General features: G+C 62.4%; 54 protein-coding genes and 1 riboswitch (2 of these 55 only partly in view). Of the genes, 22 read left to right on the top strand and 32 right to left on the bottom strand.

Features of this window, described 5'->3' with window-relative positions; all coding sequences use genetic code 11:
* Positions 1–280, bottom strand: the 5' portion of a protein-coding gene (locus tag ACR0IR_RS08350) for a GatB/YqeY domain-containing protein (RefSeq protein ID WP_170338416.1). 206 nt of this gene lie to the left of the window's left edge; 280 of the gene's 486 nt are visible here — the first part of the coding sequence; its start codon is at positions 278–280; the stop codon falls past the left edge of the window.
* 183 nt (positions 281–463) lie between these two features.
* Between ACR0IR_RS08350 and carA the strand changes: the two genes are divergently transcribed.
* Complete coding sequence (gene carA, locus ACR0IR_RS08355; protein WP_170363157.1) at positions 464–1,630, top strand: glutamine-hydrolyzing carbamoyl-phosphate synthase small subunit; 1,167 nt, start codon at positions 464–466, stop codon at positions 1,628–1,630.
* A gap of 89 nt (positions 1,631–1,719) precedes the next feature.
* Positions 1,720–3,639, top strand: a complete 1,920-nt coding sequence (locus tag ACR0IR_RS08360; protein ID WP_170363156.1) for a glycosyltransferase family 2 protein — start codon at positions 1,720–1,722, stop codon at positions 3,637–3,639.
* On the opposite strand, the gene ACR0IR_RS08365 is transcribed toward ACR0IR_RS08360, so the two are convergent.
* Complete coding sequence (locus ACR0IR_RS08365) at positions 3,596–4,243, bottom strand: GntR family transcriptional regulator (RefSeq protein ID WP_093962488.1); 648 nt, start codon at positions 4,241–4,243, stop codon at positions 3,596–3,598. The two genes, ACR0IR_RS08360 and ACR0IR_RS08365, sit on opposite strands and share 44 nt — an antisense overlap.
* A gap of 101 nt (positions 4,244–4,344) precedes the next feature.
* Here ACR0IR_RS08365 and ACR0IR_RS08370 point away from each other — a divergent pair, with 101 nt between their 5' ends.
* The 3 genes from ACR0IR_RS08370 (at position 4,345) to ACR0IR_RS08380 (ending at position 6,632) form a co-directional block, all read left to right on the top strand.
* Complete coding sequence (locus ACR0IR_RS08370) at positions 4,345–4,989, top strand: pyrimidine 5'-nucleotidase (protein ID WP_170363155.1); 645 nt, start codon at positions 4,345–4,347, stop codon at positions 4,987–4,989.
* Between the two features lie 123 nt (positions 4,990–5,112).
* Entirely contained in the window at positions 5,113–5,361 is a 249-nt protein-coding gene (locus tag ACR0IR_RS08375; RefSeq protein WP_093962490.1) for a hypothetical protein, read from the top strand.
* 74 nt (positions 5,362–5,435) lie between these two features.
* Positions 5,436–6,632, top strand: a complete 1,197-nt coding sequence (locus ACR0IR_RS08380; protein WP_170363154.1) for a UbiH/UbiF family hydroxylase — start codon at positions 5,436–5,438, stop codon at positions 6,630–6,632.
* 13 nt (positions 6,633–6,645) lie between these two features.
* Here ACR0IR_RS08380 and ACR0IR_RS08385 read toward each other — a convergent pair whose 3' ends face one another.
* Entirely contained in the window at positions 6,646–7,773 is a 1,128-nt protein-coding gene (locus ACR0IR_RS08385; RefSeq protein ID WP_170363153.1) for an aminotransferase class V-fold PLP-dependent enzyme, read from the bottom strand.
* Positions 7,774–8,004: 231 nt separating this feature from the next.
* On the opposite strand from ACR0IR_RS08385, the gene ACR0IR_RS08390 reads away from it, so the two are divergent.
* The gene (locus ACR0IR_RS08390) at positions 8,005–8,706 is read left to right on the top strand and encodes a GntR family transcriptional regulator (RefSeq protein ID WP_170363152.1); all 702 of its coding nucleotides are present in this window, start codon (positions 8,005–8,007) and stop codon (positions 8,704–8,706) included.
* A gap of 3 nt (positions 8,707–8,709) precedes the next feature.
* On the opposite strand, the gene ACR0IR_RS08395 is transcribed toward ACR0IR_RS08390, so the two are convergent.
* Complete coding sequence (locus ACR0IR_RS08395; RefSeq protein ID WP_170363151.1) at positions 8,710–9,168, bottom strand: Lrp/AsnC family transcriptional regulator; 459 nt, start codon at positions 9,166–9,168, stop codon at positions 8,710–8,712.
* Positions 9,165–9,620: an Lrp/AsnC family transcriptional regulator gene (locus ACR0IR_RS08400; RefSeq protein WP_170358599.1), complete on the bottom strand. Its 456-nt coding sequence runs from the start codon at positions 9,618–9,620 to the stop codon at positions 9,165–9,167. Before ACR0IR_RS08400 ends, ACR0IR_RS08395 begins: the two co-directional genes overlap by 4 nt.
* 131 nt (positions 9,621–9,751) lie before the next feature.
* Here ACR0IR_RS08400 and ilvC point away from each other — a divergent pair, with 131 nt between their 5' ends.
* Together ilvC and ACR0IR_RS08410 are read left to right on the top strand one after the other, a co-directional pair.
* The gene (gene ilvC / locus ACR0IR_RS08405; protein WP_093962496.1) at positions 9,752–10,774 is read left to right on the top strand and encodes a ketol-acid reductoisomerase; all 1,023 of its coding nucleotides are present in this window, start codon (positions 9,752–9,754) and stop codon (positions 10,772–10,774) included.
* 72 nt (positions 10,775–10,846) lie between these two features.
* Entirely contained in the window at positions 10,847–11,749 is a 903-nt protein-coding gene (locus ACR0IR_RS08410; protein WP_480779055.1) for a DMT family transporter, read from the top strand.
* Here the strand turns inward: ACR0IR_RS08410 and glmM are convergent.
* The 10 genes from glmM to ACR0IR_RS08460 all read right to left on the bottom strand — a co-directional run bounded on the left by glmM (position 11,743) and on the right by ACR0IR_RS08460 (position 24,990).
* A complete protein-coding gene (gene glmM / locus ACR0IR_RS08415) occupies positions 11,743–13,089 on the bottom strand; it encodes a phosphoglucosamine mutase (protein ID WP_170337916.1) in 1,347 nt (448 codons plus the stop codon). The genes ACR0IR_RS08410 and glmM overlap by 7 nt on opposite strands.
* 35 nt (positions 13,090–13,124) lie before the next feature.
* Positions 13,125–14,123, bottom strand: coding sequence for a dihydropteroate synthase (gene folP / locus ACR0IR_RS08420; protein WP_170363147.1), 999 nt, complete (start codon positions 14,121–14,123; stop codon positions 13,125–13,127).
* A complete protein-coding gene (locus ACR0IR_RS08425; protein WP_170363146.1) occupies positions 14,120–15,040 on the bottom strand; it encodes a dihydroneopterin aldolase in 921 nt (306 codons plus the stop codon). The genes folP and ACR0IR_RS08425 overlap by 4 nt, the downstream gene beginning before the upstream one ends.
* Before the next feature lie 102 nt (positions 15,041–15,142).
* The gene (locus tag ACR0IR_RS08430) at positions 15,143–16,519 is read right to left on the bottom strand and encodes a multicopper oxidase family protein (protein WP_170363145.1); all 1,377 of its coding nucleotides are present in this window, start codon (positions 16,517–16,519) and stop codon (positions 15,143–15,145) included.
* Between the two features lie 79 nt (positions 16,520–16,598).
* Complete coding sequence (locus tag ACR0IR_RS08435) at positions 16,599–17,240, bottom strand: cell wall hydrolase (RefSeq protein ID WP_170363144.1); 642 nt, start codon at positions 17,238–17,240, stop codon at positions 16,599–16,601.
* Positions 17,241–17,426: 186 nt separating this feature from the next.
* Positions 17,427–19,988 carry a putative PEP-binding protein gene (locus ACR0IR_RS08440; protein ID WP_170363143.1) on the bottom strand — a complete coding sequence of 854 codons (2,562 nt, stop codon included), beginning with the start codon at positions 19,986–19,988 and terminating at the stop codon, positions 17,427–17,429.
* A 66-nt stretch (positions 19,989–20,054) separates the two neighbouring features.
* A complete protein-coding gene (glyS, locus tag ACR0IR_RS08445) occupies positions 20,055–22,274 on the bottom strand; it encodes a glycine--tRNA ligase subunit beta (RefSeq protein WP_170363142.1) in 2,220 nt (739 codons plus the stop codon).
* A gap of 9 nt (positions 22,275–22,283) precedes the next feature.
* The gene (gene gltS / locus ACR0IR_RS08450) at positions 22,284–23,495 is read right to left on the bottom strand and encodes a sodium/glutamate symporter (protein ID WP_170363141.1); all 1,212 of its coding nucleotides are present in this window, start codon (positions 23,493–23,495) and stop codon (positions 22,284–22,286) included.
* 9 nt (positions 23,496–23,504) lie between these two features.
* Positions 23,505–24,029: a DUF6446 family protein gene (locus tag ACR0IR_RS08455; RefSeq protein WP_170363140.1), complete on the bottom strand. Its 525-nt coding sequence runs from the start codon at positions 24,027–24,029 to the stop codon at positions 23,505–23,507.
* 31 nt (positions 24,030–24,060) lie between these two features.
* Positions 24,061–24,990: a glycine--tRNA ligase subunit alpha gene (locus ACR0IR_RS08460; protein WP_170363139.1), complete on the bottom strand. Its 930-nt coding sequence runs from the start codon at positions 24,988–24,990 to the stop codon at positions 24,061–24,063.
* Positions 24,991–25,196: 206 nt separating this feature from the next.
* Between ACR0IR_RS08460 and ACR0IR_RS08465 the strand changes: the two genes are divergently transcribed.
* A complete protein-coding gene (locus tag ACR0IR_RS08465; protein WP_170363138.1) occupies positions 25,197–26,942 on the top strand; it encodes a serine protease in 1,746 nt (581 codons plus the stop codon).
* Between the two features lie 54 nt (positions 26,943–26,996).
* On the opposite strand, the gene ACR0IR_RS08470 is transcribed toward ACR0IR_RS08465, so the two are convergent.
* The 5 genes from ACR0IR_RS08470 to metZ all read right to left on the bottom strand — a co-directional run bounded on the left by ACR0IR_RS08470 (position 26,997) and on the right by metZ (position 33,450).
* Positions 26,997–28,577 (bottom strand): thiamine pyrophosphate-binding protein, encoded by a 1,581-nt coding sequence (locus tag ACR0IR_RS08470; protein ID WP_170363137.1) that lies wholly within the window; start codon positions 28,575–28,577, stop codon positions 26,997–26,999.
* Positions 28,577–30,025 carry a TrkH family potassium uptake protein gene (locus ACR0IR_RS08475; RefSeq protein WP_170363136.1) on the bottom strand — a complete coding sequence of 483 codons (1,449 nt, stop codon included), beginning with the start codon at positions 30,023–30,025 and terminating at the stop codon, positions 28,577–28,579. Before ACR0IR_RS08475 ends, ACR0IR_RS08470 begins: the two co-directional genes overlap by 1 nt.
* 52 nt (positions 30,026–30,077) lie before the next feature.
* A complete protein-coding gene (locus ACR0IR_RS08480; RefSeq protein ID WP_170363135.1) occupies positions 30,078–30,686 on the bottom strand; it encodes a hypothetical protein in 609 nt (202 codons plus the stop codon).
* Positions 30,687–30,963: 277 nt separating this feature from the next.
* Complete coding sequence (gene folE2, locus ACR0IR_RS08485) at positions 30,964–32,067, bottom strand: GTP cyclohydrolase FolE2 (RefSeq protein WP_170363134.1); 1,104 nt, start codon at positions 32,065–32,067, stop codon at positions 30,964–30,966.
* A gap of 192 nt (positions 32,068–32,259) precedes the next feature.
* The gene (gene metZ, locus ACR0IR_RS08490; protein ID WP_170363133.1) at positions 32,260–33,450 is read right to left on the bottom strand and encodes an O-succinylhomoserine sulfhydrylase; all 1,191 of its coding nucleotides are present in this window, start codon (positions 33,448–33,450) and stop codon (positions 32,260–32,262) included.
* Between the two features lie 66 nt (positions 33,451–33,516).
* Positions 33,517–33,594: riboswitch (SAM riboswitch) on the bottom strand.
* Positions 33,595–33,699: 105 nt separating this feature from the next.
* On the opposite strand from metZ, the gene ACR0IR_RS08495 reads away from it, so the two are divergent.
* Positions 33,700–34,398 carry a glutathione S-transferase N-terminal domain-containing protein gene (locus ACR0IR_RS08495; RefSeq protein WP_170363132.1) on the top strand — a complete coding sequence of 233 codons (699 nt, stop codon included), beginning with the start codon at positions 33,700–33,702 and terminating at the stop codon, positions 34,396–34,398.
* A 129-nt stretch (positions 34,399–34,527) separates the two neighbouring features.
* Positions 34,528–35,595, top strand: coding sequence for a Hint domain-containing protein (locus tag ACR0IR_RS08500; protein WP_254441515.1), 1,068 nt, complete (start codon positions 34,528–34,530; stop codon positions 35,593–35,595).
* 49 nt (positions 35,596–35,644) lie between these two features.
* Here the strand turns inward: ACR0IR_RS08500 and ACR0IR_RS08505 are convergent, their stop codons facing one another.
* The 3 genes from ACR0IR_RS08505 to ACR0IR_RS08515 all read right to left on the bottom strand — a co-directional run bounded on the left by ACR0IR_RS08505 (position 35,645) and on the right by ACR0IR_RS08515 (position 37,348).
* Positions 35,645–36,457, bottom strand: coding sequence for a class I SAM-dependent methyltransferase (locus tag ACR0IR_RS08505; RefSeq protein WP_170363131.1), 813 nt, complete (start codon positions 36,455–36,457; stop codon positions 35,645–35,647).
* A gap of 36 nt (positions 36,458–36,493) precedes the next feature.
* A complete protein-coding gene (locus tag ACR0IR_RS08510; protein ID WP_093962512.1) occupies positions 36,494–36,931 on the bottom strand; it encodes an OB-fold nucleic acid binding domain-containing protein in 438 nt (145 codons plus the stop codon).
* A 102-nt stretch (positions 36,932–37,033) separates the two neighbouring features.
* On the bottom strand, positions 37,034–37,348 hold the full coding sequence (locus ACR0IR_RS08515; protein WP_093962513.1) for a hypothetical protein: 315 nt from the start codon (positions 37,346–37,348) through the stop codon (positions 37,034–37,036).
* 262 nt (positions 37,349–37,610) lie between these two features.
* Between ACR0IR_RS08515 and ACR0IR_RS08520 the strand changes: the two genes are divergently transcribed.
* Together ACR0IR_RS08520 and ACR0IR_RS08525 are read left to right on the top strand one after the other, a co-directional pair.
* On the top strand, positions 37,611–37,934 hold the full coding sequence (locus ACR0IR_RS08520; RefSeq protein ID WP_170338356.1) for a 2Fe-2S iron-sulfur cluster-binding protein: 324 nt from the start codon (positions 37,611–37,613) through the stop codon (positions 37,932–37,934).
* A gap of 32 nt (positions 37,935–37,966) precedes the next feature.
* Positions 37,967–38,713 (top strand): FG-GAP repeat domain-containing protein, encoded by a 747-nt coding sequence (locus ACR0IR_RS08525; protein WP_244952361.1) that lies wholly within the window; start codon positions 37,967–37,969, stop codon positions 38,711–38,713.
* 79 nt (positions 38,714–38,792) lie between these two features.
* Here ACR0IR_RS08525 and purD read toward each other — a convergent pair whose 3' ends face one another.
* A complete protein-coding gene (purD, locus tag ACR0IR_RS08530; RefSeq protein WP_170363130.1) occupies positions 38,793–40,055 on the bottom strand; it encodes a phosphoribosylamine--glycine ligase in 1,263 nt (420 codons plus the stop codon).
* Between the two features lie 74 nt (positions 40,056–40,129).
* Between purD and xseA the strand changes: the two genes are divergently transcribed.
* On the top strand, positions 40,130–41,623 hold the full coding sequence (gene xseA / locus ACR0IR_RS08535; RefSeq protein WP_170363129.1) for an exodeoxyribonuclease VII large subunit: 1,494 nt from the start codon (positions 40,130–40,132) through the stop codon (positions 41,621–41,623).
* 13 nt (positions 41,624–41,636) lie between these two features.
* On the opposite strand, the gene ACR0IR_RS08540 is transcribed toward xseA, so the two are convergent.
* Positions 41,637–42,029, bottom strand: a complete 393-nt coding sequence (locus ACR0IR_RS08540) for a hypothetical protein (RefSeq protein WP_170338349.1) — start codon at positions 42,027–42,029, stop codon at positions 41,637–41,639.
* 127 nt (positions 42,030–42,156) lie between these two features.
* Here ACR0IR_RS08540 and ACR0IR_RS08545 point away from each other — a divergent pair, with 127 nt between their 5' ends.
* The 5 genes from ACR0IR_RS08545 to ACR0IR_RS08565 all read left to right on the top strand — a co-directional run bounded on the left by ACR0IR_RS08545 (position 42,157) and on the right by ACR0IR_RS08565 (position 46,406).
* The gene (locus tag ACR0IR_RS08545) at positions 42,157–42,792 is read left to right on the top strand and encodes a lysoplasmalogenase (protein ID WP_170363128.1); all 636 of its coding nucleotides are present in this window, start codon (positions 42,157–42,159) and stop codon (positions 42,790–42,792) included.
* Positions 42,793–42,849: 57 nt separating this feature from the next.
* Entirely contained in the window at positions 42,850–44,001 is a 1,152-nt protein-coding gene (ftsY, locus tag ACR0IR_RS08550) for a signal recognition particle-docking protein FtsY (protein WP_170363127.1), read from the top strand.
* A 79-nt stretch (positions 44,002–44,080) separates the two neighbouring features.
* Positions 44,081–44,983, top strand: coding sequence for an EamA family transporter (locus tag ACR0IR_RS08555; RefSeq protein ID WP_170363126.1), 903 nt, complete (start codon positions 44,081–44,083; stop codon positions 44,981–44,983).
* Positions 44,984–45,000: 17 nt separating this feature from the next.
* On the top strand, positions 45,001–45,606 hold the full coding sequence (locus ACR0IR_RS08560) for an inner membrane-spanning protein YciB (protein WP_170363125.1): 606 nt from the start codon (positions 45,001–45,003) through the stop codon (positions 45,604–45,606).
* 131 nt (positions 45,607–45,737) lie between these two features.
* Positions 45,738–46,406, top strand: coding sequence for a Crp/Fnr family transcriptional regulator (locus tag ACR0IR_RS08565; protein ID WP_170337872.1), 669 nt, complete (start codon positions 45,738–45,740; stop codon positions 46,404–46,406).
* Positions 46,407–46,647: 241 nt separating this feature from the next.
* Here ACR0IR_RS08565 and ACR0IR_RS08570 read toward each other — a convergent pair whose 3' ends face one another.
* The 6 genes from ACR0IR_RS08570 to rpiA all read right to left on the bottom strand — a co-directional run bounded on the left by ACR0IR_RS08570 (position 46,648) and on the right by rpiA (position 52,850).
* On the bottom strand, positions 46,648–48,141 hold the full coding sequence (locus ACR0IR_RS08570; protein WP_437342606.1) for a Do family serine endopeptidase: 1,494 nt from the start codon (positions 48,139–48,141) through the stop codon (positions 46,648–46,650).
* Between the two features lie 130 nt (positions 48,142–48,271).
* Positions 48,272–48,466, bottom strand: coding sequence for a DUF2065 domain-containing protein (locus ACR0IR_RS08575; protein ID WP_093962522.1), 195 nt, complete (start codon positions 48,464–48,466; stop codon positions 48,272–48,274).
* A complete protein-coding gene (gene hflC, locus ACR0IR_RS08580; RefSeq protein WP_170338336.1) occupies positions 48,466–49,362 on the bottom strand; it encodes a protease modulator HflC in 897 nt (298 codons plus the stop codon). The genes ACR0IR_RS08575 and hflC overlap by 1 nt, the downstream gene beginning before the upstream one ends.
* Before the next feature lie 3 nt (positions 49,363–49,365).
* On the bottom strand, positions 49,366–50,514 hold the full coding sequence (hflK, locus tag ACR0IR_RS08585) for an FtsH protease activity modulator HflK (protein WP_170338334.1): 1,149 nt from the start codon (positions 50,512–50,514) through the stop codon (positions 49,366–49,368).
* Positions 50,515–50,586: 72 nt separating this feature from the next.
* A complete protein-coding gene (gor, locus tag ACR0IR_RS08590) occupies positions 50,587–51,945 on the bottom strand; it encodes a glutathione-disulfide reductase (RefSeq protein WP_170363123.1) in 1,359 nt (452 codons plus the stop codon).
* Positions 51,946–52,064: 119 nt separating this feature from the next.
* On the bottom strand, positions 52,065–52,850 hold the full coding sequence (rpiA, locus tag ACR0IR_RS08595) for a ribose-5-phosphate isomerase RpiA (protein ID WP_170338330.1): 786 nt from the start codon (positions 52,848–52,850) through the stop codon (positions 52,065–52,067).
* A gap of 242 nt (positions 52,851–53,092) precedes the next feature.
* Here rpiA and ACR0IR_RS08600 point away from each other — a divergent pair, with 242 nt between their 5' ends.
* The 3 genes from ACR0IR_RS08600 to ACR0IR_RS08610 are packed head-to-tail and all read left to right on the top strand — an operon-like array spanning position 53,093 to position 55,868.
* Positions 53,093–54,466, top strand: coding sequence for an L-serine ammonia-lyase (locus ACR0IR_RS08600; RefSeq protein WP_170363122.1), 1,374 nt, complete (start codon positions 53,093–53,095; stop codon positions 54,464–54,466).
* Positions 54,467–54,491: 25 nt separating this feature from the next.
* The gene (locus tag ACR0IR_RS08605) at positions 54,492–54,908 is read left to right on the top strand and encodes a GFA family protein (RefSeq protein WP_170363121.1); all 417 of its coding nucleotides are present in this window, start codon (positions 54,492–54,494) and stop codon (positions 54,906–54,908) included.
* 45 nt (positions 54,909–54,953) lie between these two features.
* Positions 54,954–55,868 carry a DMT family transporter gene (locus tag ACR0IR_RS08610; RefSeq protein ID WP_170363120.1) on the top strand — a complete coding sequence of 305 codons (915 nt, stop codon included), beginning with the start codon at positions 54,954–54,956 and terminating at the stop codon, positions 55,866–55,868.
* Here ACR0IR_RS08610 and ACR0IR_RS08615 read toward each other — a convergent pair.
* Positions 55,813–56,029 carry the 3' portion of a thiamine diphosphokinase gene (locus tag ACR0IR_RS08615; RefSeq protein ID WP_170363119.1) on the bottom strand. The gene runs 491 nt beyond the window's last position, so only the last 217 of its 708 coding nucleotides appear in the window; its start codon lies off the right edge, out of view; the stop codon is at positions 55,813–55,815. The two genes, ACR0IR_RS08610 and ACR0IR_RS08615, sit on opposite strands and share 56 nt — an antisense overlap.

Consider the following 56,029-nt stretch of genomic DNA (forward strand, 5'->3'; position numbering starts at 1 on the left):
CGATGATTTTCACCTCGCGCAGTTCGCGCTCGGCCAGGTCCAAACGACCGCCTTCCTCATAGGCCCGCGCGCTTTCCTTGCGCTGCTTGCTCATTTTCCCAAGAATCTCAAGAACATCCGCGTCATCGCAGCCCTTGGCCTCTTCGTTTCCGGCCGCGCGCAGCGCGATGTCCCGATCCTTGATCGCGGCATTGACCAGCCGCAGCGTCGACAGACGCTCGGCATCCTTGTCCTTCATTGCTTGCTTCAGGGCAGTGGTCACCCGAGTTCGCATATCCATCTGTTCTGTCCATCCCCATGGCAACGGAACCCCGAACATATCTAAACAAAATCCGAGGCACAACAGCAGACACATAAGGCTAAATCATTGAAAAACAACAATAGCCCAAAATTTGAACAGGGTTGACCCGAGGCACCAACCCCCTTAGTTATGCGCCGATTTACCCGATAGGAGAGTCGCGCCATGGCCCATCACGCCACGTCCAAGCCCACCGCATGTCTGGCTCTGGCCGACGGAACGCTCTTCTTCGGAACCGGGTTCGGCGCCACGGGGCAAACCGAGGCCGAGCTGTGTTTCAACACCGCGATGACCGGGTATCAGGAAATCATGACCGACCCGTCCTATGCCGGGCAGATCGTGACTTTCACCTTCCCACATATCGGAAATGTCGGCGTCAATCCCGACGATGACGAAACCGCCGATCCGGTTGCCGCGGGCATGGTCGTGAAATGGGATCCGACCGAGCCGTCGAACTGGCGCTCGGCCGAGCGGCTGACCGACTGGCTGGCACGCCGTGGCCGGATCGCCATCGGTGGGGTCGATACCCGCCGGCTGACCCGTGCGATCCGCCAGCAAGGCGCTCCGCATGTCGCGTTGGCCCATGATCCGCAGGGCAACTTCGATATCGAAGCCCTGGTTGCAGCGGCGCGTGGATTCGCCGGGCTGGAGGGCATGGATCTGGCCAAGGATGTGACCTGCGCTCAAAGCTACCGCTGGGACGAGATGCGCTGGGCCTGGCCGGACGGCTACCAGCGTCAGGAAGCGCCCGTGCACAAGGTCGTCGCGCTGGACTACGGCGCAAAACGGAACATCCTGCGCTGCCTGGCCTCGGCCGGTTGCGACGTGACGGTCCTGCCCGCAACCGCAACCACGGCTGAGGTGCTGGCGCACGACCCTGATGGCGTATTCTTGTCAAACGGCCCGGGAGACCCGGCGGCCACCGGCACTTATGCTGTGCCGATGATCAAGGAAATACTCGAAACCACAGATCTGCCGATTTTCGGGATCTGCCTTGGTCACCAGATGCTGGCACTGGCGTTGGGCGGCAAGACCATCAAGATGAACCACGGACACCACGGCGCCAACCACCCGGTCAAGGACCTGGAAACCGGCAAGGTCGAGATCACCTCGATGAACCATGGCTTTGCGGTCGACGCCCAATCGTTGCCTGCCGGGGTGGTTGAAACCCACCGGTCGCTGTTCGATGGTTCGAACTGCGGCATCCGCATGTCCGATCGCCCGGTGTATTCGGTTCAGTATCACCCCGAAGCCTCGCCCGGCCCGCAAGACAGCTTTTACCTGTTTGAACGGTTTGCCGCGGCCATGGCAGACCGAAAAGTGCGCGCTTAATCCCGCAGGTTTGCGGACCGCGTCAACGTTAACCCGGAATTAACCTTGATTGAGCAACTCTAACCCGACACTTCGGGCAGGGTTCTATGATGGTTGAATTGAATTTTCTGGGTCACGGGCCTGCGACCCCGGTTTCCGGCATTGGCCCCCGCAAACCTTTGGGCACTTGCCTGATCGACTTGGGGGTGATTACCCCCGCTCAACTGGATCACGCCCTGAAACTGCAGGAGCGGCAGAACGCTCTTCTAGGCGAAATTCTAGTTGGCGAGCATATAGCCTCGCGCAGCGATGTGTTGTTAGCGCTGGGCCAACAACATGGGCTGCAGATCGCCGATCTGGAAAACACGCCGCCACCCGCTGACCTTTGCGCGCTGCGCCCGATGCAGTTCTGGCTGACGCACAACGCCATTCCGTGGCTGCGAGTCGGGCCCGTGCTTTTGGTCGCGACGGCCTACCCAGACCGCTTTGATGAAATAAGGTCCGGGTTGGCGGATTGCGCCCAGACAGTCCTTCCGGTGCTGGCCGCACCCGATGACATCGACCAAGCTATTGCCCGACATTACGCAAAACCTTTGGCTGAGGCGGCGGAAACGCGGGCGCCGCTTTCGCAAAGCTGCCGCTCATGGACTGCGAGTTCGCGTCTCCTGCCGACCCTCTTGGCGCTGGCTGCGCTTGTGGGCCTGGGTCTGCAACCGAATGCCGGGCTATCCCTGCTGTTCTGGGCAGCAGTTTCAACGCTGATCCTTTTCCTGATTCTTCGGCTGGCCGGGTTGATATCGTATCTCTTCCCCCAAAAGGCCAAAAACCCAGACGGTCTGCTTGCGCAACAGCGCCTGCCGTGCGTGTCCATCCTGGTGCCGTTGCACAAGGAACGGGAAATCGCTGGTGCGCTGATCCAAAGGCTGAAACGCCTGACCTATCCAAAGGCGCTGTTGGACGTGATCCTGGTCTTGGAAGAACATGATGACGTCACCCGGTCAGCGCTTGCGCAGACCACCCTGCCCAGCTGGATCCGAACGCTGGAGGTGCCCGATCTTGGCAACCTGACCACCAAACCACGGGCGATGAACTATGCGCTGGATTTCTGCCGAGGAGAGATTTTGGGCGTCTGGGACGCCGAGGATGCGCCTCTGCCAGACCAAATCGAGACCGTGGTAGAGCAATTCGCCCGCGCGCCCGATGATGTCGTCTGCCTGCAGGGTGTTCTGGACTACTACAACCCGCGCACCAACTGGCGCTCGCGTTGCTTCACCATCGAGTACAGCGGTTGGTTCCGCGTAATCCTGCCCGGAATCGCACGGTTGGGTCTTGTGGTGCCACTGGGCGGAACGACGTTCTTCTTCCGCAGGGACAAGCTGTTGGAATTGGGGGGCTGGGACGCTCACAATGTGACCGAGGACGCGGATTTGGGGGTTCGGCTCAGTCGCGCGGGCTATCGCACCGAAATCGTGAATACCGCCACGTATGAAGAGGCCAATTTCCGCGCCTGGCCTTGGGTGAAGCAACGCTCGCGCTGGCTCAAAGGGTTCATGGTCACGTACCTTGTCCACATGCGCTCGCCCCTGGCATTGATGCGCGATCTGGGGATGTGGCGCTTTCTGGGTGTCCAAGCCTTTTTCCTGGGGACGGTCGGACAATTCCTGCTCGCCCCGGTACTTTGGGTCTTCTGGCTGACCTTTTTGGGGCTGACGAACCCTTTCGAAGCTGTATTGGCACCGCAAATCTTGCACGCCTGTGTCTACCTGTTCCTGACCGCCGAGGCCGCGAACATCCTAGTTGGAGGCTTGGGCGTGGTGGCCGGCGGTCGCCGTTTCCTGCTGCCGTGGGTCCCGACCATGGCACTCTACTACCCCTTGGGCGTGGCAGCAGCCTACAAGGCGCTGTGGGAACTGGCGGTCAGACCGTTCTTCTGGGACAAGACCCAGCACGGGCAGGCCAGCGAAGAAGTGCAGCCAGACGAGGCAGCTATTTCTCGCGCCGGATTGCATCCTGCTTCAGCCGGGTCATGAACGCGACCGAGATATGTTCCTTCAGGGCTCGATCGGCGGCTTCTTCGTCATGAGCCGCGATTGCCTCGACGATCCCCTTATGCTCACTCTGAGCGATCTCACCGCGGCCCTGCGCGGCCAATGAAGTCGTTGCCATCAGAGCCATGGTGCGATGGACAAGGTCCAATTGCTGCACAAGGTAGCGGTTGTGCGACGCAAGGTGGATCTGCTCGTGGAACCGCCGGTTGGCCCGGGACAGCGCCACGGGATCATCCACAAGCGCGTCATCGGCTTCGACCATATCCTGCAGGACTTTGATTTCCTCATCCGTGGCGTGGCGCGCGGCCAGTCGGGCCGCCAGCCCTTCCAACTCACGCCGCACGACATACAGCTCGGCCATCTGGTTGTGGTCCAGCGAGGCCACGATCAGCGACCGCCCGTCTCGTTCCAGCAGCGACTGCGTTTCGAGCCGCTGCAGCGCCTCGCGGATCGGGGTGCGCGACACGCCGAACCGCTCGGCCAATTCGCTTTCCACCAGCCGGTCGCCGGGTTTGTACACCCCCACGTCAATCGCTTCGAGGATCAGGCTGTAGGCATCGGTCTGGGGCTGTCGGGACTGGTTCATTGGGTCGGGTCTCTCCTCGTTCGGACCTGTCTATCCGGGCCATGGGCCTGCAATCAAGTGCGCCATTGAAAACCCGATGGCCGCGGCCTAAACCCAAGCCTATGGTCAAGCCCGCATTTTCACATGTCACACAATGGGTGTTCGATCTGGACAACACCCTGTATCCGCCTCACATGCGCCTGTTCGATCAGATCGAGGTGCTGATGACGGAATACGTGGTCGAAGCCCTGCGCGTCGACCGGGCCGAGGCTGACCGGCTGCGCCAGCACTATTGGCGCGAACACGGCACCACGCTGGCCGGGCTAATGGCCGAACATGATCTGGACCCCGAGCCCTATCTGCACGCGGTTCATAAGGTCGACCTGAGCCACATGGAACCCGACCCTGCGCTGGCCGCGCATATCCGGGCTCTGCCGGGGCGGCGCATCGTCTACACCAACGGCAGCGCGCCCTATGCCGAGCGGGTTCTGGCCTCGCGCGGGTTGGATGGGCTGTTCGACGCGATCTATGGGGTCGAACATGCGGGATATCGGCCCAAACCGGACAAGGCCGCGTTTGAAACGGTCTTTGCCCGCGACGGCATCCGCCCCGACCGCGCCGCCATGTTCGAGGACGAGCCGCGCAACCTGAAGGCCCCGCATGACATGGGCATGCGCACGGTGCATGTTGCCCCCGATCCACACGACGCGGATCATATCCACCACCACACCGATGACCTGACCGCCTTTCTCGCGCGCCTGATCTGAATCACCCGAAACTGCGACGAAATGCGCCTGCGCGCAGCCCGAAACTGCGACGATCCGCGCATTCGGCAGCTGCAAAGTCGTTCCTACATCAGGCTCAGCGACGAACAGAACTGGAGACGCCCGATGACCGCGATCGAGATGCCCGGCCGCCTGCCTTTTTGGCAGCGCCTGCTTTTTGCAATTCCCCTGTTTGGCTGGCTGGCCCGCGATGCGGCCAATGGCAAGCCCGAGGATCTCGGCTATACCGTTGCGGCGCTGGTCAGCATGTGGGGCTGTTCGGCCCTGTTGTTCGGCCTGCCGGGCCTGTATCTGCCGGCCCTGGCGATGGTGCCGGTGATGTTCCTGATTCTGGTCCTGATTTCACGCGGCTAGACCACGGGACAGGATGTCACTTGGCGCAGGCCCTAGAACCGCACTAGGGTCCGCAGGCAACGGAGAGTGACCCGATGACCGACAGTTGTGACATCCTGATTTCCGGCGGCGGCATCGCCGGGCTGACCGCGGCGGCCGTATTTGGCGCCGCAGGGTTCGACGTGATCTGCGTGGACCCGACCCCGCCCGTCACCGACCGCGACGCCGACGGGTCCGACCTGCGCACCACTGCGTTTCTGCAACCGGCGCACGGCCTACTGCAGCACTGCGGGTTGTGGGACCGGCTGGAACCCCACGCCGCGCCCCTGCAGATCATGCGCATCGTGGACGCAGGCGGCGACATCCCCGAGCCGCGCGTTGTGCGCGATTTCAACGCCGCCGATATCTCGGATCAACCCTTTGGCTGGAACCTGCCCAACTGGCTGCTGCGGCGCGAGATGGTGGCCCGGCTGCACGAACTGCCGAATGTCGATTTCCGCCCCGGCACCGGCACCGTCAGCCTGTTCACCCGCACCGCCGAGGCGCGTGTGGGCCTGTCCGACGGCACGCGCATCCGCACCAAGCTGGTGATCGCCGCCGATGGCCGCAACTCGCCCATGCGCGAGGCTGCGGGGATCAAGGTCCACACCACACGATACGGGCAAAAGGCACTGGCCTTTGCGGTGACGCATCCGATCGCCCATGAAAACGTCTCGACCGAGATCCACCGGTCCGGCGGGCCGTTCACTCTGGTCCCCCTGCCCGACTGGCAGGGCCAGCCCTCGTCGGCGATCGTGTGGATGGAGCGCGGCCCGCGCGCGGTCGAATTGCTGAACCTGCCCGAGGCCGAGTTCGAGGCCGCGATGACCGAGCGGTCCTGCGGCCTGTTCGGACCGCTGAAACTGGCTTCACGGCGGACGATCTGGCCGATCATCAGCCAATCGGCCGAGCGTCTGTCGGCCCAGCGCGTGGCCCTGATGGCCGAGGCCGCCCATGTGGTGCCCCCGATCGGCGCGCAGGGGCTGAACATGTCACTGGGGGATCTGCGCAGCCTTCTGGACCTGGCCCAGACCCGGCCCGACGGTCTGGGAGATGCCCAGATGCTCGAGGCCTATCACAAGGCCCGCCATGCCGAGATCGAACTGCGCGTCAAGGGGATCGACCTGCTGAACCGCGCCTCGATGGTCGAGGCACGGCCGTTGCGCGATGCGCGCGCTGCCGGGCTGAACGCGCTTTATTCGATGCCGGTGGTGCGCAAGACGTTGATGCAGATGGGCCTCGGCGTGCGCTGAGGCCCGTACCGGCCTACAGCACCTGATCCAGAACCCGCTTCAGCCGGGCCACCGTTCCGTCGACATCATACAGCTTGTCCAACCCGAACAGGCCCAGGCGAAAGGTGCTGAACCCTTCGGGCTCGTCACATTGCAGCGGCACGCCGGCGGCGATCTGCATGCCCAGCGCGGCGAATTTCTTGCCGTTCTGCACCTCGGGGTCGTCGGTATAGCTGACCACCACTCCCGGCGCGCCAAAGCCTTCGGCCGCGACCGAAACGACCCCCTTGTCGCGCAGCATCGCCCGCACCGCATTGCCCAGCCGCCATTGCGCGTCGCGCAGCTTGTCGAACCCATAGTCACGGGTCTCCTGCATCGTATCGCGGAACGCCCGCAGCGCATCGGTGGGCATGGTGGCGTGATAGGCATGGCCGCCGCCCTTATAGGCCTGCATGATCTGGCGCCATTTCTTCAGGTCCAGCGCGAAACTGTCCGAGGTGGTCTCGGTCAGCCGCGCCTCGGCGCGGTCGGACAGCATGACCAGACCGGCACAGGGCGAGGCGCTCCAACCCTTTTGCGGGGCCGAGATCAGAACGTCCACGCCGGTGGCCTTCATGTCGATCCAGGCACAGCCCGAGGCGATGCAGTCGAGCACCATCAACGCGCCGACCTCGTGCGCGGCAGCGGCCATCGCGGTGACATAGTCATCCGGCAGAATGACCCCGGCGGAGGTTTCCACATGCGGCGCAAACACCACGCTGGGTCGCTGGCTGCGAATGGTTTCGACCACCTCGTCGATCGGCGCCGGCGCAAAGGGCGACGGGCTGGAATTCCCCGTTTGACGAGCCTTCAAAACGGTGGCCGAGGCCGTCAGCCCCCCGGTTTCGATGATCTGGCTCCAACGATACGAAAACCAGCCGTTGCGTACCACCAGCACGTTGGCGCCGCGGGCGAACTGTCGGGCCACGGCCTCCATCGCATAAGTTCCGCCGCCCGGCACCACGGCCACGCCGTCCGCACCATAGACCTCACGCAGCATCCCTGAGATGTCGCGCATCACCCGCTGGAACGCTTGCGACATGTGATTGAGCGAGCGGTCGGTGAACACGACCGAGAATTCTTCGAGCCCGTCCGGATCGACTGTATTCAACAATGCAGGCATGTTGTCTCCTTTTCTGGGTTGCTCACTTTCTGAAGGCTTTGCATCTGTTGGTAAAGTGCTCATTGACCCTCATGCGCTTCCCTTAAGTCAACGGTCAGAAGCCTGGCTGCACACCCGATTCAACAGCCTGGTAGGCCGAATTGACGCCAATTAGTGTCACCTCTCTCTTTACACCTTGACGTGTTTCTGAACAGATACACACATCTTGAGCTTGAAAGGATATTTTAGACCGTGAACGTTCAAAAGCGGATCAGTTTTCAATTCGTTCGGGACGAAGTGAAGCGGCGGATCGAGACACGGGTCTGGCCCCAAGGTTCCTTGCTGCCGACCGAAACCCAGCTTGCCGAAGAGTTCAACTGCGCGCGTGCAACCGTCAACCGTGCGCTGCGCGAACTGGCAGAGCAAGGGTTCGTCGAGCGCAAGCGCAAGAGCGGAACGCGGGTCAAGAAATCACCCAGCAAACAGGCCAAGCTGGAACTGTCGCTGGCCCGTCAGATCGTCGAAGACCAGAACCAGACCTACCGCTATGCCCTGGTCGAGCGCAGCATCGACAAGAGCCCGGGCTGGCTCAGCTCGCAACTGGGTCTGCCGCCGCAATCGCAGATCCTGCATCTGGTGTGCATGCACTATGCCGACAACCGCCCGTTTCAGCACGAAGAACGCTGGATCAACATTTCGGCCGTCCCCGAGGTTGAAGATGCCAATCTGGAAGAAGTCGGGCCGCATGAATGGCTGTTGAATGCGAACCCCTTCATTGACGCCGAGCTTGCACTCTACGCCATTTCCGCCGACAGCCACTTGGCAGATTACATGGGAACGACGACCGGGGCCGCGATGATACAGCTTGAGCGCACGACCTGGAAAGACGGACAGCCGGTTTCGTTTGCCCGCCTGACCCACCATCCGGGCTATTGCATCCGTACCCGTTACTGACCGCTAGCCTATCGGCCCGGGCAGGCGTTCTTCGCTCAGCAGTACGTTTGCTTCGACATCCCCGGCCCCCGGCAGGGTCATGATACGACGCCGCAGAACACGCTCGAAATCTGCCAGATCGCGTGCCACCACCCGCAGTCGGTAGTCATACAGGCCCAGTACGTGTTCCACGGTTTGGACTTCGGGAATGGCGCTAACGGCGCGTTCGAAATCCTCGAGGCTGACCTGGCCTTTGCGCGCCAGCTTGACGCCCAGAAATACTGTGACACCGAACCCCAGTGCCTCGGCGTTCAAGCGCAGCCTGCGCCCCTTGATGATGCCCGCCTGCTCCAGCCGCCGGATCCGGCGCCAGGTGGCAGGCTGCGACAGACCGAAACGCCGCCCCAGCGCACCTGCGCTCTGTGTGGCGTCCTGCGCCAAGGCGCGCAGCAGTTTGCGGTCCAGTTCATCCAGTTCGATCATACCGGCAGCACCTCGTCCCGTTTGACCCGCGCGATGTGCATAAGGGCCTCGATATCGGCGATATGCGGCAGGGTCAGGATACGGTCGCGATAGACCTGCTGATAATGCGCCATGTCCCGCGCGATGACGGACAGGCGGACATCCACCCTCCCCAGAAAGGTCTGGATCTCGATCACCTCGGGCACCTTGCGGCCGGCTTCGGTGAATTCGTCGAAGGCGCGCGGCTGGGTCTTGTCCAAGGTCACCCGCAGCGACACCTCGACCGCATAGCCCATGGCGGACCAGTCGATCACGGCCTCCTGCCCCTGAATGATCCCGGCGGCCTGCATCTTCTCGATCCGCCGCCAGCACACGCCATTGCTGATCCGACACCGCTCGGCCAGTTCGGCGGTGCTCAGGCTTGGGTCGGCCTGGAAATGGCGCAGGATGCGGCGGTCGATGTCGTCAAGCATTACTTTTTCAAGTTTTCCGGTTTCCAAGAATTATTCTTCACTTCTTTCGTCAATATCCAATGTCATCGCTCTCGCCAATAGCAATCACTGCAGATAGAACCGCAGCAATCGAAACAGAAAGGACCGGCAAAATGCGCGTCTATTACGATCGCGATTGCGACATCAACCTGATCAAGGACAAGAAAGTGGCCATTCTGGGCTACGGTTCCCAAGGCCACGCCCACGCGCTGAACCTGCGCGACTCGGGCGCCAAGAACCTGGTCGTCGCCCTGCGCGAAGGCTCGCCCTCGGCCAAGAAAGCGGAAGCCGAAGGCCTGCAGGTAATGGGCATCGCCGAGGCCGCGGCCTGGTGCGACGTCATCATGTTCACCATGCCCGACGAGCTTCAGGCCGAGACCTACAAGAAATATGTGCATGACAACATCAAGCCCGGCGCGGCCATCGCCTTTGCCCACGGCCTGAACGTGCATTTCGGCCTGATCGAGCCGAAAGAGGGCGTGGACGTCATCATGATGGCCCCCAAAGGCCCCGGCCACACGGTGCGCGGCGAATATGTCAAAGGCGGCGGCGTCCCCTGCCTGGTGGCCGTTCACACCGACGCGACCGGCAAGGCGCTGGAAATCGGCCTGTCCTACTGCTCGGCCATCGGCGGCGGCCGCTCGGGCATCATCGAGACCAACTTCCGCGAGGAATGCGAGACCGACCTGTTCGGTGAGCAGGCCGTTCTGTGCGGCGGTCTGGTCGAACTGATCCGCTGCGGCTTTGAAACCCTGGTCGAGGCCGGCTATGCGCCCGAGATGGCCTATTTCGAGTGTCTGCACGAGGTGAAGCTGATCGTGGACCTGATCTATGAAGGCGGCATCGCCAACATGGACTACTCGATCTCGAACACCGCGGAATACGGTCAATACGTGACCGGCCCGCGCATCCTGCCCTATGAGCAGACCAAAAAGGCGATGAAAGAGGTTCTGAACGACATCCAGCAGGGCAAGTTCGTGCGCGACTTCATGCTGGAAAATCAGGTCGGTCAGCCCACGATCAAGGCCTCGCGCCGGGCCAACGACGAACACCAGATCGAAGAAGTCGGCAAAAAGCTGCGGGGCATGATGCCCTGGATTTCGGCCGGCAAGCTGGTCGATCAGGAAAAGAACTAAGCCCGAACGGCTTGGACCCAAGGGCGGCCCCGGTGGCCGCCCTTTTCATGCAGAACGGATGAACGGCCAGCGATGGTGCCTCAACCCAACATACGCGACTGGAGCGGCGTCATTGCCCTCGGCCTGATCTGGGGCGGGACCTTCATGGTCGTCGCGATGGCGTTGGAAGGCTATGGCCCGATCACGGTGGCCACGGCGCGGACGACGCTGGGCGCGGTGATGCTGTTGGCCTTGATGGGGCTGACCCGGCGGCGCATCCCCAGCCTGACACCAAGTCTGGTGTGGTCGGTGATCCTGATCGGCATCCTGTCCACCGCGCTGCCTTTCGTGCTGCTCAGCTGGGGGCAGCAATATGTACCCTCGGCCTTTGCCGGGCTGTCCATGGCCGCAATTCCGCTGATGGTTCTTCCGCTGGCGCATTTCTTCTCGGATGAACCCCTGAACGCACGTCGTTTCGTGGGGGTATCGTTGGGCTTCACCGGAGCGCTGGTGCTTATCGGCCCGGGACTGGCGCAACTGGGCAGCGGGGCCGAGCCGCTGGCCCAACTGGCCTGCATCGGGGCGGCGTTCTGCTATTCGGTGGCGTCGATCCTGACCCGGCGCTGCCCGCCGATCGACCCGGTGGTTCTGGCCGCACTGACATTGGTGGTGGGCGCGGTGATCCTGCTGCCGATCATGATGGCGACCGAAGGCGTGCCCACCCCGCGGGGTCTGCGCCCCACGCTTGCCTTGATCGTGCTGGGGCTTGTGCCAACGGCCTTTGCGACGTTGCTGCGGGTGTCGATCATTCGCAGCGCCGGGTCGGTCTTCATGACGCTGGTGAACTATCAGGTGCCGGTCTGGTCGATGATCTTCGGCGCATGGATCCTGTCCGAGGCGCTGCCGCTGCGGTTCTACATCGCGCTGGCGCTGATCCTGACCGGAATGGCGATTAGCCAATGGTTCAGTTTGCGCAGGATGCTGTTGGGCTACTGACGCGCGGCGGCTTCGACCTCGGCCACGATCCCATCGACGACCTGTGCCAAAAGGGCGTCGTCCTCGCATTCCGCCATCACACGGATCAGGGGCTCGGTCCCCGACTTGCGGATCAGCAGCCGCCCCTGCCCGTTCAGCCGCGCCTCGGCATCGGCGATCGCGGCCTTGACCGTCTCCGCTTCCAGCGGGGCCTGACCTTCGCCGTATCGTACGTTCTTCAGCAGTTGCGGCACCGTCTCGAACTGTTGCGCCAGATCCGAGGCTTTGCGCCCCGAATTCACCATCTCGGCCAGGAAATGCAGCCCCGCCATCAGGCCATCACCCGTGGTGGCATAGTCGCTCATGACGATATGGCCGGATTGCTCGCCGCCAAGGTTGAACCCGCCTTCCCGCATACGCTCGACCACATAGCGGTCACCGACCGCCGTCCGTTCCAGCCGCAGCCCGCGCGCGCCCAGAAACCGTTCCAGACCCAGGTTCGACATGACGGTCGCAACAAGCGCGCCGCCTTTCAGCCGTTCGGAAGTGGCCCAGGCGGTAGCCAGAAGGGCCATGAGTTGATCGCCATCGGCGACCTGTCCGGTTTCATCCACGATCACGACCCGGTCGGCATCACCGTCGAGGCAGATGCCCACATCCGCCCCATGCGCCACGACGGCCTCGGCCGCCACGCGCGGCTGGGTCGAGCCGCAACCCAGGTTGATGTTCTTGCCGTTGGGTGCCGTTCCCACCGGGATCACCTCGGCCCCCAGCTCCCACAGGACCTCGGGCGCGGTGCGGTGCGCGGCGCCGTTGGCGCAGTCGATCACCACCTTGAGGCCATCCAGACGCAGCTCGCGCGGCAGAGATGACTTGACCCGCTCGCCATAGCGGAACCGCGCGTCATCGACGCGCCGGGCGCGCCCGATATTCTGCGCCTGCGCGGGTTTGACCCCCTCTTCGATCAGCTGTTCGATTTCAAGTTCGGCCTGATCGGACAGTTTGAACCCATCGGGGCCGAAGAACTTGATCCCGTTGTCCTCGGCCGGGTTGTGGCTGGCCGAGATCATTACACCCAGATCGGCCCGCATCGACCGGGTCATCAGCCCGACTGCCGGTGTCGGCACCGGTCCCAGCAGCAGCACGTTCATGCCGGTCGACGTCAGACCCGCCGTCAGCGCGTTTTCCAGCATATAGCCCGACAGGCGCGTATCCTTGCCGATCACCACCCGGTGAACGCCCGAGCCATCCCGGCGGAAGTACCGCCCCACCGCCGCGCCGATCCGCAACGCCATCTCGGCCGTCATCGGATAGGTGTTGGCGGTGCCCCGCACCCCGTCGGTTCCGAACAGCTTGCGCATACCTGCTACTCCACAAAGTCCTGCCTGCGACCCGATTACCGGACAGCGGCCCACAGGCGCAAGGCCTGAGCGGTCTCGGCCACGTCATGCACCCGGATGATCTGCACACCTTGCGACAATCCGGCCAACGCAACGGCGATTGATCCCGGCGCGCGGGCATCCTTGCGCGGTTCCGCGCCGATCCGGCCAATGAAGCCCTTGCGTGACACGCCCAGCAGGATCGGGCAGCCCAACCCGTGAAACAGGCTGAGATTGCGCAGCAAGGTCAGGTTGTGGTCCTCGGTCTTGCCAAAGCCTATGCCCGGATCAACGATGATCCGGCCCCGATCCAGCCCAAGGTCTTCCAGCCGGGCCACCTGCCCGGACAGGAAATCGTAGACGTCCAGCAGAATGTCATCATAGGTCGGGTTGTCCTGCATCGTGGCCGGGTCGCCCTGCATGTGCATCACGCAGACCGACGCGTTGATCTCGGCGCAGAAAGCGCCAAGTGCAGGATCGAAGGTAAAGCCCGAAACATCGTTGATCAGCCCCGCCCCGGCCTCGACCGCGGCCCTGGCCACGGCGGATTTGCGCGTGTCGATCGAGATCAGCGCCGGTGTCTCGGCCCGGATCACGCGGATCAAGGGCTGGGTGCGGGCGATCTCTTCGTCCTCGGGTACGAAATCCGCGCCGGGACGGGTGGATTCACCGCCGATGTCCAGAATGGTCGCACCGTGCGCGACCATTTCCTGGGCCGCTGCACACGCGGCTTCGGGGGTGTTGTGTTTACCACCGTCGGAAAAGCTGTCGGGCGTGGCGTTCAGAATGCCCATGATCTGCGGGCGAGCCATGTCCAGCCCGGCAATCGCGGCGCGCGGTTGCGTCAGCCGGTCCAGCCAGGTTTCAGGGATATCGGCGACCGCAACGACCCGGGGGCCCGCGTCACGCTGCAGACATTCGGCATGGGTGAACCACAGGCTCTGCCCTGCGAGCGGCAAGGCCCCGTCCGGGCGCACAGGCCCGGGTTGCACCAGTGGGCGGTAATAGCGGGTCACAGTTGCGCCTGCTCCACCGGGACCGCACGCAGCGGTGTTTTGGGGGCCTCGGGCAGTTGTCCACCGATCACCAGCATTTCGCTGGCCTCGAAAGTGGCGGCGAACCAGGCGGCCAGCGCGACCGCATCCGAGGGCGCCGCCGAAGGTCCATCGACCGCGTCCAGCACGATCTTGGACGGCGCCCAGACACAGATCTGGCCGTTCTTCATGGCCCAGTCCAGTTCGGTCCGGGTCGAGACGACGACGCAGCGATGATCACGAGCGGCCAGCACCCAAGCGTTCTGCTCGATCGCCAACAGGTCGATCCGGCGCTGGGTCATGGCATGGCCGGTCTGCGGCACCGGCAGATCGGAGGCGCCTACGCACAGTATCAGCGGTCGCTGTCGGTTTTCCAACTGGTCGATCCAGCCCGACAAATTTTCGGACTCAATCGCTGCGTTCGACAGAAAGACCAGCCGGGGATGTGGGCGCTCCTCCTCGATGACATCGTGATGGACGGCATCCTTGCCACGAACGATCTCTACACCCAAAGCGCCCGGGCCGCGATCCAGTTTTTCAACGCGGACAAAAGCCCTTACCGCCTGAGGTTCAAGCAGGATCCGCTCGGCTATTCGATCCGCCAGCGTTTCGAGCAAGTTCAGACGCTCGGCCGCCAGTTCGTAGGCGATGGCCTCGGTCACCCGGTCATAGGACAGGATGCGATCGACATCATCGTCGATGTTTTCGGTCAGCGGGCGCACCTCGACCACGATGTTGAAACAGATGCGCTGGGTGGTGCCCCGTTCAGCCTGAAAGGCGCCGATCTCGACCTCAACAACGTGGTCGCGCAACGAGATACGATCCAGCGGCCCGTGTGGCGCAGTCGCCTCGGACCGTTCGGACGGGTGCGCAAAGGCAAGGCGGATTTCAGTACTCATGGCACGGGCCTTTTCGGGCAGCTTGGACAGGTTTGCCCAATTTAGTGGTTCCGCGCGGCTATAGCATTCAAGCAAACGCCATTCCAGCCGCCGAATGCGGCGTCAGGTGACGCGGTACCAACTCATCATACCCGATGCGGCGTGTCCAAGCATATGGCAATGCAGCAGCCAGTTGCCCGGGTTATCTGTGACCAGCGCAATCTCGCGAGTCTCGCCGCGTTCGACCAGAACCGTGTCGCGCCATGGCCCAAGACTTCCGTCCGGCAAGATCAGCCGAAAGTGGTGGCCATGCAGGTGCATCGCGTGCGGGAATACCGTTTCGTTCACGAAGGCGATCCGGTGAACGCCTCCCAAGGGCGCGTCCAGAAACGGGTCATCGGGTCGCTCGGCGAAGCCATTCAGCGCCCAGAACCGTCCCAGCTGAGCCAGTTCCCGACCCGAGAGCTCGGTCTCGCCAATCCGCGCGCTTTCGAGCCAGCGCATGGCGCCGCCCTGCAACCTCATCTCGTGCCGCGGTACGATGTTGAGGTCCGTCAATTCCGGAAGCGGGTTCGGCGGCAATGGCCGAACTCCCGACCGGCGAATGGAAGCCGCCTGCCCCGCCACTGAAAATCGGGCCAAACCAAAGGCGCCGTCACGTTCCTGACTGAACAGGCTGGCCGTTTCCGCATCCGCAGCCAGCACATCCACCAACAAATCCGCACGTTGTGCCGGGGCCAGCGGGAACGTGTCCTCAATCGGGATCGGCTCGGCCAAAGGCATTCCATCCAGCGCGACGATCCATCCGGACATTCCGTCGAGGCCCACGGTGAAGACACGCGCGTTCGCGGCGTTGACCAACCTCAGACGCAGGCGTTGGTTTTGTTGAACAGAAAAGGATGGGTCGAATGCTCCATTGACGGTAATGAGGTTTCCCAGCCGACCAGCATGGCTGAGGTCATGACCGTTGTCGAAGTCTTGGGTAATCTGGGCTGTTTCCGGATCAAGTCGCCAGTCATCGAGCATCAGCACCAGATCCTGCTCCACATCCGGCGCTTCGGACTCGTGCACGATCAAAGGGCCATACAGGCCACGGGCCACCTGTTCGACTGACTTGTTATGCGCATGATACCAATAGGTTCCGGCGTCCGGCACGATGAAATCATAGTCGAAGGTCGCGCCGCTTGGAACCGCTTCCTGAGTAAGACCCGGCACGCCATCCATAGCGTTGTCGATGCGGATACCATGCCAATGAACCGAGGTGGCTTGCGGTAATTCGTTCACCAAGCGGCGCTGAACCCGCTCGCCTTGCTTCAGATGGATTGGGCTGCCTGGCACCGACCCATCAAAGCCCCAGATATCGGTTTCCGGATACCCCGGAGGGGCAATCAACTGAGCGCCCTCGCGCGCAGTCAGGGTCAGCGGCGCGGAGCGCGCCAGCGTTGGAAACACCGCAAGCGCGGCGGCAGATTTCAAAAGGCTTCGGCGGCTCAGATTCATTGCGGATCTCCTTGACCGCAATATAGCCCTTGGTTTCACCCGCGCCATCAACGTTCCAGCGCGGGTGCGTCAATGCGCGCTAGTTGCTCGCAGTGCGGTAGTTGTGGCGGTAGAAGATATGCACACCGATGCGCGCAGTTTCCTTGTAAACGCGCGACCACGACGGGCGCACCGCCTTGGTGTGGTAATGCGTGGCCCCCGACGTCAGCGGGTCGCTGACCCCCTCGATCGCCGCCTTGGCAACTTTGGCCACGCGCTCATAGGCTTTCTTCTCGTGAATGACTTCCTTGCGGCCGTCACAGGTATAGGTGAACTGGCACTGATATTTCTTGCCTGTTCCCTGACGGATCACGCCGCAGACGGTGTTCGGGAAACGGGTGCTTTCCACCCGGTTCAAAATCACCTCGGCAACCGCGAATTGGCCGCGCACGCTCTCTCCGCGCGCTTCGAAATACAGGGCCTCGGCCAAGCATTTCAGATCTTCGCCACCGCTGGCTTTGGGCTGTTGGTCCAGCCAGGCCTTGGTGTAGGAAATCTCAACCGGTTGGACCTCTTTCCTAGGTTGGAACAGCTTCAGATAGTCGCGAAAGCTTTGTCCCGGCACCTCGTTGCGCGACACCAGTTCGCGCTTGGCAGTCTCGGTGGCTTCCCTCTCGGCAACGGACGCACTCGGCATCACGGTTGCCGCCGCAATGGCAACAGCCAGCATATATCGTAGCATCAGATAACCTCGCACAGGCACTTCACGCGCCATACCCTCCCCCGGCGGGCGCGACGGGGTCTTAACGCAGAAGGCGCGAAAGGTCCAGTTCTGAGGAAAAAGCAAGAAAAATCTTGCCCGCGGGGCCAAAATTAATCAGCCACAGGTCCATCCCGAAACCACTATTCCTAGGGCTTTGACGGCCTGTCAACCCCCAAGTTTTGACGAAATCGCCAACTGAGCGGCAGCCAGCCGAGCGACCGGGACTCGGAAGGGTGAACAGGACACATAATCGAACCCCAAATCCCGACAAAGGGCGATTGATTCGGGGTTGCCGCCATGTTCACCACAGACCGAAAGCGTGACATCGGGCCGAGCTGTACGCCCCCGCTCCGAGCCCAGCTTGAGCAGTTCGCCGACCCCATCGGCGTCCAGAACATGGAACGGATCCTCGGTGAACACCCCCTGCCGAACATAGGCTGACATGAAGCGTCCCGCGTCGTCGCGTGACAGACCATAGGTCATCTGCGTCAGGTCATTGGTGCCGAAACTCAGGAACGAGGCATGAGGAGCGATTTCCTCGGCGCGCAAACAGGCCCGGGGCGTTTCGACCATCACACCCAACCGGTATTCGAACTCCTGACCACGCTCGGCCGCAACGGCTGCGGCAACCGTGTCCACCCGCGCCTTGATCAGTTCGACCTCGCGCTTGGCCGAAACCAGCGGAATCATGACCTCGGGCACCACCGGCGCGCCATTTTTGCTGGCTTCGAGCGTCGCCTCGAAGATCGCGCGGGCTTGCATGTCATAGATCTCGGGCACCGTGATACCAAGGCGTACGCCCCGCAACCCCAGCATGGGGTTGTATTCGCTCATTTCGTCCACCCGACGCTCCACATCCGAAACCGGAAGATCCAGCGCTTCGGCCAGTTCGCGCTGCCCGCTGCGCGTGGTCGGCAGAAACTCGTGCAGAGGCGGATCGAACAGTCGGATGCAGACGGGCTGCCCTTCCATGATCCGGAAAAGCTGCACAAAATCATCGCGTTGCATCGGAAGCAACCGCTCCAGAACCGCCGCGCGTCCCGATGAAGTCTGAGCGAAAATCATCTCGCGCATCACGATCAGACGACCGGGGTCGAAAAACATATGCTCGGTTCGGCACAACCCGATCCCCTGCGCCTGGAAGTTCCGCGCAGCCTGCGCGTCGGCAGGAGTGTCGGCGTTGGCACGAATTGATATGTCACGCTCGGCGTCGGCCCAGCTCATCAAAGTCTGAAAACAGTCATCCAGTGCAGCTTCGAGCATCGCCGGCTCGCCCCCCAACACCTGGCCCGAGCTTCCGTCAATCGTCAGAATGTCGCCAGTGGTGAAAACGCGGCCGTCCGGAACGGAAAGCTGCTTTTTCTTGGTCTGAAACCGCATCTCGGACGCGCCGACGATACAGGGCAGCCCCAGGCCGCGCCCGATCACGGCCGCATGGCTGGTCATGCCACCCTTTTCGGTCAGTACTGCGACCGCGGCGTGCATGCCGCGCACATCCTCGGGCGAGGTTTCACGGCGCACCAGAATGCAGGGCTCACCGCGTGCGGCGCTGGCCTGTGCCTCGGCCGAAGTGAACACGATCCGGCCGGTGGCCGCTCCGGGACTGGCCCCGATGCCCGTGGTCAGCAAGTCACGCTTGGCCTCGGGATGCACCTGACGGTGCAGCAACTCATTCAACGAATGCGGATCGATCCGCATGACGGCTTCCTGCTGGGTGATGATGCCATCCTCGGCCAATCGAACAGCGATCCGCATGGCGGCGCGGGCGCTGCGCTGAACGCGGACCCCGTCCAGAATATGCACCTTGCCGTTTTCGATCACGAATTCGACCTGCATCTCTTCGCGCAATTTGCGCCGCATCAACGCCGCATGGGCCTTGAGGTCGGCAAAGGCCTGAGGCGCAACATCCTCCAGCGCTTGCCCGCGCGGGTCCTTTTCAAGGTAGAGGGCCGCAACCCCCTCGCCCAGCGCATCGCGCCCTTGGCTTTGGCTCAGGTAGCGGCCTGTGATCTGCGGCATGCCGGTCGAGGTATCCACCAGCTGCAGCACACCCGATCCGCATTCGCCCTGACCGACGCCCGGGATCATCTCCTGAATGACAAGGCCCAGTCCGGCATCCGCCGGAGCGCCCTTGGCCTGCCGCAGCAGACGGGCGGACGTACCATCCCACGCCCGCGCCATCGAGCGCAGGACCGCCAGCAACTGCTCGCCCCGGTCCTGGGGGAACGCTTCGTCCGTTTCGTCCTCATAGGCGCGCAGGGTCTGGCGCAGGCCTTCGCGACCATCGGCTTCGATGTCGTCGAAAACGTCCGCGTCCAGTCGCGCAACGTGGATCGCATAACTTTGGACGAACCGCAGATACATTGCGGCAACGGCCTCGGGACCCATCTTGTCGGACAATTCCACGAAACGGGCATCGTTCATCCCGATGTTCAGAACCGCGCCGGGGCCACCCCAGTCAGGGTCCTCGGAACTGGGGCGAACGCACAGCAACGCCGATGCGTCGAACTGTTCAAGTATGGCTTCGATTGCCGGGATATCGCCGTCAGCGATCCGCCGCACCTGATCGAAGGACAGAGCCACCGTACGCGGTACGGGAAGGTCCAACCGCACAAGGCGCTGCAGACATTTCGCCCGGCCGCCATGGGTGTCGGCGGCGACAGGAGCATCAGGAGTGATGAGCGTGGTATGCGGATTATTCTGCACTGCGGCACCTTTTGGTTTCACCGCAGCATAAGCGCCCCAGCCTTCCGCGCAAGGGCCTTGTGGGCGCGCCAGAGCGCGCCCTCTAGGTCAGCCTTCGATCTTGGTCAGATCCGCGACGCTGGAGCAGATCTGGCGGATCTGGCTCAGCAGATTCAGGCGGTTGCGGCGCAGCACGGCATTGTCGGAATTGACCTGGACGTCCTCGAAGAACGCGTCGATCGGCCCGCGCAGCGCGGCCATGGCCGCCATCGCCGCCGGGAAATCCTCGGCCTTGAGTGCCGGTGCAATCTTGGCCTGTGCCTGATCCAGCGCGGCGAACAGGGCCTTTTCGCTGTCGGTCTCGGCGAATTTCAGATCGGCACCGAACGAGTATTCGACCCCGTCCTTCTCCTCGGCCTGGGTCAGGATGTTGTTGGCGCGCTTGAAGCCCTGCACCAGATTTTCGCCATCTTCGGTCGCGATCACCACATTCAACGCGCGGGCGCGCTTGACCAGCAGGTTGAGGTCGTCATTGCCGTCCATCGCGATGCAGGCGTCGATCACGTCGTGGCGAATGCCCTCGTCGCGGAGGAAGACTTTGAGGCGGTCGTGGAAAAAGGAGAGGAGATCGTCAGATGCGTCTGGGACCTTTTTTTCAAGTTCAAGAAAGGCCGTGGCAGGCAATCCTCCGATTTTGTCCTTGACCGCTTGGAATGCAGCACCAAAGACACCTCGCTCTGCAATTTCTTCCAACAGATCAAGAACGTTAGCTTCCGGCAACGCCTCATTGATTGCGCTTTCTGCTCGAATAAGTTGGCTGTCAAAGAAGCGATCCAACGACAGCCGCAGATCGTTTTCGAGAACCAATCGAGAGATACCCAAAGCAGCGCGACGCAAAGCAAACGGGTCTTTTGAGCCGGTGGGCTTTTCATCAATCGCCCAGAACCCGGTCAGCGTGTCCAGCTTGTCGGCAAGCGCCACGGTCACCGAGAGCGGCGCGGTTGGCACGTCATCCGACGGGCCCAGCGGCGAGTAGTGCTCCTGCGCCACGGCGGCCACGGCGGCGTCTTCTCCAGCCGCCTCAATGTAATACCGCCCCATAAGCCCCTGAAGTTCGGGGAATTCATAGACCATCTCCGAACTCAGATCGGCCTTGGCCAGCCGCGCGGCCTTCTCGGCCTGGTCCGGGTCGGCGCCCGTGACCGTGGCCAGTTCGCGGGCCAGCGCGGCAATGCGGTCGATCCGCTGCGCCTGGGTGCCCAGCTTGTTGTGGAAGGTCACGTTTTCAAGTGCTCGGGTCCATTGCGTGATGTCTGCCTTGGCAACCCGCAGGTCGTTCTCCCAGAAGAATTTCGCATCGGCCAGACGCGCCGACAGCACCTTCTGGTTTCCAGCCAGGATGGTCGCGCCATTGTCGGTGGTCTCGCGGTTGGCCACGGTGATGAACCGTTCAATCCGCCCCGTTGCGGGGTTGCGGACCGAGAAGAATTTCTGGTGCTCTTTCATCGAGGTCTGCAGTACCTCGGGCGGCAGGTCGAGGAATTCATCGTCGATCTGCCCCATCAGCACCACCGGCCATTCGACCAGCCCGGCCACCTCGGCCAGCAGGCCCTTGTCCTCGACCACCTCCAGACCGGCGGCAAAGGCCATGTTCTGTGCGTCGTTCCAGATGTGCTCGGCCCGTTCCTCGGGCGACAGCACGACGAAGGCGCGCTTCAGCTTGGCGGCGTAATCCTCGAACCCGGTCACGGCAAACCGGCCCGGCGCCATGAAGCGATGGCCCTCGGTGGTGTCACCGGCGGTGATCCCGTCGATCTCCATCGGCACGACCTGCGCGCCGGCTTCATCGCTGAGGATGCACAGGATCGAATGCAGAGGGCGCACCCAGCGCAGGGAGGAGCTGCCCCAGCGCATGGATTTCGGCCAGGGGAAGTTGCGGATCGTGTCGGCCAGAACCTCGGCCACGATCTCGGCCGCCGGGCGGCCCGGTTTCTCGATGGTGGCGAAATAGACCGCACCTTTGGGCGTGTCCCGTTCCTCGAGCTGGTCGCGGCTGATCCCTGCGCCCCGCAGGAAGCCTTCGATGGCTTTTTCGGGCGCGCCAACCTTGGGTCCCTTGCGCTCCTCGCGGATGGTGGGGCTTTCCGCCAGCAGCCCCTCGACCGCCAGCGTCAGGCGGCGCGGCGTGGTCAGGGCGTGCGCATGGGCATAGGTCAGACCGGCCTCGACCAGACCGTCGGTGATCCGTTTTTTCAGATCCTCGCCGGCGCGGGTCTGCATGCGCGCGGGGATTTCCTCGGAAAACAGTTCGATCAGCAGGTCGGGCATTTTCGATCCTTAGAAATTGACGATCGTCTGGATGACGATGGCATTGGCGATATCCACGAAGAATGCGGATACAAGGGGGAGCACGATAAAGGCAATAGGCGAAGGCCCGTATCGCTTGGTTACGGCGGTCATATTGGCAATTGCGGTCGGTGTCGCGCCCAGCGCGAAGCCGCCGAACCCCGCAGCCAGCACGGCCGCACGGTAGTTGGCGCCCATGACCGGAAACAGAACCCAGATCACGAAGGCCACCGCAAACAACGTCTGCGCCGTCATGATCACCACGATGGACAGGCCCAGATCGGCGATGGTCCACAGCTGCAGGCTCATCAGCGACATGGCCAGAAACGCGCCCAGCGCGAATTCCGAGATCAGCGCCAGCGACGGCGTGCGCGACACCGGCGCGGCGCGCGGGGCCAGCAGCGGGCGCAGGTTGCCGATCACGATACCCATGATCAGGCAGGGCACGAACAGCGGCAGTTTCAAACCCGCGGCCAGGATCACCTCGGACAGAGCATAGCCCGCGATGATGGCCATGTTCAGGTACAGCAGCACCCGCATCACCGTCAGGTGGTCGATCTTCGCGGCGGCGTCTGACGGCTCGTCGGGTACGCCGATAGTATGTTCCTCGTCCGGGCGATTTGGCGACAGGTCGCGCCCTTCGATCAACAGGCGCGCGATAGGGCCACCAACCAGCGCGGCCAGAACCAGGCCCAGGGTCGCCACGGCCACCCCCAGTTCAGTCGCTCCCTCAAGCCCGGTGACCTGCGCAACCTCGGGCGCCCAGGCGATGGCGGTGCCGTGGCCGCCGATCAGGGCGGCCGACCCGAACAGAACGCCGGACTGCGCCGGATAGCCGAAGGCCGCCGCCCCCGCCGCGCCGATCAGGTTCTGCGCCACGATCGTCAGCAACGTCAGGATCAGCAGCAGCACCAGAGGCTTTCCGCCCGCGATCAGATCGGACAGCCGGGCATTCAGGCCGATCCCGACAAAGAACAGCACCAGCAGGAAATCCCGCGCGGTCAGGTCGAACTCCAGCTCCATACCGAACAGCAGATACAGCGTCAGAACCACCAACGAGGCCAACAGACCTCCGGTTACGGGTTCGGGAATGTTGAATCGGCGCAGAACCTCTGTGCGGGCGTTGATCTCGGCGCCCATCAGGTAGACGGCAAAGCCCAGCGTTGCCGTCAGAAATCCGGGGATTTCAACGATGAACCCCATCCCGCCCACTCAGTTTTCCGGTCGGGGCGGGCACTCTTCGCCGACAACCGTTCCGTCATAGGCCTTTTCGCCGCAGTTGTTCAGGGCATGCCAGGCAAAGCCCGAGCCGTCCTGCGTCACCGCGACGATCCGATCAACGCCGTAGTGGATATTCTTGACCCCTATGAAAGCGCGGGCGGATCCGTTCGCCAACGCCTCGGCCAGAGTAGCCGCATCATAGCAGTCGAACCAACCTGGGGCCGTCAGCGGCTCGGCCTTTTCGCCGCTCATGTAGCGGACGGCCAGCTGTTCCGGCTTCAGATCTGTCTGGAAACACGCCCGATACCGGATCGGAGAGCTGTCGGCGTCGATCGCCTGAAACGCGCTGTAGGCAATTGGCACCGGTTGGCCGGTCGCGGTTTCGGTCAGAACAACATCCTGACCCGGTGAGGGTTCGACCTCGTAGTAGTAGCCGTAGACCTGCAGGTAATACATGCTGACGCCAGCAATGACGGCGCATGCGACCAACAGAATTGCCAGCATTTTCCCGGTCATGCGCGATCCTCCTGTGGGGTGCGACGGGCCATCAGGCCTCAAAGCCTGCCGCCTCGGTCTGCACGAAAGCATCGGCGCATTGCTTGGCCAGCGCGCGCACCCGCCCGATATAGGCCTGCCGCTCGGTCACCGAAATCACGCCGCGCGCGTCCAGGAGGTTGAAGATATGGCTGGCCTTGATGCACTGGTCATAAGCAGGATGCGCCATGATGATGCGCTTGCCCGTCTTGGGGTCTACATGCTCCTGGCTCAGGATCGCGGCGCATTCTTCCTCGGCCTCTTCGAAGTGGCGCAGCAAAACCTCGGTGTTGGCCACGTCAAAGTTCCAACGGGCGTATTCCTCTTCGGTTTGCTTGAAGATGTCGCCATATGTCAGCGGGCTGGGTGACTGCGGGTCGTTGAAGGGCATGTCCATTACGTGGTCGATGCCCAGAACATACATCGCCAGACGTTCCAGACCATATGTCAGTTCGCCTGAGACCGGCGCGCAGTCATGGCCGCCGACCTGCTGGAAATAGGTGAACTGGCTGACCTCCATGCCGTCGCACCAGACCTCCCATCCCAGGCCCCATGCGCCCAAGGTCGGGCTTTCCCAGTCATCCTCGACGAAACGGATGTCGTGCAGGTCCATGTCGATGCCAATGGCCTGAAGGCTGCCCAGATACAGCTCCTGCAGGTCCGGAGGGCTGGGTTTGATCAGCACCTGGTACTGATAGTAATGCTGCAAGCGGTTGGGGTTCTCGCCATAGCGCCCATCGGTCGGACGGCGCGACGGTTGAACGTAGGCCGCAGCCCAGGGTTTGGACCCCAGAGCCCGCAGGGTGGTTGCAGGGTGGAATGTACCGGCACCGACCTCCATGTCGTATGGCTGCAGGATGGCACAGCCTTTCGAGGCCCAGTAGTTCTGAAGCCGCAGGATGATTTCCTGAAATGAACGTGGTGCGCTGGACGGTTCGGTCATGACATTCCCTTTGGGCGCGGATTTGCCCGGTTCCGGTCGGTTTTGCCCTTCCTATGCAAGGGGCCAAGGGGCGTCAACGGGCCAATGCCCGCCTGCTGTCACTGTGCCGCCACACCAGAAATTCCCCGTATCGTGGGCATAGCGTTTTCACCCCTGAATCGCGTAAGTTGGGGCAAAGCCAAAACACTGCATAAAACGGGCAGAAAATGACACGCATATTCGTTGCAATTCTTTTACTGATTACGGTCGGCCTGCGCGCTGCGTATGCTCAACAGGGGGCCGACGCAGGCGTCTGGGTTCAGGTCGAAGCGCAGCCGTCGCTTCGCGAGGCGCAGGACCGGGCGCAAGTCTATGCCAAAGCCCTGCCCGACGTGAACGGGTTCCGCCTGAACAGCGGCTGGTACGCCATCGTGATCGGCCCCTATCTGCGGGCCGACGCTGAGCAGGTGCTGCGCGTCTACCGGGCCGAACGGCAGATCCCCTCAGACAGTTTCATCACCTTTTCAGGCGCCCTTGGGCAGCAGTTCTGGCCAATTGGCGCAAATGTCCTGAACCGCGGGGCAATCACAGCGCCCGTTCAGCCCGAGCCGCAGCCAGAGCAGCCACAGGCCGGTCTGACGCCGCAACCTTCGGACGAGACGAGATCACAGGCCCTGCAGTCCGAGCGGCTGCTGAGCGGACAGGAACGAAAAGACCTGCAAACCGCATTGCAGGCTGCCGGGTTCTACAGTTCGACCATCGACGGGGCATTCGGCCAGGGCACACGCCGGTCGATGGCGGAATGGCAGCGGTTCAACGGCTTTGAACCGACCGGTGTCCTGACGACGGCACAGCGCAAGGCTTTGATGGATAACTACAATGCCCCGCTGATCAGCGTCGGCGTGGACCGCCACGTCGATGATCGCGCCGGGATTTCCGTCGATCTGCCGCTTGGAGTGATTGCCTTCGACCGATACGAGGCGCCGTTCGCGCATTTCAATTCCAGCGGGGATCTGGACGCACGGGTCGTTTTGATCAGCCAGGAGGGCAGCAAAACCACTTTGCGCGCGCTGTTCGAGGCGATGCAATCGCTCGAGATCGTTCCGCTGAATGGCCCGCGCGAGCTGCGTGGCGACAGGTTTACCATCGAAGGCCGTGGCAACGGGATCGTATCCTATACACAAGCCAATCTGAGCGACGGAAAGATCAAAGGCTTCACCCTTGTCTGGCCCGAAGGCGATGACGCACGCCGCGCCCGGGTTCTAGCCGCAATGATCGCCAGCTTTGAAACCACCGATGGTGTTCTTGATGCTGCGGCCGGCGCCAATGCCGAGCAAAGCATCGACTTGATGTCCGGTCTGCAACTCAGAAAACCACGGTTGTCGCGGTCGGGCTTTTTTGCCGATCCCAACGGTCTGGTCCTGACCGTGGCCGAGGCGGTGCAGAACTGCACCCGCGTCACCCTTGAGGACGGTCAGGAACTGCAAACCGCGTGGAGCGATCCCGAACTGGGCGTGGCGGTCCTGCGCCCCAACAAGACGCTGGCACCGATGGCCGTTGCGGCCTTGAATGAAGCCCAGCCTCGCCTGCAATCCGAAGTGGCCGTCGCGGGGTACTCATATGAGGGCGCTTTGGGGGCTCCGACCCTGACCTACGGCAAGATCGCCGATATCCGCGGGCTGAACGGAGAGGCTGGCGTGACCCGCCTGAGCCTGACCGCACAACCCGGAGACGCCGGCGGCCCGGTATTCGATGATCACGGCAACGTGGTCGGAATGCTGCTGCCTGCGCGGACCGAGGGGCGCACCCTGCCCCGCGATGTCAGCCTGGCTGCCGCGGCCGACCGCCTTCACGAGATCCTGTCAAAGGCCGGGGCAACGGCTCAGACCGCGCAGGAAACCGGCCAGGTTTCGCCTGACGAGTTGAACCGCCGCGCGACTGGCATGACCGTGCTGGTGAATTGCTGGGGTTGACCGAAAGTCACGAACAGAATTTGAAGGCGCCGCAGGACATTGCGGCGCCTTTTTTCATCCCTTCAAGATATCGGGCGTGACGTGCACAAGGGTCGGCACGGGCGCGTCAAAGGCCGCGCGAACGGCAGCCTGCATTTCAAGCAGCGAGTTTGGAGCGGCCGACCGCGCACCGAAAGCCTCGGCCAGCTTGCAGAAATCAGGGTTGCGCGCGACAACCGCATTCGGAGCAATCTGGCTGCCGACCATGCTGTCCTCGATCTCTTTCAGCTTTCCGTTGTCCCAAAGGATCATGGGCAGCGACAACCCCAGCTCGACCGCCGCACCCAGTTCCTGCATCGTATAGTGGAACCCGTAGTCACCCGCGATCACGGCAGTTGGCTTTCCGCGCCGCGCAACCGCGCCGCCGATCCCGGCCGGCAGTGCATAGCCCAGAGTGCCGAACCCGGTCGGGTGGTGCCAGTGGTATGGGCGCGCCATGTCCCAGACTTCTTTCGCGACATAGGCGAACTGGGTCATGTCGGAATAGATCATGGTGTCGGCGGGCATCGCTGCACGCAAGGCGTCGGCAACCGGCACGATACCCGGTCTTTCCGCGTCGACCTCGGCGCGCCAGCGCGCTCGGGCTTCGGCCACCTCTTCCGGCGACCAGCCGGTGGCCGGTTTGCAGTCTTGGGTCGCGGACCACAAGGCATGGGCAAAACTTTCGCCGTCGGCCTGCAGCTTGACCGTCGCCCGGTGCCGGTCGGCCAGCACCTCGGGGTCGAGGTCAACCCGCACCAAGGTCGCCTTGTGGCCCAACCGGTCGCGCCAAAGGTCGACCTCACCCAATTCGGCACCGACCGCGATGACCAGATCGGCCGACCCAATCACCTCGGCACTGCCGGGTCGCGGCAAGCTCGCGCCGAAATCAAGGGCATAGCCGGTGCCGACCAACCCACGCCCCGCATAGGTGGTGAAACAGGCCGCACCGAGCTGAGACAGAATCTGGCGCCACAGGTTAGACCTCGACCCACCACCCAGTATGAACAGCGGCCGCCGTGCGATGTTCAGCAGCGACAGAACCGGCGCAATGTCCGGCGCCAGAGCCTTGACCCGCACCGCGTCCTGGTTCGGAAAAGGAGCGGGGTCGGCCTCGGCCTCCAACTGCGCGATCGGGACCTGGATATGCTTGGGGCGCGGGCGTTTCAGCGCGAACTCCTCAAAGGCGCGTTCGATCAGGCCATAGGCCGATTGTGCGTCGTTTGCCTGGCAGGACCAGTCGGTCACGCATTCAGCGGCTGCGCGCTGGTCTTTCATCTGGTGTAACTGGCCGCGTTGTGCCTGCGTTTCGCTCAGACAGGACGACAGAACCAGCATCGGAACCGAGTCGGTATAGCTCTGCCCCATCGGCGTCATGACGTTGCACAGGCCAGGACCGGTGATCACGTAGGCCACGCCGGGCTTGCCCGTCGCCCTTGCATAACCGTCAGCCATGAAGCCCGCGCCTTGCTCATGCCGCGCCAGCACATGAGTAATGCCCGCTTCTTCGATTCCACGGTACATTTCCTGATTGTGCACACCGGGAATGCCGAAAATGGCTTCGACCCCCCGATCCTTGAGCATGTGCGAGATTTGGGCGCCCAATGGTCTTTTCATCAGCCTCTCCAGAACCGAATGGTGAACAGGACATACACGGCCATCAGCTCCAGCCGGCCGGTCAGCATTCCGAAGGTCAGCAACCACTTGGCCGTGTCGTTCAGCCCTGCGAAATTCCCTGCGGGGCCGATCTGGTCACCCAAGCCGGGGCCGACATTGGCAAGCGCCGTCGCTGCACCGGATACTGCCGTGATGAAATCCAGACCAGTCAGCGCCAGCGCCCACGACAACGCCCCCAGCGACAGCGCGAAGAACATGAAAAAGCTCATGACCGATGTCAGGACATCGCGGCTGATGGCGCGGCCATCATATTTGGGCACGAACACCCCGTGCGGAGACCGAATCCGGCTGATCTGAGCCTTGATGGAAGCAATCAGCAATTGATAGCGGAAGATCTTGATGGAGCAGGCCGTCGAACCGGCGCAACCACCGATCAGACCGATCATGAAAAACATCATGATCGGAAAACTGCCCCAGGTCATGTAGTCGACACTGGCGTAGCCGGTGCCGGAAATGATCGAAGTGATGTTGAACAGCGACTCGCGCACCGCCTGTTCCCAGTGATGCGGAAAAACCGATGTCAGAAAGACAGCCATGATCACCACCAGAACGACAATCGTGGCCAGAAAGGCCCTGATCTGGCTGTCTTCCAGGATCGAACCTGTCCGGCCGTTGATGAACTGCACATACCGCACGAACGGAAGAGCAGCCAGGATCATGAATATGGATGCGGCGTATTCCGCTGGCCCCGAGAAGGTACCGAATGAGGCGTCATAGTTCGAGAACCCGCCGGTGGACATGGTTGTGAACGCATGAACAACCGCGTCGAAAAAGTTCATGCCCAAACCGGCATAAACCAGGGCGCAGGCTACGGTCAGGAAAACATAGATCAGCGAAATCTGGCCCGCGATCTCTTGCGCGCGAGGAAGGATTTTCCCCATGGTTTCAAACCCTTCCGAGCGGAAGATCTGCATACCGCCGACCTTGAGCTCGGGCAGGAAAACCATGGCCACGACGATGATGCCGATCCCGCCCAGCCATTGCAGCAAACCGCGCCACAAAAGCAGGCCACGCGGCAGATCATCCAACCCGGAAATGACTGTCGACCCGGTGGTGGTCAGCCCGGACATGGCTTCGAAATAGGCATCGACAAATCGCAGCTCGGTCTCACCGAACACGAAGGGGATTGCCCCGAACAGCGGCAGCGCGACCCAGACGCCAGTGGTCAGCAAAAAGGTCTGACGGATGGTCAGCCCCTCGCCCACACCGTTCGAGCAGCTCATGGCCAGAACCACGCCGGTCAGGATCGTGATGACGCCGCTTTCAAAGAAAACGTTCCACTCGCCCCGCCCCTCGATGATGTCCGCAAGCATCGGCAACAGCATGGTCGCCCCAAGTATGGCGACCAGCAAGCCAATCACATATCCGACCGGGCGAAGATCCATCATGACGGGCAGCGTTGGCGCGCCGGCCCGAAAGTGTCAAGCAGATGATCTGTGATCAGTCGTCCATTTTTTCAGCCACGGGCGGCATGGCCGGTGGCTTGGACGGCGCACGCGTGCGGCGCGTGGCCGGTTTCGGCGCCTCGGCGGGTTTGGTTGTTGCAACCGCTACGGGCTTTTTGGCCTTGGCTTCTTCGATTGAAGCCGCAGGTATTGCCGCGCTGGGCTTGACCTTGGGCGTTACGGCCAGTGCGGGTTTTTCCGATGCGACCTGAGAAACGCGCTGTGCAGGGGTGGCCGTCGCGACGGGTTGCGACGGTTTTTTGGCCGGTGCAGGCGGCGTTTTGGGCTTGGCAGTGGCCTTCGTGACCGGTTTCGGTGCGGCTTTTGCGGGTGCCTTCGGCTTCGGAGCCGGCTTTGCGACCGTCTTGGCCTTGGCCCGGACCACAGGTTTCGCCTTCTTCGCGGCGGGTTTGGCCGTGGCTCGCGCCACCGGTTTCTTGGCCGACTTCACGGCCGGCTTCGTTGGTTCGGTGACCGACGCAACCGGTATGGGGACCACGGTTTGAGCAAATGCCTGCATCATTTTCATCTGGCTGGTCACGGCATAGCCGGCCAGACGAACGGCGGCGGCCTGCAGCTCAAGCTGTTGGGCAATGGGATTCATTCCAAGTCTCTCCTGTAGCAATGAAGCAGCCCGATTTCCGAGGTAGAAAAGCCCTTGCCGTTCCGATGGCGCGGACGGACGAAGGTGTATTGCAGTCCAAGGCGTAACACGTCCCGGCTTCCTTTCGGGGTGGTGCGCCACAACTGACATGGCGCGCCACAGCTGCATTCATCTTCAATGTATGCAAATAATCGCGCGCATGCAGCATTTTCCGCTGCATTGCGGCAAAAAGGCGCCTACCGCCCAATATACGCCGGTTTTCGCGGCGTTTTTTGGGTCAGCCGACGTGGAACAGCGTCGTGAACAGGCGCGGGTCCAAGCTGGTGGATGCAAATGTCGGCCCCTCGGTCAGAATCGACACCGCATCGTGGCTGTGCAGACTTTCCTGATGGCTGGCGATGACGCGGAAGTCACCGACGTGATGATCGGCCAGCAGCTCGGCACAGAACAGACGCGCGGCGTCTTCGACAAAGATGGGGTTGGCGGCGTTCAGCTCAGCAAAGGCCTGTTCGTCTTCGCGCTTGACCATCACCTGGGTTTCGGTGGGGACGGCACGGCGGCACAGGGCGATCAGATCCTCGAACCACAGGCAATCGGCGTCACAATCGACCACGACCGAAATGCGCGCCACGGAACGCTGCGAATGCGGCGTCGCAAGCTGTCCGCGCACCGACCGGGCGTGTTCGCTGAGTTCCAGCGAGCATGGGCAGGTCGAAGAATAGACATAGTCGAGATGCATGATCTTCTGACGCACGCCACCCTGTTCGACCAGTTCAAGCGCGATGTCGTAATACTGATATCCCTCAAGACCCGAACGCAGGCTTTTGACCCGATCGGGATAGGAGAAGCGCATCTGAAGCCTTGCATCGAAACTGTCGAGGTCGGTCAGATAATCGCTCAGCGCAGACTCCATCACCTCGAAACTGAACGTACGCTCGGCATGCTTGTAGAAGGACCGCATGATCCGGGACATGTTGATGCCCTTTTTCTCGGCTTCGAGGCTGACGGTGCCCGTAACCGAGGTTTCCAGCGTCAGGTCCGGACCGTTCTTGCTGTGAAATCGGATCGGCAGGCGGAAATTCGAGATGCCCACATGCTGGATCTGCTGTTTCGCACCGCGGATCAGGCTGGACGGGCCGTTCTGGAGATCGGGCAACGCAGATTTGTAGGCTTCGTCGACTTTGAAGTCTTCGGGGTATTCACGTGACATCGAAGGGTAGTTGTCCGGAATCAACCCGGGCACCAAGCGGGCCACCGCCGGATCAAGCTGGCTGATCTCGGCCTCGCTGGCGCCCTTTGCCCATTTCCGCAGAACCTTGAGAGCCTCAGCGGCCTCGTTCCGATCTGGTTTTTCGTCAATGTCGCGCGAATGAATGTTCATTGGCTGCGTATCCTCGGTGTGTCGTCAGGCCATCTCTGACTGCGGCGGAAACCGCAGTGTAACCCAATACGGGTCAGATAGCAGCCCGGATCGAAAAAACCATCGCAAAACCGCCATTTCCGAACGGATTGCGCCCTTTTATCCAGACGACACTGCGCGGTTGCCGATGTGTTCAACGGCGCGTGTGCGCCGTCACACCGCAGCAGCCGACAATGCCTGCCGGATATCTTCCAGCAGATCGTCGGCATCCTCGAGCCCGACAGAAAAGCGGATCAAACCGGGCGTGATCCCCAATTCGTCTTTCTGCGCATCGCTCAACCGCTGGTGCGTGGTCGTCGCGGGGTGGGTTGCGATGGACTTGGCGTCGCCCAGATTGTTCGAAATCACCGGGATCGTCAGCGCGTTCAGGAACCGGAAGGCCGCGTCCTTGCCCCCCTTGATGTCCAGCGACAGGACCGTACCACCCTTGCCCCCCAGCTGGCTCTGCACCAGAGCGTTCTGGGCATGAGATTTCAGGCCCGGATACATGATCCGCTCCAGCGCCTCATGGCCTTCCAGCGCCTCGGCCAGTTTCTGTGCCGTCTCGGCCTGGGCATTGACCCGCAGGGCCAACGTTTCCAGCCCCTTGAGCATGATCCAGGCGTTGAACGGGCTGAGTGCGCCGCCGGTGTGTTTGAGGTACGGCTCGACCGTTCCGCGAATGAACTCCTTGGTGCCCAGGATCACGCCACCCAGCGCGCGGCCCTGCCCGTCGATATGCTTGGTGGCCGAGTAAACCACCACATCCGCGCCCTGCGCGATCGCCTGCGAGAACACCGGGGTCGAGAATACGTTGTCGACGATCACGGTGGCCCCCACCGCATGGGCCAGTTCAGCCACCGCGCGAATGTCGATGACTTCGAGCGTGGGGTTCGACATGGATTCGAAGAACACGGCCTTGGTGTCGGGCCGGATCGCGGCCTTCCATTGATCCAGGTCGGTACCGTCGACAAAGGTCACTTCGACACCATAGCGGGTCAGAATGTTCTCCAAAATGTACAGGCACGACCCGAACAGGGCCTTGGCCGAAACCACGTGATCGCCCGCCTTCAGCATCGAGGTCAGCGCCCCGTTCACGGCCGCCATACCGGACGCCGTCGCAAAACCATCCTCGGCCCCCTCAAGCGCAGCGATGCGCTGCTCGAACATCGCAACCGTCGGGTTGCCATAGCGGGCATAGATGAACTCGTCCGGGCCAGTCTCGATGAACCGAGCTTCGGCCTGCTCGGCAGTTTCGTAGACGAACCCCTGGGTCAGGAAAATCGCCTCGCTGACTTCGTTGTACTGGCTGCGACGGATACCGCCATGGACGGCTTGGGTGCGTTTGTTCCAGCTTTCGCTCATGTCTTTACCTTTCGGCCCCGAAACCCGAGGGCAAATCAAAAAACCCCAGACGCGGTCAAGCGAAAGGGGTCTTTCATCCTGACCTTTTAGCGGCGTTGTTTAGCGTGGCCCGCAATCCGGTAACAAATCGCCACGTGGTTTCTGGATTGCGCATACGCCTCGGGCGCGCGGGCGTCAAGCTGCGACATCCACCGCGCACTTGCCCTTTGCGGCGAATGGCTCATGATCGTCCCACAACACGGAGGCCCCATGAAACACCCGTTCGACCTGTATTTCTGGCCCACGCCAAATGGCTGGAAAGTATCCATTGCCCTTGAGGAGATGGGGCTGCCCTACCAGACCCACCTCATAAACATCGGCAAGGGCGATCAGTTCGCGCCCGAGTTTCTGAAGATTTCGCCCAACAACCGGATGCCGGCGATCGTCGACCCAGACGGCCCGGATGGCGCACCAATCTCGGTTTTCGAAAGCGGCGCGATCCTGATGTATCTGGCCCGCAAGACCGGCCGGTTCTACGGATCGACCGAGCGTGACCGGATCGCGGTCGAGGAATGGCTGATGTGGCAGATGGGTGGCGTCGGACCGATGGCCGGTCAGGCACACCACTTTCTGAAATATGCCCCCCAGTTGGACCCGCCGCAGGACCTGCCCTATGCCAAGGACCGCTATCGCACCGAGGTTGCACGCCTGTACGGCGTTCTGGACCGGCGCCTTGCCGACAACGAATATGTTGCCGGCGACTTTTTTTCGATCGCCGATATGTCGATTTGGGGCTGGGCCAGCCTGTGGGAGGGTCAACAGCAGACGCTGGAGGACAAGCCCCACTTTGCCCGGTGGCTGGAAACCGTGGGAGCCCGCCCCGGAGTTCAGGCGGGACGTGCCCTGCATGCCGAGCTGCGCGGAGATCATCGCAGCAAAGACGCGCAGAACGTTCTGTTCAAACGGTAGCGTTCACCAAATGCTGAAATTTCAGGCAACTCGGAGCGTATCGCACCTCTTTGTGCGTCAAAGCCCTGACGAGAGTTGAATTGCGCGTTGGCCGTTCTGTAACTACAAGCGGTAACAAGGAGTTACGGTTTGGCGACATTTAATTTCACGGTGCCGATCTATGGGTTCGACCAATGGACCGGCGCATCGACGAACAACACTGTCGGCTATCCCGTCGGAACCACCTTTTCCTTGAATGCCGGTGCCGCACTGACCGTCATCAACGTCGAAGATGACGACGGCACGGCCAGCCAGCTGTTTTCGGACGGTTACATCGACACGCCCGGAGACGGGTCGTCGCCCAGTACGGCCAACAACGACCAGGTATTGAGCCAGGCGGTGACGATCAACGGACAGACCTTTCAGCCCGGCGATCAGGTCGAGCTTGAGTTCGGTTTTACGACAACCTCCGGCGACACGTTCTGGGTCATTCGCATCGATGGCGTGAATGTCGGCATCAGCGGCCCCGTCCTGCCAACGCCCGGTACGACCTATGAGGTTGCCGGCAGCAGTGATGGTCAGGCATCGCCGATTTCGAATATCCCATGCTTTACCGCCGGCACACTGATCACCACCAAGGACGGGACAACAAGGATAGAAGACTTGTCGGTCAGAGATCTGGTTCTGACCTACGCCGGCAGCTATGAACCGATCCGCTGGATCGGGCGCCGTGAGCTGGACAGCGTCGACTTCTCCGCCAACCCGAAACTGGTTCCGATCCGGATTTCCGCCGGCGCGCTCGGCGCAGGGTTGCCAACGCAGGACCTGACCGTTTCACCCCAGCACCGCATTCTGGTGCGGTCAAAGATCGCGCAACGCATGTTCAACACCAACGAGGTGCTGGTTTCGGCCAAGTCGCTGCTGCCGCTGGACGGCATTGACCGGGTCTGTGCCACGGAATCCGTTTGCTATTTCCACCTTCTTTTCGACGCGCATCAGGTCATCTTTGCCAACGACACCCCAAGCGAAAGCCTCTTCGCCGGTCCCCAAGCGCTGAAATCCATCCCCGAGGCGGCTCGCGCCGAGATATTGGCCCTGTTCCCCGAGCTTGAGGACCCCGGCTTTGAACCAAGGCCAGCCGCCCTGATTCCAAAAGGTCACAAGCAGCGCGGTCTGATTTCGCGTCACCTCAAGAACGGTCAGGCACTGTTGGCCTGATCGTCATTGGGTATTTTCTGACCCTGGTCGGAGTGTGCGCGACCTACCGTCAGGTCTTTCGGCAGACGAACGTGGTCGCTGACAGTGGCATCGTCATGCCCTGCGGAGCAAAGGCGCGCTTCAATTCAGAGAACATCCGCGCCGCCACGTCCGCGGGATCCACGCCGCCGCGCTCTCGTATTTCATCAACCAACGGGTTGCCAAAAACCAGAGCGTGGGCAAAGGCTTCCGGGTTGACGATGGTCTTCGTCAGCCGGATCGTTTCGTGTTGGATATCCGTCCAGCCTGCGGCCCTCAGATCGGCCCGGACAGCTTCGGGGTCACCATAGTGAAACGGAACCTTGTAGAATCCCGGCGGATCCTGCGGAAAGAAATATGCGCCCACATCGTGCGCGACCTGCGAGAACGGGTTCTCGGACATCGAGTTCCACACGTTGAAAACATAGCGCCCACCCGGTCTGAGCACCCGCGCCGCCTCATGGAACGAAGCGGGTTTGTCGGGAAAGAACATGACCCCGAACTGGCAGGTAATCATGTCGAACGCGCCGTCTTCGAACGGCAGATTCATCGCGTTGACGACCGCGAACTCGACGCTATCCGCCGCCGTGAACTTGGCCTTTGCAACCTCCAGCATGGGCGCGTTCAGGTCCGAGATCAAAACTTGGGCCTCACTCGGCAGCACATCGCACAGCTTGCGGCTCAGGATCCCCGTGCCCGCAGCCAGTTCGATGGCCTTGGCCACCGGCTCTTCGGCGCAACGGGCGGCAAGTCTGTCCGCGTAGTCAGTGAAGATATTCGGACCCAACCCCGCGTCGTAATGACTTGGAATATTGCCTACGAAACCAGCCGAATTCGTCGACATCTGCGCTCCCCCCCGGCAACCGCATGATGCAAAAGACTAGCCGAAATTGCGCGTTTTGGCGAACTCATTGTGCTCTGCAGTCGGCTGAGGCCGGCAGGCATCCGCCCCGTCACCCCGCACCAGCAGGTCCAGCATGCCCGAGATGTCTTCGATCTCTTCCGCGATCACATGGGTCACCGCATGGGCCCGCTGCATCCGCCCGGTCACCCGCAGCAACCGCCCCGAGATCACCGCCCGGCGGAACCGCTCATAGATCTTGCGCCAGACAATCACGTTCACGATGCCGGTCTCGTCTTCGAGCGTGATGAAGATCACCCCTTTGGCCGTACCAGGCCGCTGCCGCAGGATCACCAATCCCGCCACAGCAACCCGCGCACCCTCGGGCGGGTCGTCCAGTCGGTCGGCTGGAAGGCAAGCCGGTGGTCTGGGCCATGGGCGGCCCGAACTGGGCTGTGGTGTCGATGCGATACGCATAAGAACAAAAATAGAACAAATGCCCTGAATGTCCAGATGCAGGGGACCGAAACCACAGCCAGAAAGGTCATGCGCTACGCGCGACCGCAGCGCAGACAAGGGTCACTTGGCGTCATGCGCGTTGAACGTGGCCAAACCTTCCCGCAGAACCGCCTTGGCCTTGGCCAGGTCATCCCCGTCCAACGCATCCAGCGCCCGCAAAACGTCACTACGCAACCGCAGAGCCTTGGGGCCCGGTGCTCCGACCGGATGAAGCTCATCGTCATTCGCTGCTGCCAATGCACCATGGCTGATCCCGTCGATCACCTCCACGATTTTCGCCTGGCTTTCGCCAAACCACGCGGCAATGTCATGCTCGGCATCGCCCCGCTCGTTCATCCCAACCACAATCTTTGCGTCCTGAACCGTCAACGGCATCTGCTCACTCCCTTATCAAATCACGGTCACACGACCAGAACACAAATCCATGCACGCAACAATCGAAACCGCTATCCGAGCCTCAACCTTTGATGGAATAAACCGGTCAAACCACTCGGTTGCGGCGCGAACGCGTGGAATTTGGGCGACAATGACGGACCGTTTGCCCGATCACGCCCCGATTGGTCGCAAATGGCACTGGAAAGACCTAAATCCCTTGACTAATGAGGAACCTGAACACCGCAGAAGGAAGACGCGAGCAATGGCAAAGATCACCTATGTCGAGCATGGCGGCAACGAACACACAGTCGAGGTCGCCAACGGCCTGACCGTCATGGAAGGCGCCCGTGACAACAACATTCCCGGCATCGAGGCCGATTGCGGCGGCGCTTGCGCCTGCTCGACCTGTCACGTCTACATCCATCCCGATTGGGTCGAGAAACTGCCTGCCAAGGACGACATGGAAGAAGACATGCTGGACTTCGCCTACGAGCCCGACCCGGCCCGTTCGCGACTGACTTGCCAGATCAAGGTGACTGACGAACTGGACGGGCTGGTCGTCCAGATGCCGGAAAAGCAGATCTGATGCGACGACGCATGCCCCGCTCGTCCGGCGGCATGCGCTGCGGCTTCAAAGCGCCGCGTCCGGCGGTGCGCTTTTGGCCGTGCCACGTACGCGGCGCGCTGATGGCTGTGTGCCTGTGGCTGGCGGGTCCTGCCTTGGCCGCCGAAACCATAGCGACCGCCCGCTACACGGATCCGACCACCCGCTATCCCCACGGCGTCTTGGGTGACCAGATCGAATGGGGTTCGATTGAACTCACGCTTTCAGATGGCAAGCGCCGCAGCTTTACGCTGCCCGATCATCTGGTGTTCGAAGACCTCGCGCCCCGCGTGATCGACGTCACGGGCGACGGTCTTCCAGAAGTCATCGCGGTGGAGAGTGACGCACGACAGGGCGCTCGGCTTGCCATCTACGGCCCACAGGGCCGCATGGCGGCGACACCGCATATCGGCACTCGTTTCCGCTGGCTAGCTCCGGTCGGAGCGGCAGACCTAGACGGCGACGGAAATATCGAAATTGCCTATGTCGATCGTCCCCACCTGGCCAAGACCCTGCGCATTTGGCGCATTTCAGACGGCCGACTGACGGAAATCGCCGCGCTCCCCGGCCTGACCAACCACCGGATCGGAGAGGATTTCATTTCAGGCGGGCTTCGCTCCTGCGACGGCAAACCTGAATTGATCGTCGCCAGCGGCGATTGGCGCCGGATCAATGCCGTCCGCTACGATGGCGGCTGGCAAACCCAGGATCTTGGCCCGTTGAAAAACCGACAAGCCCTTATGAGCGCTCTGAACTGCTGATCCGGGGATTCATCTGGTCAAGAAATCCCAAGGTGCGGCCGCCGGCCGAGCCCCCATTTACCAGCGGGCCCTCAAACCGTCAAAGCGCCCGCCACCCGATATCGCGGCGATGGAAGCCGCCCGGCCAATCGATGGCCTCGACCATCGCATAAGCGTTGTCACGCGCCTCCTGCAGTGTTGCTCCGCGCGCCGTCACGTTCAGAACCCGGCCCCCTGAGGCCACAATCTGCCCGTCCTGCGCCTTGGTGCCTGCGTGAAAAACCATATGGCTGCTGTCCTCGGGCAAGTCATCCAGTCCGTTGATCACGCTGCCTTTTTCATATGCCCCGGGATAACCCTGCGCGGCCATCACCACGGTCAAGGCGTGATCGTCGGCCCAGTTGACCCGCGCCTCGTCCAGCCGCCCTTCGGCCGCCGCATGCATCAGGTCCAGCGCCTGTGCCCCCAACCGCATCATCAGCACCTGACATTCCGGGTCGCCAAAGCGCACGTTGTATTCCACCAGCCTCGGCTGCCCGTCCTTGATCATCAGCCCGGCGTACAGCACCCCTTGAAACGGCGTGCCGCGCCGGGCCATCTCGGCCATCGTCGGGCGCACGATCTGTTCCATCGCCCGCTCCTCAATCTCAGAGCTCAGAACCGGAGCCGGAGAATAGGCGCCCATGCCGCCGGTGTTCAGGCCGGTATCGCCCTCGCCCACGCGCTTGTGGTCCTGCGCGGTGCCGACCGACAGGATGTTCTCGCCGTCACACAGCACGAACAGCGAGGCTTCTTCACCGTCCATGAACTCCTCGATCACCACCTCGGCCCCGGCCCCGCCGAAGGCTCCGCCGAACATGTCGTCCACGGCCTCCAGCGCGGTCGCCTCGTCCATCGCCACGATCACGCCCTTGCCAGCGGCCAGGCCATCGGCCTTGACCACGATCGGCGCGCCCTGCTGACGGATATAATCCTTGGCGGGCTCGGCCTCGGTGAACCGGGCATAGGCCGCAGTGGGCGCACCGGCCGCATCGCAGATTTCTTTGGTGAAACTCTTCGAGGCCTCCAGCCGCGCCGCCTCGGCCGAGGGACCGAACACCAGAATGCCCGCCTCGCGCAGCCGGTCGGCTACCCCGGCGGCCAAGGGCGCCTCGGGGCCGACGATCACGAAATCAATCGCGTTTTCCTCGGCGAAACTGACCACTGCGCCGCCATTCTCGATATCCAGCGCGGCACAATCGGCGATCTGCGCGATCCCGGCATTGCCCGGCGCCACGATCAGGCGGTCGCATTTGGGGTTCTGCATCACCGCCCAGGCCAGGCTGTGTTCGCGCCCGCCGCTGCCGAGAATGAGGATGTTCATGAAAGTCTCCGATCTGCTTGGCCTTGCCTGCGCGGCGTTCTAAGCTGCGCGGGCAATCGAAACAAGGCGCTGAAATGTCCGACCTGCTTGACGATCCGATTCCCGGCCAGAATACCCCCGAATACACCGTGTCCGATATCTCGGGCGAGGTGAAACGCACGCTGGAAGGCACATTTGGCCGAATCCGCGTGCGGGGCGAGGTCGGGCGCGTGTTCAAGGCGCGCTCGGGGCATTTGTACTATGACATCAAGGACGACCGGAACGTGCTGGCCTGCACCACGTGGAAAGGCCAGATCGCGGGCCTGTCGGTGGTGCCGGAAGAGGGGCTCGAAGTCGTCGTCACGGGCCGCCTGACCGCTTTTGGAGCGCAGTCGAAATACAACCTGAACGTTGACGAGGTGGCCGTAGCCGGGCAAGGCGCGCTGATGGCTCTGTTGGAAAGGCGCAAGAAACAGCTGGAATCCGAAGGGCTCTTCGCGCCCGAGCGCAAGAAACCTCTGCCCTTCCTGCCGCAGATCATCGGCGTCGTCACCTCGCCCTCGGGCGCGGTGATCCGCGACATCCTGCACCGGCTGCGTGACCGTTTCCCGCGCAAGGTGCTGATCTGGCCCGTGGCCGTTCAAGGCGCCAATTGCGCGCCCGAGGTCGCCAACGCCATCCAGGGATTCAACCGCCTGACGCCCGGCGGTGCGCTGCCCCGCCCCGATCTGATCATCGTTGCCCGCGGTGGCGGCTCGATCGAGGATCTGTGGGGATTCAACGAGGAAATCGTCGCCCGCGCCGCCGCCGAGTCCGAGATTCCGTTGATCTCGGCCGTGGGGCACGAAACCGACACCACATTGATCGACTATGTCTCGGACCGCCGTGCGCCCACCCCCACCGCCGCCGCCGAACTGGCGGTTCCCGTCCGGATGGAACTGCTGGCTTGGACCGGCGAACAAGGCGCGCGTCTGTCCCGCGCGGCCACCGAAGCGGTACAGCGCCGCGCCCAACGCCTGCGCGATCTATCGCGCGCCCTGCCGCGCCCCGAGACCCTGCTAGACGGGCCGCGCCAGCGACTGGACCTTATTGCCGATCGTCTGGCCCCGGCGTTGCAACGCGGTGTTCAGAACCGCCGCTTGCAGGTGGTGGAACTGTCGGGGCACCTGCGCCCGTCAACGTTGCGCAACCTCGTGGCCGCGCGGCGCGACACGCTGCGCAACCTGTCCTCGCGCCTGTCGATCCGCCCGATCCAACGCGACATCCAGCAGCAGCGCGACCGAGTCAACCAACTGGCCCAGCGCATGACGGCCGCGCAGACTCTGCGGGTGGACCGGCTCCGCCAGCAACTGGATGCGACTGACCGGTTGCGCGAGACGCTCAGCTACAAAGCCACGCTTCAACGCGGCTACGCCGTGGTGCATTCCGAAAGCGGCGTGGTCACCACAAAGGCGCAAGCCAGCAAGCACGCTGCACTGACCATCGAGTTTGCCGATGGAGAATTGAAGACCGAACCGCTGTCCGGGACAACCCCGACCGCCAAGAAACCGTCCAAGCCACCGGCCCCGGATCAAGGATCGTTGTTCTGACGAAGACCCACGTTCAGACGCCGACCTCGGGTCCGTAACAGATCATATCTTCGTCGACGTCGGCTGCTTCGTACAGTTCGGTGGCTTCGGGGTTGCCCTCGAACTGCGCGATTAACCCCTGGGACGAGCGGGTAAAGACCCAGCATTGCGGGTCGGTGCGGTCTTCGTAAACAAAGCAAATCTGGCCGTTCTGTTCGTACCAGATGCCCTCCTTGCAGTCGCCATCCAGAAACGACCAGACCACGCGCCGGTTGGGCAAATACCGTTCGACGCCATAAGTCGTACCACCAAAGCCGTAGAACAGGGTTTTACCGCGCGTGTAGGCATCGAATTCCGCCCCTGACAGAGACTGCGCGACGACCGGCTGGGCCAGCAAAGATCCGAGAATCAACGAACGTATCCACATCGTTTCATTCTGGCAGATGCCACGGCCGCGCGCCAATCTTGGAACGCACTGCCCCAACGTTATGGGTTGAGCGTAAACTCACTCCGCGGCGACACTGCATTGCATCGGAGCCATCGGAAGGCAGGACATGACGATACTCGTACTCGCGGCGCTGGCCTGTGCCCTGGCCTACCTGGCCCTGACGGCCCGTCCGGCCAGCCTGCTACGCACGGCGTTGAAAACCGCAAGCGTCGCCCTGTTGGCGGTCGAGGCGGCGGTGCAGTCCGGCCCTCTGCTTCTGATCCTCGCGCTGTCTCTCTGCGCCTTGGGCGACGCCCTTCTATCGCGTGAGACCGAAGGCACCTTCATGGCCGGCATCGGAGCGTTCGCCGCCGGGCATCTGGTATACATCGCCCTGTTCCTGACCCATCCGTCAAGCGACACCGACCTGATCCTGGACAAACCCGGATACGCCTGGACGCTGGTCATTCTAGGCATCGTGATGGCCACGCTGCTGGCCCAGCGGGCCGGTGATCTGCGCGGACCGGTCCTGGCCTATATCCCGATCATTCTGGGCATGGGCATCACCGTTCTGGCCCTGCCCGAGGCCGGAGCGCTGCGATGGGCGCTGCCGGCCGCGATGGCCTTCATCGCCTCGGACCTGATCCTGGCAACCGAAAGGTTCCTGCTGCCGCCGGGACACCCAGCTCTGCGGCTGACGCCCTATCTGGTCTGGCCGCTCTACTGGGGCGCGCAGTTCGGCTTTTTTCTGGCCTTCACCTGACCCTTTGCAACTGCCGCCATTCCGCATTAGGTGAAGAGAACACCTGCGGAGACCAAGATGGCGTTTTTTACCAAGCTCAAGGACCGGCTGTTCAAATCCTCGTCCCGCCTCGAACAGGGGCTTGAGGCAATCGTCGAGGACGGCGGCGAAGAAACCACCGCCCCTGACCCGGTGATTCCGCAGCCCGAGCCCGAGCCGCAACCCGTCCCGGAAATCCCCGAACCCGCGCCCACGCCGCAACCGGTCGAGACACCCTCGCCCGAGCCGGCGGACCCAACGCCCGCCCCGCCTCCGCCGGAACTGCCGGAACAGGCGCAGTCCAAGGGCCTGATCGGGCGTCTCTTCGGTCGCGGCGATGCCGGGCCGGTGGTGCGCCGCACGCTCGACGACGACATGCTCGAACAGCTCGAGGAACTGCTGATCACCTCTGACATGGGTGTCGACACCGCCCTGCGCGTCACCGCCAACATGGCCGAGGGGCGCTATGGCCGCAAACTCTCGACCCAGGAAATCAAGCAACTGTTGGCGCAGGAAATCGCCCGCGTGATGGAGCCGGTCGCAAAACCGATGCCCCTCTACCCCAAGCGCCCGCAGGTGGTGCTGGTGGTGGGCGTCAACGGCTCGGGCAAGACCACGACGATCGGCAAGCTGGCCAGCCAGTTCAAGGCCGCCGGCAAAAAGGTGGTCATCGCCGCGGGCGACACTTTCCGCGCCGCCGCCGTGGAACAGCTGCAGGTCTGGGGCGACCGCGCCGGAGTTCCAGTCCTGACCGCGCCCGAAGGCTCCGACCCCGCCTCGCTGGCTTTCGACGCCCTGACCAAGGCGCAAGCTGAAGGCGCCGACCTGCTGATGATCGACACAGCCGGCCGCCTGCAGAACCGCGCCGACCTGATGGAGGAATTGGCCAAGATCGTCCGCGTCATCCGCAAGATCGACGAAACCGCCCCGCACAACACTCTGCTGGTGCTCGACGCCACCACCGGCCAGAACGCGCTCAGCCAAGTGGAAACCTTCCGCAAGCTGGCTGATGTCTCGGGCCTTGTAATGACCAAGCTCGACGGCACCGCCAAGGGCGGCGTGCTTGTGGCGCTGGCCGACAAGTTTGGCCTGCCGATCCACGCCATCGGAGTCGGCGAACAGATCGACGATCTGGCCCCCTTCGACCCCGAGGAATTCGCCGCCGCCCTGACCGGCCTCGACAGCAACTGACCTTCATCTGGCCCCAAATATCCTCGGGGGTCTGGGGGTGGAAAACCCCCAGCCTCTCCACCAGCGAAAGACCCGCAGCGTGAGCGACTGGCTGATCTCCCTCGAAGGCACCGAGGCCGGACACAGGCTGGCCCTTGGCCTCGCCCTGATGGCGGCCTTCTTGCACGCGGTGTTCGGTGCGCTGCAGAAGGGTCGGCACGACCCCTGGCTGTCGCGTGGCGCGATCGACGCCTGCTACTGCCTGATGGCCGCGCCCTTTGCGTTCTTCGTCGTACCCTGGCCCGAGCCCTTCATGTGGCCGATATTCGCCGTGGTCTGGCTGATCCATGTCGCTTACAAGACGCTGCAGGCGATGGCCTATACCAAAGGGTCCTACACCGTGGTCTACCCGGTGGTGCGCGGCACCGGCCCGTTGTTCACCGTCATCGGCGCCTATCTTCTGTTCAACGAAACCTTCTCGCTCACCCAGTGGCTAGGCGTCGCCGTGCTGCTGACGGGCATCTTCGGGTTGGCCGCCTACAATTTCCGCTTCCTGGAAACCAACCGCGAAACTCTGGGCATCGCATTGGCCCTTGCGGTTGCAACCGGCCTCTTCGTGGCGCTCTACACCACATATGACGCCTACGGCATCCGCGCCACGGCCGATCCGTTCACCTTTCTGGCCTGGTTCTTCATGATCGACGGGGCCACAATGCCGATCTACGCCTTCCTGCGCTGGCGGGCGATGATTCACCGCCCGGCAATCGGGCCGTTGATGCTGCGGGGGCTTGCAGGCGGGCTGATCGCACCCATGTCTTTCGGAGCGATCATGCTGGCCACCCGGCTGGACAAAGTCGGCGAAGCCGCGGTACTGCGCGAAACCTCGACCGTCTTTGCCGCCCTGATCGGCTGGCTGGCCTTGAAAGAGACCGTGGGGCCTCGGCGCATTATCCTGATGGCATTGATTGCATTGGGCGCGGTAATAGTTGAAATGGGCGGGTGAACAGCAGGACGACAGGCATGGCAGACAAGAAAGAGATCAATCCGTTTCTGAAACAGGTGCTGGAACTGGGACCACCGCTGGCCTTCTTCTTCATCTACCTGCGCCTGCGCGACGACAGCTTTCTGATCGGCGGCACGGAATATTCCGGCTTCATCGTGGCCACCATCATTTTCGTTCCGCTGATGCTGGGGGCGATGGGCATCCTGTGGTATCTGACCGGCAAACTCAGCCGGATGCAGATCTTCACCGCCATCATGGTCATCTTCTTCGGTGGCCTGACCGCCTGGTTCAACGACGAGCGGTTCTTCAAGATGAAGACCACGCTGGTCTACGGGTTCTTCTCGCTGATGCTGGGCATCGGTCTGCTGCAGGGCAAGTCCTACCTCGCCTATGTGCTGGACGAGATGCTGCCGATGCGCCACGAGGGATGGATGATCCTGACGCGCCGCCTTTGCGCCTGTTTCGCCGTGCTGGCCGTGGCCAATGAACTGGTCTGGCGCACCCTGTCCACCGATTTGTGGGTCAAGATCGAAACCTTTGGCTTTCCGATCGCTTTGATGGGGTTCCTGATGCTGCAATTCAGCATCCTGCAAAGCTATATGGACGATCCGGACAAGCAGTAATGCGTCCCTGAAACGGGCCGGCGAACCTTGGGGAAACCTTCGGAAAACCGGATAAAATCCTTGGCTTAGCTCCAAAGCTGTGGAAAGCTGGGAAACCACCCACACCACTCATCCGGAGAACCGTGTCTTCCATGACCGCCTTTCCGAACAGCGGGTTCCTGTCCGAAGCTTCAGACCGGCTTCGTGATATGCTCTCTGCGCTAGCCACTTCTGTCTCGCTGGACCGCGGCGAGGTCTTGTTCGAACAAGGCGACGAGGGTGACGCCCTCTATGCCTTGCTGGAAGGCGCTTTGGAGGTGTCCTTCCTGGCCATGAGCGGGCGCAAGTTGGCGCTCAGCCTGATGCGCCCGGGCGAGGTTTTCGGCGAAATCGCCCTCTTCGACAGCGGCCCGCGCACCGCCACCATCACCGCAGCCGAGCCGTCGCGTGTACTGCGCGTACGCCGCAAGGATCTGATGGAACAAATCCGCAAGCACCCCGAACTGGCCGAGGACATGATCCGTCTGGCCGGACTGCGCATGCGCTGGATGGGGGCGCAGTTGAACGAGCAGGTATTCCTGCCGATGCCTGTGCGACTTGCGCGAAAGCTTCTGCTTCTGGCCAACCAGCAGGACGCGCCGTCCGAACGCATCGCCCTGTCGCAGAGCGAGCTAGCGGAATTCGTCGGCGCGACGCGCGAGGCGGTATCCAAGACGATCTCGACGTGGAAACGCTCGAACGTGGTCGAGGCTTCGCGCGGTGGGCTGCAGATCCACGACTTTGACGCCCTGCGCCAACTCGCCGAATCCGATCTGATCTGACCTGATGCCCGGAAAATGGCCCGGATGTGATCCGCTTCACATACAACGGGATTCGCTTCCATTAGGTAATGAATTGTTACCGTAGGGTGCCAGAGTATCATCCCCGATATCTGTCCACTGGCATCTCCCTGCACCAGAGCCACGCGCCTCCCCGGCGTGTGGCTCTTTTGATTTCTGCAGCCAGAACGAAAATCGGCCGGAGCACCTGCCCCGGCCGATCATGTTGACCAAACTGGCTGTCTTACTCTTCGAGGCTCAGCGCGACGAAGCGCGGATCGCCACCACGGCGCACCAGCAGCAGCAGCGACTTGCGCCCCGCCTCCCGAGCCTCGTCCATCCGATCCTCGAGATCGGAGATCGACGACACTTTCTGCTGACCAGCCTCGGTGATCAGGTCGCCTGCCCGCAGGCCCTTGGCGTAGGCTTCGGAGGCTTCATCCACATCCGTCACAACCAGACCATCCGCGTCCGCGTCCAGACCCAGATCTTCGCGCAACGTGTCGGTCAGCGGCGAAATCGTCAGGCCAAGAATGTCTGCATTCTCGTCCAGCGGCGCCTCTTCCGCACCATCATCATCGCCGGTTTCCGCACGCTCGGCATCCTCGCGACGCCCAAGAGTGACAAGCACGGTCTGAGTGCTGCCGTCCCGCTGAACGACCACGCGCACGGACTTGCCGACCGGTGTCTCACCGACCTGCCGCACCAATCCGCGCGTGTCCTTCACCTCGACACCATCAAAGCTGAGAATCACATCCCCTGCGAGCAGACCCGCCTCTTTGGCAGGGCCGTCCGGCACATCGCTGATCAGCGCACCGCCCGGCTTGTCCAGGCCCATCGCCTCGGCCATATCCTCGGTCACGTCCTGAATGCGGACACCCAGCCAGCCGCGGCGAGTTTCGCCGAATTCCCGCAACTGATCGACAACCTTGGAAACCACGTTCGACGCCATCGAGAACCCGATACCGATCGACCCGCCATTCGGCGACAAGATCGCGGTGTTCACACCGATGACCTGACCGTCCATGTTGAACAGAGGACCGCCCGAGTTGCCCCGGTTGATGGCCGCATCCGTCTGGATATAGTCGTCATAGGAACCGCTGAGCTCGCGATTGCGCGCCGACACGATCCCGGCAGATACCGAAAACCCCTGGCCCAGCGGGTTGCCCATGGCAACCACCCAGTCCCCTACAAGCGCTGTGTCGCTGTCGCCGAAAGTGACGTATTTCAGCGGACCCGACGCCTCGACCTTGAGCAACGCAATGTCCGTTTTCTCATCCGTTCCGATGACCTTGGCCGGCAGCTCGTTTACCGGCTGACCATCGCCGGGGAAGAACTCGATCAGAATTTCATCCGCCTCTGCGATGACGTGATTGTTGGTGACGATGTAGCCATCCTCGGAAATCACGAACCCCGATCCCAAGGCATTGCTGCGGCGCGGGCGATTGTCCTGGTCGCCATTGCGGTCCTGGAACTCGCGGAAAAAGTCCTCGAACGGGGAACCCTCGGGAACGATCCCCTGCGCGCCCGACTGCCCCTCGATCAGGGTCGTCGTGGTGATGTTGACCACGGCCGGGCTGATCCGGTTGACCAGCGGCGCCAGGCTTTCCTGACGGGCCTGTGCAGCCAACGTCTGGAGCAACAAAAGGGAAACCGCGGCAAAAGCCAGCCACAAAAGCCGCGCCATCGTCACCACATCGTCCCGGCGGACGGATACACTGCGTGCTACTGCCTGCACTTGGTCTCTCCTTGTCGACATTGTTCTGTTGGTGGCTGCCTGAGCAGCTTGCTGGGAAACAATGTAGTCAGTTTGTGACCGCCCGCAACTCGGGAAGTTGAGGAATTCACTGCCAGTTTACTCCAACCGATCAAAACCCCAGCCGATTGGCCGTCCACAACAGGACGAAGCCACTGACCACACAAAGAAGTCCGACCAGTCTGCGGGCCGGCTCGGGAATGCTGCGCAACGCCTCAAGCATCCGCTCGACAAGCGAAGGGGCCAGCGCATAGGCCAGCCCCTCGACAATCAACACCAGCCCGAAGGCCAGCAGGATCATACCCATTATTGGGAGGCCGGCGCGGCGGGCGCCGAACGGCCTTGCGGAGATCCGAGGTAGTTGAAGAACTCGGAATCCGGGCTGAGCACCAGCGAGCTGTTGCCGCCTTTCAGAGCGTTCTCATAGGCCGAAAGCGAGCGGTAGAACTCGAAGAACTCCGGGTCCTTGCCATAAGCTTCCGCAAAGATCGCGTTCCGTTCGGCATCAGCCTCACCGCGAACGATCTCCGCCTCACGGCGGGCCTCGGAGACCAGTTCGACCACGGTCCGGTCAGCCTGGGCACGAATCCGCTGTGCAGCTTCTTCACCGCGCGCCACTTCGTCGGCCGCCTCGCGTTCCCGCTCGGCGCGCATCCGGGCAAAGGTCGCTTCGAGGTTGGCCTGCGGCAGGTCGGTACGTTTCAGGCGAACGTCGATCACCTCAAGGCCCAGATCGCGGGCCTCGGCGATCGCGCCGTTGCGAATGCGCAGCATCAGCGCCGCCCGGTCCGAGCTGAGAATGTCATTCGAGCTTACCGAACCCAGAACCTCGCGGGTTTTGGCGCGCAGGATCGAATCCAGACGCTGCTCCGCTGTGTCGATGCCACCGGCACCCACGGCCTCACGGAACTGCCGCACATCGGTGATCCGATAGCGCGCGAAGGCGTCGACCACCAGGCGGCGGTCATCCAGCGGCGTGACTTCCAGCGGCCCGACCTCGCGGCTTAGAATACGGTCATCGTAGCGCACGACCTCCTGAATGACCGGAATCTTGAAGGCCAGGCCCGGGTCTTCCTTGACGTCGATCACGCGACCGAATTGCAGAACCAGCGCTTTTTCACGCTCGTCCACGATGAAGATCGCTGAGAGGGCGATCACAATAACCACGAAAATGGCAGGTAGGAGAAAGGTTGATTTACGCATGTCTTAGTTCCCCTCACCCGAGTTGCGGCGCAGTTCGTTCAGCGGCAGATAAGGCACGACGCCCTGCCCCTGGCCTGTTGCGCTGTCATCCAAGATGATCTTGTCCACGTCGCCCAGAACCTGCTCCATCCGTTCAAGGTACAGACGTTTGCGGGTCACATCCGGAGCTTTCGAGTATTCTTCGAGAACCGCGCCAAACCGGCTGGCCTCACCCTGAGCTTCGTTCACGACCTGTGCCCGATAGCCTTCGGCCTCTTCCAGCACCTGCGCGGCTTCACCACGCGCGCCGGCCAAAACCCGGTTCGCATAGGCATCGGCCTGCTTCTCCAGCCGGTCGCGTTCCTGTCCAGCCGACTGAACCTCGCGGAAGGCATCCTTTACCGGTTCCGGTGGGTCGGCGCCGTCAAAGTTCACACGGACGATGTTGATACCCGAGTTGTAGCTGTCCAGAGTCGACTGGATCAGTTCCTCAAGCCGTTCGGCGATGATAGCACGGTCGCGGTTCAGGATCGGCGCGAGGTCCGACTGCGCGATGATCTCGCGCATGGCCGACTCAGACACGGCCTGGATAGTTTGTTTCGGGTCGCGCAGGTTGAACAGGTAGTCCGCAGGATTCGAGATATTCCAGACCACCTGGAAATCGATATCGACGATATTTTCGTCGCCCGTCAGCATCAGACCGGCGTCCGAACCGCGACCGCCAGATCCGATGGTTTCGGTCTGTTCGACCTTCACCGGGATGACTTCGGCCGTGACAACAGGCCACGGGGCAAAGTTCAGACCTTCGGTGCCGATTCCGGTAAAGCGACCGAACAGCAGCTCAACAGACTGCTCTTCGGGCTTGACTGTGTAGGCGCTGGCAAAGCCCCACAGAACCAAGGCGGCAACCCCGCCCAGCAGGATGGTGCCCTTGGTAATTGCCGGGCCGCCACCGCCGCCCTGGCCGGATCCGTTGCCGCCTCGGCCCCCGCCGCCGCGCCCGCCCATCAGCACGCGCAGCTGCTCCTGGCCTTTTTTCATCAACTCGTCGATCTCGGGGATCTGCGGCCCGTCGCCTTCGGGCGGGCGTCGCCCGTCCCCATTGTTTCCCCGGTTTCCTCCGCCACCGGATGAGCCTCCGCCCCCCCAGGGGCCTCCGCTGTTGCCCGCCATGTGTTTCATTTCCCTTGTTTTGGCCCGTGTTCTTACGGGATCACTTGTAACCTGTGTGCGCGCGCTTGCAAATCAAGCGGTACGCACGGGTTGCCGCATGGTTACCAGTTCTTCGGCCATCACTGGATGAACCGCAACCGTACGATCGAAATCTTCCTTTGTCGCGCCCATTTTGACCGCGATGCCCGCCAACTGGATCATTTCGCCCGCGCCGGGGGCGACAATGTGACAGCCCAGCACCTTGCGGGTGGCCTGGCTGACGATCAGCTTCATCAACACCCGTTGCGTGCCGCCCGCGAACGCCTTCTGCATCGGCTTGAACGAGGTCGCGTAGACCTCGATCGGCTCCTGCTCGGCGGCCTGCTCCTCGCTCAGGCCCACGGTTCCCATCTCGGGCTGGGTGAAGATCGCGGTCGGGATCAGCTCATGATCCACTGGGGTGGGATTGCCCTTGAATACGGTCTCGACAAAGGCCATGCCCTCGCGGATGGCGACCGGCGTCAGGTTTACCCGGTCGGTCACGTCCCCGATGGCATAGATCGAGGGCACCGCGGTCTGGCTGTATTCGTCCACGACAATCTGCCCTTTGCGGCCACGTTCGACGCCCAGCGCCTCAAGGCCCAGATCATCCGCATTTGGCGCCCGGCCCGTGGCATACATCACCACATCGAACAGCTGTTCAGACCCGTTGGTCGCCTTGACCCAGATCTTGTCGCCCTGCTTTTTCATCTCGAGCACATTGGTGCCCAGATGCACGTCGATCCCGTTTTGGCACATCTCTTCGCAGATCAGCCCGCGCGCCTCGTCGTCGAAACCCCGCAGGATTTGCGCGCCGCGATAGAACTGCGTGGTCTTGACGCCCATGCCGTTCATGATCCCGGCGAATTCGCAGGCGATATAGCCGCCGCCGACGATCAGCATGGTCTCGGGCAGCTTCTCAAGGTGGAAGATCTCATTCGAGGTGATGGCCAGATCTGAACCGGGGAATTCGGGCACCACGGGGCGCCCGCCGGTGGCGATCAGGATGTGCTTGGCCGTCTTGCGAGTGCCGTCGGCCAGTTCAACCGTATGCGGGTCGACCAGTTTCGCACGCTGGTCAAAGGTTTCGACACCGTTGTTCTTGAGGATATTGCGATAGATGCCTTCCAGCCGGTCGAGTTCGGCATGCAGCTTGCCGCGGAACTGCGGCCAGTCGAAAGCGCCCGGCTGAATATCCCAACCATAGGCACGAGCGTCCTCGACCATTCCCGCGTATTCGCTGGCAAACACCATCAGCTTTTTGGGAACGCAGCCACGGATCACGCAGGTTCCGCCATAACGGTCCTCTTCGGCCAGCGCGACCTTGGCGCCGTTTTCGCCCGCCGCCACACGCGCCGCGCGGACACCGCCCGAGCCGCCTCCAATGACGAAAAGATCATAGTCAAAGCTCATGCCGCGTTCCTTTTGTCAGCCTGCCTGAAATTGCCCTGAGTATTTGGGGGCGTGAATGATCGTGCCAACCCCTTGGCCTGGAAATCGCACACCGCTGTGAAGCCGGGTGCGCGGTTGGCTCAGTCGGCCAGGTCCGAAAACAGGTTGTCGTGTTCGTCGCCCAACCGATCCAGCTCGATCGTACCGCTGTTGAAATCGCGCAGCTCGACCCGGCCGTCGCCGTGGCCGATCACGACCTTGTCGCAGATGTCGATGAACAGCCCGTTTTCGACCACACCCGGTATCTGGTTCAGCACCAAAGCCAGTTGCCTCGGGTTGCCGATGCGTTGCAGGTGCAGGTCGAGTATGTGATTGCCCTCATCCGTCACGGTCGGCGCCTCGCTGTTCATCCGCAGGGTCGCCGAAGTACCCAGCACGTCCATCGTGTCCAGCAACTCCTCGATCAGCGTGCGCGTGGTCTGCCAGCCAAAGGGAATGACCTCGACCGGCAGCGGGAACGCGCCCAGCGCCTCGACCTCTTTCCCTGCATCGGCGATCACGATCATCTGGTCGCTGGCCGTTGCCGCGATCTTTTCCTGCAGCAACGCCGCGCCGCCGCCCTTGATCAGGTTCAGCTCGCCGTCGAATTCGTCGGCGCCATCGATCGTCACGTCCAGCCAACCCGCCTGATCCAGCGAAACAACCTCGATCCCGACCTCGCGCGCAAGCTGTGCCGTAGCCGTCGACGTTGGAACGCCTTTGATCCGCAGACCTTCGTCCCGAACCCGCTCTCCCAGACGACGCACCAACCATGCCGCGGTCGATCCGGTACCCAGACCCACGCGCATCCCGTCTTCGACCATCTCGGCCGCGCGATAGGCGGCGACGCTCTTGGCCCGGTCGATGGGTGACAACTCTGCTGTCATTGCGGCTTCCCCTCAGTTCTTTGGGGAACTTATACGGAAAGCCCTGCCCGACTGCGAGGCCCAAAATCCGCGGGACCGGCGCAATAATCGATACACGAATACGCGTTTCCCATCGGAAACGTCGCAATCAAATCTTCAGTGGTCGGCTCGGTTGTGTAAATAAAGCGCATACAGTTTCCTAGCGGTTCGGGCGCTTCAAACCGGCCCGGCCGCCAACTCGCCACAAGGCTCAGCGACCAGACATGTTTCTATCCGTCTTCGATATGTTCAAAGTGGGCGTTGGCCCATCCTCGTCCCACACGATGGGGCCGATGGTGGCGGCTGCGCGGTTCCTCGATCTGATGCGCGCCTCGCCATTCGAATTCGCTGGCTTGCGCGCGTCTCTGCATGGATCTTTGGCCTTCACCGGCGTCGGCCACGCCACGGACCGCGCCACGATCCTGGGGCTGGCTGGGTTTGTCCCCGACAGCTATGACCACGGCCGTGCCGAAGCGGCACTGGCCGCAATTGCCGAAACCGGCACTGTCACACCCGAGGGTCTGCCAACCCTTCAGTTCGACCCAAAGGCCGATCTGATCTTCGACTACGACAACACCCTACCCGGCCATGCCAACGGCATGATCCTGATGGCCACCGACGCGCAGGGCGACGTGATCCTGCGGCAGGTTTATTACTCAGTCGGCGGCGGCTTTGTCCTGACCGAAGAGGAACTAGCCGAAGGCAAGGACACAAATGACGGCCCGCCGGTACCTTTCCCGTTCAAGACCGCCGCCGAAATGCTGGAAATGGCGCGCAGCAGCGGCAAGACCATCGCCGAAATGAAACGCGCCAACGAGATCGCGCGCGGCTGCGCCGACAGTTTCGCGAAGGGCACCGCCCGACTGTGGGAGGTGATGAACGCCTGTATCGAGCGCGGGCTGACCACCGACGGCATCCTGCCCGGCGGCCTCAAGGTTCGGCGCCGCGCCAAGGCGATCCACGATGCGCTGATGGCCGAGCGCGGCATGAACCTGAACGCGCCGCACACGATCAACGACTGGATGAGCGTTTATGCGATGGCGGTGAACGAGGAAAACGCCGCCGGCGGTCAGGTCGTCACCGCCCCCACCAACGGCGCGGCGGGCGTACTGCCGGCGGTGCTGCGCTATTACCTCGATCACGTTCCCGGCGCGTCAGAAAGCCATATCGAGGATTTCCTGCTGACCGCCGCCGCTATCGGCGGTCTGGTGAAGTACAACGCGTCGATCTCGGGTGCCGAGGCTGGCTGCCAGGCCGAGGTCGGCAGCGCGGCCGCAATGGCCGCGGCGGGTCTTTGCGCAGTGATGGGCGGCACACCGGAACAAGTGGAAAACGCCGCCGAGATCGCGCTGGAGCATCACTTGGGCATGACTTGCGACCCGGTCGCCGGGCTGGTTCAGGTGCCCTGCATCGAGCGCAACGGGCTGGGCGCGATCAAAGCCGTTTCGGCGGCGTCGCTGGCCCTGCGCGGAGACGGGCAGCATTTCGTGCCGCTGGATGCGGTGATCGAGACCATGCGCCAGACCGGCCATGACATGCACGAGAAGTACAAGGAAACCTCGCTGGGCGGACTGGCCGTCAACGTGCCAAACTGCTGAGGGATCAAACCGGGAGGGCAGCTCAATGCATGGACATTGCCTGTGCGGCAGAATCGAGTTCGAGGTCGACCCTCCGGTCCTGTCTTGTGTTTCCTGCCATTGTGACAGCTGCCGCCGCCAGTGTGCCGCGCCGATGACCACATATTTTGGGGTGCGCGACGGTCAGTGGCGTTGGACCGGAGAGGAACCGAAGCGGTTCAACTCTTCCCCCGGTGTCGAGCGCAGCTTTTGCCCGCATTGCGGAACGCCGATCTCGTTCCGATCCACTACGATGTCCGACGTTTTGCACCTTTATGTAGCGACACTGGAGAACCCCGAAGCCCTGCGGCCAACGCTGCATGTCGCCTATGAAGAGAAACTGACGTGGCTCGAACTGGGTGACGGGCTGCCCACTTGCCTCGGTCCGGACTACACAAAGGTGCAGCCCTTGCCCGAGGGCTGACGACGGGCCTTTCCCATTCTTCGGGAAACGTCTAGCGTCGCGGCCATGACACAGGATCGTCCCGTCTTCGGCATCGTTTTGATGCTTGGTTTCTGCGTGCTTGCACCGCTGGGCGATGCCTTGGCCAAGCTGTTGGGAGAAATCACTCCGCTTGGCGTTCTTGTGCTGGTGCGTTTTGCGGTTCAGGCGGCCATCCTGATCCCGCTGGTGGCGCTGACGGGTCGGACCTGGCGGATGCGCGGGCGCGTGCTGCGGCTGACCGTGCTGCGCACTCTGCTGCACATTGTCGGAATAGCCGCGATGTTCAGTGCGCTGCAGTATCTGCCTTTGGCCGATGCCGTCGCCATCGCCTTTGTCATGCCGTTCATCATGCTACTGTTGGGCAAGTATGTGCTGGGTGAAGAAGTCGGGCATCGTCGTCTGATCGCCTGCATTGTCGGCTTTGCTGGCACGTTGCTGGTCATCCAGCCCAGCTTTGCCGAGGTTGGTGCTCCGGCCCTTTTGCCGCTGATCGTGGCCGTCGTCTTTGCCCTGTTCATGCTGGTGACCCGGCAGATTGCCAAAGAAACCGATCCAATTGCACTGCAGGCCGTGTCCGGGCTGCTGGCCACCGCGGTCCTGGCTCCATTGCTCGCGATCGGGGCCCTGACAGGTCTTCCAGATCTGGCACTGACCCTGCCGCAAGGCAACGCCCATTGGTTGCTGTTGGCGATCGGTGTTCTGGGAACCGTGGCACATCTGCTGATGACATGGGCGCTGCGGTTCGCGCCTTCGGCAACGCTGGCGCCGATGCAGTATCTGGAGATTCCGGTGGCGACGTTGATCGGCTGGCTCATCTTTCACGATCTGCCAAACGGTCTGGCGGCCCTGGGGATCGCCATCACGATCGCGGCCGGGCTTTATGTCATCCTGCGCGAGCGGGCCAGCGCACGGTCTGCTCCGACGCAAACGCCCGCATGACAGCATCAAGAGCATCGCGCGGCACCATGACCAGCAACCCGGGTCCGTCAACCTCGAGGGTAACCTGAGCCAGCGCACGGTTCGATGTTCCGACTCGCCCGTCCGGCTCAAGCACCAGTCCGTCGATTGGCCACTCCAACCCCGAACTGCGTCCGGTTACC

The sequence above is a fragment of the Ruegeria sp. CF2 genome (assembly GCF_056537385.1).

Excerpts from the sequence above, each read along its gene's own strand:
- carA (WP_170363157.1), top strand. The coding sequence starts at position 464 with ATGGCCCATCACGCCACGTCCAAGCCCACCGCATGTCTGGCTCTGGCC.
- ACR0IR_RS08360 (WP_170363156.1), top strand. The coding sequence starts at position 1,720 with ATGGTTGAATTGAATTTTCTGGGTCACGGGCCTGCGACCCCGGTTTCC.
- ACR0IR_RS08365 (WP_093962488.1), bottom strand. The coding sequence starts at position 4,243 with ATGAACCAGTCCCGACAGCCCCAGACCGATGCCTACAGCCTGATCCTC.
- ACR0IR_RS08370 (WP_170363155.1), top strand. The coding sequence starts at position 4,345 with ATGGTCAAGCCCGCATTTTCACATGTCACACAATGGGTGTTCGATCTG.
- ACR0IR_RS08375 (WP_093962490.1), top strand. The coding sequence starts at position 5,113 with ATGACCGCGATCGAGATGCCCGGCCGCCTGCCTTTTTGGCAGCGCCTG.
- ACR0IR_RS08380 (WP_170363154.1), top strand. The coding sequence starts at position 5,436 with ATGACCGACAGTTGTGACATCCTGATTTCCGGCGGCGGCATCGCCGGG.
- ACR0IR_RS08385 (WP_170363153.1), bottom strand. The coding sequence starts at position 7,773 with ATGCCTGCATTGTTGAATACAGTCGATCCGGACGGGCTCGAAGAATTC.
- ACR0IR_RS08395 (WP_170363151.1), bottom strand. The coding sequence starts at position 9,168 with ATGATCGAACTGGATGAACTGGACCGCAAACTGCTGCGCGCCTTGGCG.
- ACR0IR_RS08400 (WP_170358599.1), bottom strand. The coding sequence starts at position 9,620 with ATGCTTGACGACATCGACCGCCGCATCCTGCGCCATTTCCAGGCCGAC.
- ilvC (WP_093962496.1), top strand. The coding sequence starts at position 9,752 with ATGCGCGTCTATTACGATCGCGATTGCGACATCAACCTGATCAAGGAC.
- ACR0IR_RS08410 (WP_480779055.1), top strand. The coding sequence starts at position 10,847 with ATGGTGCCTCAACCCAACATACGCGACTGGAGCGGCGTCATTGCCCTC.
- glmM (WP_170337916.1), bottom strand. The coding sequence starts at position 13,089 with ATGCGCAAGCTGTTCGGAACCGACGGGGTGCGGGGCACCGCCAACACC.
- ACR0IR_RS08425 (WP_170363146.1), bottom strand. The coding sequence starts at position 15,040 with ATGAGTACTGAAATCCGCCTTGCCTTTGCGCACCCGTCCGAACGGTCC.
- ACR0IR_RS08430 (WP_170363145.1), bottom strand. The coding sequence starts at position 16,519 with ATGAATCTGAGCCGCCGAAGCCTTTTGAAATCTGCCGCCGCGCTTGCG.
- ACR0IR_RS08435 (WP_170363144.1), bottom strand. The coding sequence starts at position 17,240 with ATGCTACGATATATGCTGGCTGTTGCCATTGCGGCGGCAACCGTGATG.
- glyS (WP_170363142.1), bottom strand. The coding sequence starts at position 22,274 with ATGCCCGACCTGCTGATCGAACTGTTTTCCGAGGAAATCCCCGCGCGC.
- gltS (WP_170363141.1), bottom strand. The coding sequence starts at position 23,495 with ATGGGGTTCATCGTTGAAATCCCCGGATTTCTGACGGCAACGCTGGGC.
- ACR0IR_RS08455 (WP_170363140.1), bottom strand. The coding sequence starts at position 24,029 with ATGACCGGGAAAATGCTGGCAATTCTGTTGGTCGCATGCGCCGTCATT.
- ACR0IR_RS08460 (WP_170363139.1), bottom strand. The coding sequence starts at position 24,990 with ATGACCGAACCGTCCAGCGCACCACGTTCATTTCAGGAAATCATCCTG.
- ACR0IR_RS08465 (WP_170363138.1), top strand. The coding sequence starts at position 25,197 with ATGACACGCATATTCGTTGCAATTCTTTTACTGATTACGGTCGGCCTG.
- ACR0IR_RS08470 (WP_170363137.1), bottom strand. The coding sequence starts at position 28,577 with ATGAAAAGACCATTGGGCGCCCAAATCTCGCACATGCTCAAGGATCGG.
- ACR0IR_RS08475 (WP_170363136.1), bottom strand. The coding sequence starts at position 30,025 with ATGATGGATCTTCGCCCGGTCGGATATGTGATTGGCTTGCTGGTCGCC.
- ACR0IR_RS08480 (WP_170363135.1), bottom strand. The coding sequence starts at position 30,686 with ATGAATCCCATTGCCCAACAGCTTGAGCTGCAGGCCGCCGCCGTTCGT.
- folE2 (WP_170363134.1), bottom strand. The coding sequence starts at position 32,067 with ATGAACATTCATTCGCGCGACATTGACGAAAAACCAGATCGGAACGAG.
- metZ (WP_170363133.1), bottom strand. The coding sequence starts at position 33,450 with ATGAGCGAAAGCTGGAACAAACGCACCCAAGCCGTCCATGGCGGTATC.
- ACR0IR_RS08495 (WP_170363132.1), top strand. The coding sequence starts at position 33,700 with ATGAAACACCCGTTCGACCTGTATTTCTGGCCCACGCCAAATGGCTGG.
- ACR0IR_RS08505 (WP_170363131.1), bottom strand. The coding sequence starts at position 36,457 with ATGTCGACGAATTCGGCTGGTTTCGTAGGCAATATTCCAAGTCATTAC.
- ACR0IR_RS08510 (WP_093962512.1), bottom strand. The coding sequence starts at position 36,931 with ATGCGTATCGCATCGACACCACAGCCCAGTTCGGGCCGCCCATGGCCC.
- ACR0IR_RS08515 (WP_093962513.1), bottom strand. The coding sequence starts at position 37,348 with ATGCCGTTGACGGTTCAGGACGCAAAGATTGTGGTTGGGATGAACGAG.
- ACR0IR_RS08520 (WP_170338356.1), top strand. The coding sequence starts at position 37,611 with ATGGCAAAGATCACCTATGTCGAGCATGGCGGCAACGAACACACAGTC.
- ACR0IR_RS08525 (WP_244952361.1), top strand. The coding sequence starts at position 37,967 with ATGCGCTGCGGCTTCAAAGCGCCGCGTCCGGCGGTGCGCTTTTGGCCG.
- purD (WP_170363130.1), bottom strand. The coding sequence starts at position 40,055 with ATGAACATCCTCATTCTCGGCAGCGGCGGGCGCGAACACAGCCTGGCC.
- xseA (WP_170363129.1), top strand. The coding sequence starts at position 40,130 with ATGTCCGACCTGCTTGACGATCCGATTCCCGGCCAGAATACCCCCGAA.
- ACR0IR_RS08540 (WP_170338349.1), bottom strand. The coding sequence starts at position 42,029 with ATGTGGATACGTTCGTTGATTCTCGGATCTTTGCTGGCCCAGCCGGTC.
- ACR0IR_RS08545 (WP_170363128.1), top strand. The coding sequence starts at position 42,157 with ATGACGATACTCGTACTCGCGGCGCTGGCCTGTGCCCTGGCCTACCTG.
- ftsY (WP_170363127.1), top strand. The coding sequence starts at position 42,850 with ATGGCGTTTTTTACCAAGCTCAAGGACCGGCTGTTCAAATCCTCGTCC.
- ACR0IR_RS08560 (WP_170363125.1), top strand. The coding sequence starts at position 45,001 with ATGGCAGACAAGAAAGAGATCAATCCGTTTCTGAAACAGGTGCTGGAA.
- ACR0IR_RS08565 (WP_170337872.1), top strand. The coding sequence starts at position 45,738 with ATGACCGCCTTTCCGAACAGCGGGTTCCTGTCCGAAGCTTCAGACCGG.
- ACR0IR_RS08575 (WP_093962522.1), bottom strand. The coding sequence starts at position 48,466 with ATGGGTATGATCCTGCTGGCCTTCGGGCTGGTGTTGATTGTCGAGGGG.
- hflC (WP_170338336.1), bottom strand. The coding sequence starts at position 49,362 with ATGCGTAAATCAACCTTTCTCCTACCTGCCATTTTCGTGGTTATTGTG.
- hflK (WP_170338334.1), bottom strand. The coding sequence starts at position 50,514 with ATGGCGGGCAACAGCGGAGGCCCCTGGGGGGGCGGAGGCTCATCCGGT.
- gor (WP_170363123.1), bottom strand. The coding sequence starts at position 51,945 with ATGAGCTTTGACTATGATCTTTTCGTCATTGGAGGCGGCTCGGGCGGT.
- rpiA (WP_170338330.1), bottom strand. The coding sequence starts at position 52,850 with ATGACAGCAGAGTTGTCACCCATCGACCGGGCCAAGAGCGTCGCCGCC.
- ACR0IR_RS08600 (WP_170363122.1), top strand. The coding sequence starts at position 53,093 with ATGTTTCTATCCGTCTTCGATATGTTCAAAGTGGGCGTTGGCCCATCC.
- ACR0IR_RS08605 (WP_170363121.1), top strand. The coding sequence starts at position 54,492 with ATGCATGGACATTGCCTGTGCGGCAGAATCGAGTTCGAGGTCGACCCT.
- ACR0IR_RS08610 (WP_170363120.1), top strand. The coding sequence starts at position 54,954 with ATGACACAGGATCGTCCCGTCTTCGGCATCGTTTTGATGCTTGGTTTC.